Genomic DNA, 57,671 nt, shown 5'->3' on the forward strand with positions numbered 1-57,671 from the left:
CTGACACTCTCGATCGCAAAGGGCGATGCCGTGCTGACAGGCGCCAGCACGCCGATGGCCGCCACGGTCGAATTGCACAGCATGCAAGTCACGCAAGAGCGCATGCAGATGCACAGAATCGAGCAACTGGCGATTTCCTCTGACGCGCCGCTGACGATGGCTCCCGGCGGCGGCCCCCACCTGATGCTGATCGGTCTGACGCAGCCACTCACTGCAGGCGACAAGCTGCCGCTGACGCTGCATTTCCTGGCGAGACCTGACACGAGCCTTGAGGTCTCGATCAAGGACTACGCCGAGATGATGTCGCTCAGTGAGTAACGCCATCGGTGCATACGCCTCTCTCTACAAACACCTCTATCTGCAAGCGCCTCAACCCGCGAAACGCGCATGCAAAACGGCCCTGACACAAGGTGCCAGGGCCGTTTTTTTACCAGATAACGAATCACCAGATCCTCACCGGGCTGACAGGCTGCCTCAAAGCCCCCAGACCACCCGCAACGCCAGCCCCAGCAACACCACGCCCGTCAGGCGGTTGATCCACATCGCACGCGCCTGCAACCAGGGCAGCACCCGCGAGTGCGACAGCACCAGTGCCACCAGCACATACCAGAGCCCGTCGATGCCCATGGCCGTCACGACGACCAGCCACTTGCCCATCTCGCTCATCTCCGGCGTGATCAACTGACTGAGCAGCGCCACGAAGAACAGGATCAACTTGGGGTTGGCCAGCGCCACCATGAAACCATCGCGTATCGCCATGGAACGGGACGTCGTGACGGCCTGCGCCTCCAGCGCTCCACCGCGACCCGCCCGCAGTGCATTGAACCCCAACCAGGCCAGATAGACTGCGCCCAGCAGCATGATCGCCTGGAAGACGCCCGGATAATGAACGATCAAGGCGCCGAGCCCCCAGGCAGTCAGCGCGGCATACAACCCGACTCCCAGCGCATGACTGATACCGGCGGCGACCCCCGCACTCCTGCCGCCGCCCAGGGTATGGCGCAGCACCATCGCCAGACTCGGTCCGGGCGACATCGCCCCCATCGCGCATAGCGCAACCAGTGACAACCACAGATTCAGCGGCATCCAATGCATGAAGGTCATTCCATGTTCCAGTCAATTGGTGAAAGCGACACTGCGCCGGCCTCGGACATTCACCTGGGGGATCACCTGACAGTAGCCCGGCGCTCGCGATGAGGCCCGCCCTACCCATCCTGCGTTGCTGATGGAGTGCGAGCATCGGGCACATACGACTCCCACCAAGTCTTCGGGCAGGCGCGATCGAGTGTATCAAGCACCGTGCGGATGCGGCAGCAGGCCATATGGACGACCTGGACATGCCCCTCACGATGGGTGTCACACGGGCTGGACAGTCCGCCCTCGAAGGCGGCCGTCGTGCATGGATTTATATGAGAACATAATAAAGTACAGAATTTTACACATTTGAAAACTTGTGCAACAAATTAGGCGTTGTACAAGTTTATGATAACCAGTAACGTCTATACCGCTGCTCAGGAAGAGCGGCAGGTTCAGCGTAGTGACAGGCCAAGTGCACAGGAAGTGCAGCCAGGGACAGGCCCTGTCAAAGGATGACGCGCAGCTTGGGGACTTCGCTCCTTAGCCAGGAAGATTCGTAAGCCTGAGCGGGTAGGTTTACGAATCTTCATGACTGGCAAGCCTGCGAGCTCAGGGAAAGAGAGCACTACGCTGAATGACACCGAATTCAGTCAGTTTCTGAAAGGTGTACAAGATTCTTGCGGGTCAGTAACGCCCGATCGCTGCTCAGGAAGAGCGGCAGGTTCAGCGTAGTGACGGGCCAAGTGCACAGGAAGTGCAGTCAGGGACAGGCCCTGTCAGAGGATGACGCGCAAGCATGGGAAGTTTCACTCCCCGGCCAGCAAGATCCATGAGTCTGAGCGATTGACTCATGGGCCTTGATGACTGGCAGGTTTGCGAACTCAAGGAAAGAGACCACTACGCTGCACCTCACCAGATTCAGTCAATTGCTGAGAAGGAGAGGAAACATGGAAGGGAAAGCTCAAGCCGCACTGTGTTGTCCGGCATGCTCCGGCCTGAAGATGGAGTATCAGTACCACACCCCATCGGCCGACCACTTGGTGCACTGCCAGGATTGCCATGAATACGTCGGCATGTGGTTTACCCTGCGCCAGGAACTCGCGATCCAGAACACCCGCATCGCACTTCTCGACCCCTCCCTCGCCAGCAACAGCCTCTATCGACGCGTAACGAGCGTTCCACATCAGGCGTGAGCCGCCGTCTGGATGCACGAGACACAGGAAAGCCCCGACATTCGTTCGGGGCTTTCCTGTGTCTGGGCCCCTGCCGTCACTTACAGAGCAAAGACAAGCAGTAGCCAGCGCCATGACAGGCGAAGCGTAAAGAGATAAGCAAGGACAGGTATTCGGGACAGAGGTAGAGACAGACTGAGCGCGAGCGAAGAACCACGAGGAAGATGAATCGGTGGGAGCCAGAAACGCAAAAAGCCGCTCGAAAGCGACTTTTTCAATTCTGGTGCCGGTGGTCGGACTCGAACCGACACGCCTATTAAGCGGCGGATTTTGAATCCGCTGCGTCTACCAATTCCGCCACACCGGCAACGGAGCGAAATTATACGGGACATTGCGCCAAGGTCAACGAGTTTTGGCGTCAGATCAGACACATGGAGCGCTTCCTCACACCCCACGCCGCAGTGGACTGAGGCGTGTCGCCCGCAAACGGGTCTTCGCGTGGACGATGGCATTGGGTATCATGAGCGACCTTTTTCGTCTGCCCAGACAGCCAAGGCCTCGAGAGTGTCGCACCTGACTGCCCCACCCGCAGAAAGGGAGTCATGCGCTCGCGACGAGAGCGCCAGCGTCTCAGGGCGGCATCTCCCCATTGTGCATGTACGCATGCCACGGAGCGCACCACGCGCCTCGTGCTATCAGAGTGTCAGGTTGGCCATGTCACGTATCGATTCCGGTGATGCCTCGGGCGTTGCCACACCTAACGACGCGCGCCCGATGCAGCGCAGCGATTACGATTTCAGCCTGCCGGATGAGCTGATTGCCCGCTACCCGTCAGAGCAACGCAGCGATTGCCGTCTGCTGCATCTGGATGGCAAGAGCGGCAAGATCGTGCACCGTCGCTTCCCGGATCTGCTCGAGCAGCTGGAACCCGGCGATGTCGTGGTCTTCAACGACACCCGTGTGATCCCCGCGCGCCTGCATGGTCAGAAAGCCTCCGGCGGCAAGATCGAGATGCTGCTGGAGCGTCCGCTGGACGCCCATCGCGGCCTGGCGCACATCCGCTCCAGCAAGTCGCCCAAGCCGGGTACCGAGCTGATCTTCGAAGGCGGCATCACGGCCGTGGTCGAAGGCCGTCAGGAGGCGCTGTTCGAGCTGCGCTTCCACGGCGAGACGCCGATGATCGAGCTGCTCAACCAGCACGGCCACATGCCGCTGCCGCCTTATATCACTCGGGATGACGAGCTGTCGGATCGCGAGCGCTATCAGACGGTCTATGCCAAGCGCGATGGCGCCGTGGCCGCCCCGACGGCGGGCCTGCACTTCGATGAGCCGATCATGGCCGCCATGGCCGAGAAAGGCATCGAGACCGCCTTCGTTACCCTGCATGTGGGCGCCGGCACCTTCCAGCCGGTGCGCGTCGACAGCATTCTCGAACACCACATGCACAGCGAGTGGATCGAGGTCGGCCAGGAAGCCTGCGACAAGATCGCCCGTGCCCGCGCTGCCGGCCGTCGCGTGGTCGCCGTCGGCACCACCAGCGTGCGCTGTCTCGAGAGCGCCGCCAAGGCCCACGCTGGTGAGCTGGCCCCCTACTCCGGCGACACCGACATCTTCATCTACCCGGGCTACGAATGGCAGGTGGTGGATCTGTTGATCACCAACTTCCATCTGCCGGAATCGACCCTGCTGATGCTGGTCTCGGCCTTCGCCGGCTACGAGCACACCATGGCGGCCTATCAGGCGGCGGTGGAAGAGCGCTACCAGTTCTTCAGCTATGGCGATGCCATGCTGCTGGAACGCGCCTGAACCCCCTTTTCTGACATGGCCCCGGCATTCGCCGAGGGCCGTGTCATGCGCAGTTAACGCGCCCCGCGCTATGCTGCGGCATAGTGGCATCGACACACCAGCTGCGGCCTGTTTCGCCGCCAAGCAAAGAGAGCACCATGCGTAAAGAATGCTTCATGAGCTTTGAAAAGCTCGCGACCGATGGCCGTGCACGTCGTGGCCGCATGACCTTCCCGCGCGGCACCGTGGAAACCCCGGCCTTCATGCCGGTGGGCACCTACGGCACCGTCAAGGGCATGACGCCGGAGTCCATCAAGGAGATCGGCGCCGAGATCATCCTCGGCAACACCTTCCACCTGTGGCTGCGCCCGGGTACGGAAGTCATCGAAGCGCATGGCGATCTGCATGACTTCGCGCAGTGGGACAAGCCGATCCTGACCGATTCCGGCGGCTTCCAGGTCTTCTCGCTGGGCAAGACGCGCAAGATCACCGAACAGGGCGTTCACTTCCGCTCACCGGTCGATGGCTCCAAGGTCTTCATGGGCCCGGAAGAATCGATGGCGGTGCAGCGCTCGCTGGGCTCCGACATCGTGATGATCTTCGATGAGTGCACGCCGTACCCGGCCACCCATGATGAAGCGCGCAAGTCGATGGAGATGTCCCTGCGCTGGGCGCAGCGCTCCTACGACGCGCATGGCGACTCGCCGTCGGCGCTGTTCGGCATCATCCAGGGCGGCATGTATCCGGATCTGCGCGAGAAGTCCCTCGAGGGCCTCAAGAAGATCGATTTCGACGGCTACGCCATCGGCGGCCTGTCCGTGGGCGAGCCCAAGGACGAGATGATCAAGGTTCTCGACTACCTCCCCGAGTGGATGCCGGAAGACAAGCCGCGCTATCTGATGGGCGTCGGCAAGCCGGAAGACCTGGTCGAGGGCGTGCGGCGCGGCGTCGACATGTTCGATTGCGTGATGCCGACCCGCAACGCGCGCAACGGCCACCTGTTCACGCCGACGGGCACCGTCAAGATCCGCAACGCCGTCCACAAGCGTGACACCTCACCGCTGGACCCGGACTGCGATTGCTACACCTGCACCAATTTCTCGCGCGGCTATCTGCATCACCTTGATCGCTGTGGAGAAATGCTCGGCTCGATGCTCAACACCATCCACAATCTGCGCTACTACCAGACCGTGATGGCTGGTTTGCGCGGTGCAATTGAAGCGGGTACATTGCAGGACTTCGTGGAACAGTTCTATGCCGCGCGCGGCCTGCCGGTGCCGCCGCTGGCCGACTGATCGAGGCGAATGACGACCGGGGGCCAAATCCTCCGGTCGTCTTGATATTCGACTCGAGCCAGACGTGAAGAAGAGCCTGAATCACGCTCATTGCATAACAACAGTTCACTCGTAACCTCTGGAGATACACATGCTGGAATTCCTGATTCCTGCCGCACACGCGGAAGCCGAAGCGGCTGTCGCCGGCGGCGGCGCCATCGGCCAGATCGTCATGCTGGTCGGCTTCGTGGTCATTTTCTATTTCTTGCTCTGGCGTCCGCAGTCCAAGCGCGCCAAGGAACACAAGAACCTGATCGGCAACCTGGCCAAGGGTGACGAAGTCGTCATCGGTGGTGGCCTGGTTGGCCGCATCACCAAGGTCAGCGAGCAGTTCATTACCATGGAGCTGAACGAAGGCAACGAAGTCAACGTGCAGAAGTCTGCCGTGGCTGCAGTCCTGCCGAAGGGCACCATCAAGTCCATCTGATCCCTCCTGCTGCCGGCCCCTGTGCCGGCAGCATGCTTTTCTCTCCCGCTCCACCAAGGACAGGGCTGCCATGCTCAACCGCTATCCGCTTTGGAAGTACCTGGTGATCTGCCTGGTACTTGCCGTCGGCGTGATCTACGCATTGCCGAATCTCTACCCCGAAGACCCGGCTGTGCAGATCAGTGCCGCCAGCGGCGCCGAGGCCATCGACCAGCAAGACCTCGATCGCGCCACCAGTGCCCTCGAAAACGCCGGCATCACGCCCAAATCCGGGGAACTCAACGGTTCCACCGGCCTGATTCGCCTTACCAGCAACGACCAGCAGCTGCGCGCCAAGGAACTGATCAGCGAGACGCTCGGCGATGACGCCATCGTCGCGCTGAACCTGGCCGACGCCACGCCGTCGTGGCTGGCCAGCCTCGGTGCCTCACCGATGAAGCTGGGCCTTGACCTGCGCGGCGGTGTCCACTTCCAGCTGGAAGTCGACATGGACGCCGCGGTCAAGCAGCGCCTGGAAGTCAACGCCAGCGCCATCAAGGAAACCCTGCGCGAGGAGCGTATCCGCTACCGCGGCAGCGAAGTCGACGACGGCACCCTGAGCCTGACGTTCTCCGATGAGGAGGACCGCTCGAAGGCGCGCTCACTGATCTCGCGCGACTTCCAGAACTTCGAATACGACGAGCGCGATGTCGAGCGTGGGGCCGTACTGGACCTCACCCTGACCGCCGCCGCCGTCAAGGAGATTCAGGATTACGCGGTCAACCAGAACCTGACCACGATCCGCAATCGCGTCAACGAGCTGGGCGTGTCCGAGCCGCTGGTTCAGCGCCAGGGCCCGAACCGCATCGTGGTCGAGCTGCCGGGCGTGCAGGACACGGCCGCCGCCAAGCGCGTACTGGGTGCCACCGCCAACCTCGAATTCCGCCTGGAAGCGGCCAGCGACACGCCGGCCAGCGAGATGGAGAGCTTCGCGTTCCGCAACCAGCCGAGCCGCACCGCCAACATCATGAAGGACGTGATCATCAGCGGTGACAGCGTCTCCAGCGCCAGCACCAGCTTCGATGAAAGCGGCCGTCCGCAGGTCAACATCAACCTGGACGGAACCGGTGGCTCGATCATGAACCGCGTCACGCGTGCCGCGATCGGCCGCAACATGGCGGTGCTGTTCATCGAGCACAAGACCCGCACGCGCACCGTGATGGAAGACGGCGAGAAGGTCGAGAAGCGCATCCCGTACACCGAGAAGGGGCTGATCAGTCTGGCAACCATCCAGAGTGCACTGGGCAACAGCTTCCGCATCACCGGCCTCGACTCGCCGACGGAAGCCAAGGAGCTGTCGCTGCTGCTGCGTTCCGGCTCACTGGCCGCGCCGATCTACTTCGTGCAGGAACGCACCATCGGCCCAAGCCTCGGTGCCGAGAACATCTCGCGCGGCATCCTGTCCGTCGAGCTGGGCCTGCTGCTGGTCGTGCTGTTCATGCTGGCGCGCTACAAGGCCTTCGGTGTCGTCGCCAACGTGGCCCTGACCGCCAACCTGGCGATCCTGATTGCCGCGATGTCGATGCTGGGTGCCACCCTGACCCTGCCGGGTATCGCCGGTATCGTGCTGACGCTGGGCATGGCGGTGGATGCCAACGTGCTGATCTTCGAGCGTATCCGCGAGGAAATGCGCTCCAAGATGCCGCTGCATCAAGCCGTGCATACCGGCTTCGAGCGCGCCTTCACCTCCATCGTCGATGCCAACATCACCACCCTGCTGGTCGCGGTGATCCTGTTCTCCATCGGCAGTGGCCCGGTCAAGGGCTTCGCGGTGACGCTGTCCATCGGCATCCTGACGTCGATGTTCACGGCGATCATGGTCTCGCGCGGCATCATCAATCTTGCCATTGGCGGCAAGACACTCAAGAAACTCTGGATCTGAGGGGCCATCGTGATGCGACAGTTTGACTTCATGAGCAAGCGGCGCGCGGCCTTCATCGTCTCCATCGTGCTGACGATCGTGGCCATTGGCGCCCTTGTGATTCATGGCCTGAACCTGGGCCTCGACTTTACCGGCGGCACCCTGGTGGAAGTGAAATACCAGGCGGCACCGGCACTGGACAGCGTGCGCCAGACACTCGAAGCCGCCGGCTACAAGGATGTCTCGGTCCAGACCTTCGGTGCCAGCAACGAGATTCTGGTGCGTCTGCAGCAGAGCTTCGAAGCCGGCATCGGCAATGACATCGTGGCGCATCTGCAGGCCACCGGTGACAGCGTCAACCTGATCCGCGCCGAGTTCGTCGGCGCCCAGGTCGGTGATCAGCTGCGTGACCAGTCCGGTCTCGGCATGCTGCTCGCCCTGGCTGTGGTGATGGTCTACGTGGCCTTCCGCTTCCAGTACAAGTTCGCCCTCGGCGCACTCATCTCGCTGGGTCACGACGTCATCATCCTGCTGGGCATCTTCGCCCTGTTCGGACTCGACTTCGACCTGACGGTACTGGCCGCGGTGCTGGCCGTGATCGGCTACTCATTGAACGACACCATCATCGTCTACGACCGCATTCGCGAGAACATCCGCAAATCGCGTACCGATCACATGCCGTCGATCTTCAATGACGCCATCAACGCGACGCTGTCACGCACGCTGTCCACCTCCGGCACCACCTTGCTGGTATTGCTGGCGCTGTACTTCCTCGGCGGTGACATGATCCACAACTTCGCCATCGCGCTGATCATCGGTGTGGTCGCGGGGACCTTCTCGTCCATCTACGTGGCAGCGGCGCTGTTGCTGGTGGTCGGCCTGAAGCGTGTGGATCTGATCCCCCCGCCCAAGGAGCAGTTCGAGGACGGCGCGCCGTAAGCGCCTCCGCTCGTTCAGCCAGGCACGGATCGCCAGGCACAAAAAAACCCCACCTCATGCGAGGTGGGGTTTTTTTCGTTCTCCAGACGGCCCCGAGGGCTGTCAGGTCACGTCGTCTTGCAGAGCCTTACAGGTGCGGCTGCATGGTCTGCGCCAGCGCCTTGTACAGACGTGCGCCAGCGGCCATCAGGGTGCCTTCGGCAACCACGACCGGTGTGCCGTCGGCACTGCCTGCCAGCGCGCCACATTCCTTCAGGAACAGGCTGACGATCTCGCTGTCACCGGCATCCAGACCCAGCACATAGACGGCATCGACGCGACCGGAGGCCAGCTCGAGCACGTCCAGCAGCGCACAGCCGCTGGTGCGCAGCATCTCGACCTGCGGGCCGACCTGCTGAACGATGGAGAGGTAGGTCGGCAGGTGACGCGGACGCTGCCAGCTTTCCGGCAGACCCATCGCCAGGCGCGCACCTTCGATGGAGGTGGCGTTGGTCACGCGGATACGGTGACCGGAGTGCTGGGCGCCACGACCGCGGCTGACGATGTACTCTTCGTCAGTGAACGGTGCGATGACCACGGCGTGCTCGGCACGGCCCTTGAACAGGCAGACCACGGACAGCGCGAAGCCGGAGGCCGCGGAGGCCAGGTTGGAGTAACCGTGCACCGGCTCGATGCGCCAGTGGTAGTCAGAGCCCTGACCTTCACCATCGCGATGGTCGGTATAACGGCCGGAGAGACCGTGTTGCGGATAACCGCGCTCCAGCTGACGCACGATGTGCGCTTCGGCGCGACGTGCAGTGTCTGCAATGAAGGTGTCGAGATCGTTGTCGCCACGGGCGACTTCGATACGTTCACGAGCACGGACGAACTGCTCTGCGGCACCGCGTGCAGCACGCAGCGCAAATTGGACCATCGGATGCATGATCAAGGCCTTGACGAGTCGGGAGCTGTTAAAGAACGGGTGCCACGGCGCGTGAGACATCAACGCGGCGCAACACGGATCGAGCGAAACTGGGTGCAATCAGATCAGGCGGTCATGTAGCCCGTACAGGAATCCTGATACGGCGCGGGGGGCGCTGCATAGTGCAATGTATGCAGGCTGCCAGCCGCCACAGCACGCGGCGCCAGCGAGGGCGAACACATGTTGCGACATGACGGGACGGCGTAGTCTATCAGAGCTCGGCTCGAGCTGCCATTGCCTGCGGCCACCCTCTGCCTGCGCGTCACCTCCTTGCGCCCTGCCCGCGCGCGCCTCCCTCGCGCCGCTCTTGCCCTCAACACCGGCGGGAAACTGCTCCCTGACGCGGCTTCATGCTAGGATATCGGGTCCTGACGCGCGATTTATCGCTGAGTCTGCGTATGCGGATCACGCACTGCGCCAGCCGCGTCGGCCGACCCGCCCTTCAATTGCTATCCTGGAAGTCCTCATGCTTGAACGTCTGCGCATTGTCCTGATTGGCACCAGCCATCCCGGCAACATTGGTGGTGCAGCCCGCGCCATGCTCAATATGGGCCTGGCCGATCTCGCACTGGTCGCGCCGCGATGTCAGGTGCAATGCCAGGAATCCGCCTCACGCGCCTCGGGTGCCGATGCACTCGTCGCCAGCGCCTCGGTGCACGAGACGCTGGAAGAGGCCGTGGCGGATTGCAGTCTGGTGGTCGGCTGCAGCGCACGTTCGCGCAACCTGCCGTGGCCGATGATCACGCCGCGCGCCTTCGGTGCCACCCTGGCCGATGAAGCCCGCCTGCCGGATGCCCGCGTGGCTATCGTCTTCGGCCGCGAGGATTCCGGACTCTCCAATGAAGAGCTGCAGCGCTGCCACCGCCACGTGCATATCCCGACCAATCCGGATTTCAGCTCGCTGAATCTGGCCGCGGCGGTGCAGGTGCTGGCCTATGAGTGCCGCCAGGCGTGGCTGGCCGACCAGGAAGCCGCCGGCGAGACGCCGCGTGCCGAGGATGACCAGCCATTCGGCATCGACTGGGACAGCCCGCTGGCCAGCCATGCCGACCTCGAGCGCCTGTTCGAGCATCTCGAGAAGACACTGATCAGCGTCGACTTCCTCGATCCGGAACAGCCGCGCCAGCTGATGGCACGCCTGCGTCGCCTCTATCTGCGCGCGCGTCCGGACAGCATGGAAATCAACATTCTGCGCGGCATTCTTTCCGCGGTGGACAAGCAGGTTCGCCTGGCACAAGCCGACACGGCCAACCGCACTTCCTGAGGACACGCCATGTTCACTCGACTGCGTGAAGACATCGATAGCGTGTTTGCCCGTGACCCGGCGGCGCGCAACTTCTTTGAAGTCCTGACCAACTATCCGGGCCTGCATGCGCTGGTGGCCCATCGCATCAATCACTGGCTATGGCGCCACAACGCCAAATGGCTGGCGCGCACCGGTTCGACCCTGATGCGCTGGCTGACCGGCATCGAGATCCACCCGGGTGCCACCATCGGTCGTCGCTTCTTCATCGACCACGGCATGGGCGTCGTGATCGGCGAGACCGCCCTGATCGGCGATGACGTGACCCTCTATCACGGCGTCACCCTCGGCGGCACCACCTGGAACGCCGGCAAGCGCCACCCGACCCTCGGCGATGGCGTCATCGTCGGTGCCGGCGCCAAGATTCTCGGCCCGTTCACCGTCGGTGCCGGCGCCAAGGTCGGCTCCAATGCCGTGGTCACGCGTGAAGTGCCTGCCGGCGCCACCGTCGTCGGCATTCCCGGCAAGATCGTCAAGCGCGCCGAGCCGGATGTGGCAGAGGAGCCGTCAGTCGACCCGGAAAGCCGCGAGGCCATGAAGGAGAAGTTCGGCTTCGATGCCTACGGCATGGGCCAGGACATGCCCGATCCGGTCGCGCGCTCCATGCACGCGATGCTCGATCACATGCATGCCGTGGACAAGCGCATCGAACAGATGTGCGGCACGCTGCGCAAGCTGGATGCCAGCTATCGCGCCGGGCGCCTGCCCGAGCTCGATGACGCCGACTTCGCCCAGCTGATCGATGAACTGGGGCCCTGCGGCGGCGAGACGACCGTCGCTGACGTGGCCGCAGCCCAGGGCAGCACCTCACCCAAGGCCGGGGGCGCTGCGTCCAGCGCATCGCAGGGCACTGCCCCGACTGAGCAGCCGCCGACCGAGCAGGCAAGCGATACGCAGGAGCCCGCCGAACGTCAGCATGGCTAAAGTTGACCAATTCAGTCGGGATTGACCCCGCCAGACCACCCCACCATAATGGGGCGCATTGATACGCCGTCTCGCCAGAGGCGGCGACTACGCCCGGCCTCGTCCTCAACGTCGCAGGCTCCATCTGCTCACGGACTCTGTCATGCGCCTGACCACCAAGGGACGCTACGCCGTCACCGCGATGCTCGATCTGGCCCTGCATGCCAGTTGCGGCCCGACCTGTCTGGCCGATATTTCCGTACGCCAGGGCATCTCGCTGTCGTATCTGGAGCAACTGTTTGCACGTCTGCGGCGTGCAGGTCTGGTCAAGAGCGTGCGTGGCCCCGGTGGCGGTTATCTGCTGGATACCGAACTCGAGACCACCTCGGTGGCGTGCATCATCGACGCCGTCAACGAGTCAGTCGATGCCACACGCTGTCAGGGAATGTCGGACTGTCAGGCCGGTGACACCTGCCTGACGCACCATCTGTGGTGTGATCTGTCCGACGAGATCCACGGTTTTCTCGACGGCATCAGCCTGGCCGACCTGGTCGCGCGCGAAGAGATTCGCCAGATCGCCAGTCGTCAGCGCAAGGCGTGCGAGCCGACACCGATCACCGTCATGCAAGGCAGCTGAGCGGCGTTTGCCAGCCAGGCTGAGCACGGCCAGCCGAGGCGATGCTCGCCGCGCCCCGTCACCCTCGAGTTCGCCTTCATCACGTTCACCGTCATCACTGTCTGTCGTGTCTTCAGGAAGTCACCATGTCCCAGCCGATCTACCTTGACTATGCCGCCACCACGCCCGTCGACCCGCGCGTCGCCGAGCTGATGATGCGTCACCTGACGCAGGACGGCACCTTCGCCAATCCGGCCTCGCGCAGTCACATGCCGGGCTGGCTGGCCGAGCAGGCCGTCGAGGGCGCACGTCGTCAGGTCGCCGAGCTGATCGGTGCCGACCCGCGTGAGATCGTCTGGACCAGCGGTGCCACCGAAGCCGACAACCTGGCGCTGACCGGCTACATGCGTGCCAATGCCGCGCGTGGCCGCCATCTGATCACCTCGACCATCGAGCACAAGGCGATTCTGGATACCGCCAGTGCGCTGGAAGCGGAAGGCTTCGAGGTCACGCGCATCGCGCCGCAGCCTGACGGGCGCATCAGCCCGGACAGCCTGCGCGACGCCCTGCGCAGCGATACCATCCTGGTATCGCTGATGGCGGTGAACAACGAGCTGGGCAGCCTGAATGACCTGGATGCGCTGGGCGACATCGCCCACTCGCATGGCGCGGCCTTCCATGTCGATGCCGCCCAGGCCCCCGGCAAGGTGCAGATCGATGTCAGCCGTCAGCCCATCGACATGCTGTCACTGTCCGCCCACAAGGCCTACGGCCCCAAGGGCATCGGCGCGCTGTACGTACGTCGCCAGCCGCAGATCAAGGTCGATGCCCTGATCCACGGCGGTGGTCATGAGCGCGGCATGCGTTCCGGCACCCTGCCGACCCATCAGATCGTCGGCATGGGCGAGGCCTACCGCCTGAGCGCCGAGCAGTTCGACGCCGATCACCAGCACCTCGTCGCGCTGCGTGATCAGTTCGTCGCCGGACTTGCCGGCCTTGAAGGCGTGCACTTCAATACCGATATAGAGGTCAGCGCGCCCAACATCGTCAATCTCGCCTTCGAGGGCGTGGATGGCGAGGCGATGCTGATGGCGCTGCGCGGCATCGCGATTTCCACCGGCTCGGCCTGCAATTCCGCCAGTGTCGAACCGTCGTTCGTCCTCACCGGCATCGGGGTGCCCCGTCCGCTGGCGCTGGCATCACTGCGCTTCAGCTTTGGTCGTTTCACCACCGCTGCCGACATCGAATCCGCGCTCGGCGAACTCAGGCATGCCCTGACGTCGCTGCGCGCCTGACCCGGGAGACTGCTCATGGCACATCTGTCGATTTCCTCCTCCGCCGCCGACCAGATCCGCGTCGTGCTGGCCGAGCGCGGCCACGGCCTTGGCCTGCGCGTCTCGGTCAAGCCCAGCGGCTGCTCCGGCTACAGCTACGTGCTCGACTTCGCTGACGAGGTCAACGAGGAAGACGCCGTCTTCGTCGATCACGGCGCTACCGTCTATGTCGACACCGAAGCCCTCACCGTGCTCGACGGCTCCGAAGTGGATTACGTCAAGGACGGCCTGAACCGCTACTTCCGCTTCAACAACCCCAACGTCAAGGACGAATGTGGTTGTGGCGAGAGCTTCAGCGTCTAGACCAGGCTTCAGCTTGTAAATAGAGCTTCAGCGTCCAGACCAGGCGCAACGTCCGAGCCGACCCTCAGCGCCTCGCCAGCCCATGCCGACGAGGCGCTTGCCATCTGCGCGTCATGCGACTCAGGCATGATGGATGCAGCCGGTGGCACTTGCCGCTATAATGCCGCCCACTTTTGTCGCGCGCATGCCGACAGAGCCCGTTTTCCGCCGTTCGGCATCTGCCGTGCGGCTCTTCAAAGCTTGTCTCAGGAGATTCACCATGACTCAGCGTACTCTGTCCATCATCAAGCCGGATGCCGTTGCCAAGAACGTGATCGGCGAAATCTACTCTCGATTCGAGAAGGCCGGTCTGCAGATCGTCGCTTCCAAGATGGTTCACCTGTCCAAGGAACAGGCCGAAGGCTTCTACGCTGAGCACAGCGAACGTGGCTTCTTCGGTGAGCTGGTCGGCTTCATGACTTCCGGCCCGGTCATGATCCAAGTGCTGGAAGGCGAAGACGCCATCACCAAGAACCGCGACCTGATGGGCGCTACCAACCCGAAGGAAGCAGAAGCCGGCACCATCCGTGCAGACTTCGCCACTTCCATCGACGCCAACGCCGTTCACGGTTCTGACGCGCCGGAATCTGCTGCTCGCGAAATCGCCTACTTCTTCGGCGACAACGAAATCTGCCCGCGCGGTTGATTTTGCCTTGTACGACTGAGAAGCCCGGCCCTTCGGGGCACGCGTCTCCCAGCCGTGCATGACACGACGGCCCTGCCTGCAAGGCGGGGCCGTCGTGGTATCGGACGTGCTGAAGCGTCGCGCGACAGCATGCACCCCCTGAAGCAGATTCGACGCTTGAGCAGGTCCGATACGCTTTTCTGAAAGCCGCTGCAGCGCCCTCTCCCCACGCCATGTGACGCCCACGTGCACTGCGCTGATGATGAGAGCCTCTTGAGGTCTGCGAACCATCGCCACCTCCGCTGACAGCGTCGCCCTGCAGACGTCTATCCTTTGTGTGACGCCTGCCCATCCCTGACACGACCGGCCCATACCATGACTGATACCACTGCAACTGCCACCGATGCCGCGGCCCCTGCCGCCGTCAAGCTCACCAACCTGCTGGGCCTGCCGCGCCCGGCGATGGAAGCCTTCTTCGAGAGCATCGGCGAGAAGAAATTCCGCGCCACCCAGGTGATGAAATGGATTCACCAGGAAGGCGTCGACAGCTTCGACGAGATGACCAACCTCGCCAAGCCGTTGCGCGAGCGCCTCAAGCAGGTCGCCGAGATCCGTGCGCCGGGCATCGTCTATGAAGGCGAGTCCAAGGACGGCACCCGCAAGTGGGTGCTGGAAGTCAGCGATGGCAGCTACGTCGAGACCGTGCTGATCCCGTCCGAGAACGGCAACCGCCGCACCCTGTGCGTGTCTTCCCAGGTCGGTTGCTCGCTGGACTGCAGCTTCTGCTCCACCGGCAAGCAGGGCTTCGAGCGTGACCTGACCGCCGCCGAGATCATCGGCCAGGTGTGGGTCGCTACCCGCGGCGCCGAAGACCGCAAGGACACCCGCAAGCGTCCGGTCACCAACGTGGTGATGATGGGCATGGGCGAGCCGCTGATGAACTACGACAACGTCGTGCCGGCGATGAAGCTGATGCTGGACGACAACGCCTATGGCCTGTCCAAGCGTCGCGTCACTCTCTCCACCTCCGGTGTGGTGCCCAAGCTGGACCAGCTCGGCGACGAGATGGACGTCAGCCTGGCGATCTCGCTGCACGCGGCCAATGATGAACTGCGCAACGTGCTGGTGCCGATCAACCGCAAGTGGAACATCCGCGCGCTGCTCGACTCCTGCCATCGCTACCTGGCCAAGTGTGACGACGCACGTATCGTCACCATCGAGTACACCCTGATCAAGGACGTCAACGACCAGATCCAGCACGCCGAGGAACTGGCCGCGCTGCTCGACGAGCTGCCGTGCAAGATCAACCTGATCCCGTTCAACCCGTTCCCGCATTCCGGTTACGAGAAGCCGTCACGCAACCAGGTGATGCGCTTCCAGCAGCGTCTCTATGAACTGGGCTACACCGCACCGGTGCGCGCGACGCGTGGCGATGACATCGACGCCGCCTGTGGCCAGCTGGTCGGTCAGGTCAAGGACCGCACCCGTCGCGCCGAGCGTTACATCAACGCCATCCAGCTCGACGCCGACTGAGCGGCTGCCAGCCCTGACCTGACGCTATCGCCATAGCCATGCGCCGCCCTGCCACCTTGACTTGTGGCAGGTGCGGCGCTTTGATGGGGGCGCTTTTGTTGCCTGCCGCGACCCTCGCCCGCAGGCACATCATGAGCCTTCATTCACGCGAGGATTGCATGCCGAGTCGTCTGCCCCGTCATCGCACCAATGAGCATGACCCTGTCGCCCATCACTCTGTCGCACAGGGCACTGTCGCCCATGGCACTGTCGCACAGGGCCCCTGCCAGCATGATTCCCACACCCGCACCGCTGCTCGCGGCATCACTCGCCGCACCAGAGCCCTGCTGCTGTGCCTCGGATTTGCCGGCCTGACCCTCGCAGGCTGCGCGACACGCGTGGAAACCAACGACCCCTACGCCCCACCGGATGACAACAAGGCCTCGAACGCCTACGTGGAACTCGGAGAGGCCTATCTGGGTCGTAATCAGCTGCAACGCGCCGACAGCGCCTTCCAGAAGGCACTCAAGCTGCAGAGCAGCAATGCCGAGGCCAAGGCCGGGCTGGCGATGATCTATCAGCGCCAGGGTGAGAACGTGCTCGCCGATGACTATTTCAATCAGGCCATTTCCAGCGATCCGTCCTTTACCCGTGCGCGCAACAACTACGCGGCCTTTCTCTACTCTCGCGGTGAATACGTCGAGGCCTGTCGGCAGCTCGAGATCGCGGCGGAAGACCTGACCTACGACAATCGTGGCCAGCTCTATACCAATCTGGGCCGCTGTCAGTTGCAGCTGGGCAAGACCAGCGAGGCCGCGAAGAGTTTCGAGCGCGCCGTCAAGATCAACCCGCGTGAGTCAGAGGCCTGGTTGGCGGTGGCACGCATGTCGCATGACGTCGGCGACAATGACGCCGCCCAGTCGGCGCTGAGCCGCTACTTCCGTCTGGCAGGCACCGATAGCGACAGTCTCGCCCTGGCCGTCGATGTGGCCACGGCTCGCGGCGACAGCCGCCTGGCAGATCTCTACAGCCGTCAGCTGGAGCAGGTCATGACACGGGAATCCGGTCGCGCGGTGATTCGCACTCCCTGAGCGAGGCGCAACGACGCCGCTGATGGCGCCACCTCATGGGCGGGGTCGCTGCAAGCAGGACCGAGAAGACCGAAATGCCGGTGAAAATCTCGGCGCGGGCTTGGTATAGTGCCGACGCGGACGAACGTGTGTTCGTGCGCGTCGATTGGCATGGGAGGTCATCGCTTTTCACGCTGCTCACTCGCATGATGATCAACGAGTCGTGCAGCACCCGGCCAATCGCGCGACAGCATCAGTCAGCATGCTCCAGCATCAGTGTCAGGAGCAGTTTCCCGCAGTACCGGAAGAGCGCCCGGATGTGCGTTCGGTAGACAGTTTTTCCTTACAAGGATGCGCCATGAGCGAACATCAACCCGCCCCTGATCAGCACGCCAGTGATGCACTGCCTGGCACGCGCCTCAAGCTGGAGCGCGAGCATCAGGGGTTGTCGCGTGATGAGGTGGCGACACAGCTCAACCTGCGCCCCAGCCTGGTCGATGACCTGGAACGCGACCACTACGACCAGATTCCCATCGCCGCGTACCGTCGCGGCTATCTGCGTGCCTATGCCCGCCTGCTGGGCATGGACGAGAAGGCGATCGTCGGGCAGTACAATGCCCAGTTCGGCACCACCGAAGCCGAGCGCTACACCCCCAGTTCCACGCCGTCGGTGCGCCCGCCGGGCAAGATGGGCAAGTACCTGTTCCGCCTCGTCAGCCTGCTGGTCATCGCCGGTCTGACCGGTCTCAGCTACGTGTGGTGGCAGAGTGGCGACTATGGCCGCACCTCGCCGGCGGAAACCTCCGCCCTCGAAGGTAGCAGCGATGCGGACAGCGCCGCACCGGTCGTGAACGCCGATGGCTCCATCGAGCTTTCACTCTCGCAGTCCTCTGCCAGTGAAGCGGCGCCGTCCTCCACTGCCACCGGTGATGCGTCTGCCGTCGAGACAGGAGCATCTTCCGAGACGACAGCGCAGAGTGCTGACGCGCTCGATACAGGCGCAACCGCAGCCGCGCCGGGCACTGCAGAGACTGGCACATCAGCGTCTGGCGCTGCCACGGATAGCGCCGCTGCCACTGACGTGAGTGCTGTCGCCGATGCCAGTGCCGACATCACACAAGAGAGCGCAGCAGAGGATGCTGCGCCGGCGGCAGACCCGCGCAAGCTCGAATTGACGTTCAACATCAATTCCTGGACCGACATTCGTGATGCCGATGGCAAGCGCCTGCTGCGCGGCAACAACGAGGCCGGCACCAGCACGACGCTGGAAGGCAAGCCGCCCTTCACGCTGACCATCGGCAATGCCTCTGGCGTCGAATTGCGTTACATGAATGAAGCGGTCGACCTCACGCGCGTCACGCGCGGCAGTGTCGCCAAACTTACCCTCGGTGAATGATCCGGAATCCCATGCATAGTCACTCCCCCATCAAGCGCCGCGTCTCGCGCAAGATTCATGTCGGCAATGTGGCCGTCGGCGGCGATGCACCGATTTCCGTGCAGAGCATGACCAACACCGACACCAACGATGTCGCCGCCACCGTCGCGCAGATCAAGCGCCTCGAGGATGCCGGTGCCGATATCGTGCGTGTCAGCGTGCCGGACATGGATGCCGCCGAAGCCTTCGGCCGCATCAAGCAGCAGAGCAACATCCCGCTGGTCGCCGATATCCACTTCGACTACAAGATCGCCCTGCGTGTGGCGGAACTTGGCGTCGACTGCCTGCGCATCAACCCGGGCAACATCGGTCGTGAAGACCGCGTGCGTGCCGTGGTCAGCGCCGCCCGCGACAACGGCATCCCGATCCGCATCGGCGTCAACGCAGGCTCGCTGGAAAAGGACCTGCAGAAGAAATACGGCGAACCGACGCCGGCGGCGCTGGTCGAATCTGCCATGCGTCACATCGACCATCTTGATCGCCTCGATTTCCAGGACTTCAAGGTCAGCGTCAAGGCCAGCGACGTGTTCATGGCCGTCGCCGCCTATCGTGACCTGGCAGCGCGCATCGAACAGCCGCTGCACCTGGGCATCACCGAAGCGGGCGGCCTGCGCTCGGGCACCGTCAAGTCTTCCATCGGCCTGGGCATGCTGCTGATGGACGGCATCGGTGACACCATCCGCGTGTCGCTGGCAGCGGACCCCGTCGAGGAGATCAAGGTCGGCTTCGACATGCTCAAGAGCCTCAAGCTGCGCGCCAAGGGCATCAACTTCATTGCCTGTCCCAGCTGCTCGCGTCAGAATTTCGACGTCATCAAGACCATGAACGAGCTGGAGACACGTCTTGAAGACGTGATGACGCCGCTGAACGTCTCGGTCATCGGCTGTGTCGTCAATGGCCCCGGCGAAGCCAAGGAGACCGATGTCGGTCTGACCGGCGGCAGCCCCGCCAACCTGGTCTACCTGGACGGCAAGCCGGCCAGCAAGTTGACCAATGACACCCTGGTTGACGATCTTGAGCGACTCATCCGTGACAAGGTCGCGGAAAAAGAGGCCCGTGAGGCCGACACTATCATCCGCCAGAGCTGAGCTTGTCTCGGCTGGCTTGCGCGTCATGATTGACGCGCCTTCGTCTCCCCACCCGCCTGCATGACGTCATGCGAGCGCCGTGGGGAGACGCGCAAGAATTCAGGAGAGAACGTTGAGTACCAAGATCCAGGCCATTCGTGGCATGAACGACCTGCTGCCGGACCAGTCACCGGTATGGCAATACTTCGAGCACCAGGTGGAAGCGCTGATGGGCCAGTACGGCTATCGCGAGATCCGCACCCCCATCGTCGAGCAGACCGCGCTGTTCAAGCGCTCCATCGGCGAAGTCACCGACATCGTCGAGAAGGAGATGTACACCTTCGACGACCGTAACGGCGACAGCCTGACCCTGCGTCCGGAAGGCACCGCCAGCTGCGTGCGCATGGCGATGGAGAATGGCCTGGTCCACAACCAGATCCAGCGTCTGTGGTACACCGGCCCGATGTTCCGCCACGAGCGCCCGCAGAAGGGCCGTTATCGTCAGTTCCATCAGGTGGGCGTCGAAGCCTACGGCATGGAAGGTCCGGACATCGATGCCGAGATGATCCTGATCTCCGCACGTCTGTGGCGCCAGCTGGGCCTGCTGGAGCACGTCACGCTCGAGCTCAACTCGCTGGGTAGCCTCGAGGCGCGTGCCGCCTATCGTGACCTGCTGGTCGAATACTTCGAACAGCACCTGGATGTCCTCGACGAAGACTCCAAACGCCGTCTGCACAGCAACCCGCTGCGCATCCTCGACACCAAGAACCCGGACATGGCCGCCGTCGTCGACGCCGCACCGCGCCTGGGGGATCACCTGGATGAAGAATCCCGCGTGCACTTCGAGGGCCTCAAGGCACGTCTCGACGCAGCCGGCATCGAGTACGTCATCAACCCGCGCCTGGTGCGTGGCCTCGATTACTACTCGCGCAGTGTGTTCGAATGGACCACCACCGCGCTGGGCAGCCAGGGCACCGTGTGTGCCGGCGGCCGCTACGACAGCCTGTTCGAACAGCTTGGCGGCAAGCCGGTACCGGCGGTCGGCTTCGCGATGGGCGTCGAGCGCCTCATCCTGTTGCTCGAGACACTGGAACTGGTACCGCAGGACGTCCGCGAGACCGTCGATGTCTACCTGATGTCGATGGGCGAGCAGGCCGAAGGCGAAGCCATGCGTCTGGCCGAAGAGCTGCGCACCGCCCTGCCCAATCTGCGTCTGGTGCTGCATTGCGGTGGCGGCAGCTTCAAGAGCCAGATGAAGAAGGCCGACAAGAGCGGTGCACGCATCGCGCTGATTCTCGGTGAGAATGAAGTCATCGAAGGTACGGTGGCGCTCAAGTTCCTGCGCGAGGAACGCGACCAGGAAACGCTGAACCAGCGTGCGCTGGGCGAACGTCTCGACAGCGTCTTCGGCGCCTGAGACTGCCAATGAATATCGGGCGGAGAGCCAGCTCTCCGCCTCACGAATGCAAGTGCCGGCATGCCGGCCAGGTCAAGGAGACCGCCCGTGGCGGAAGAGCTCAGAAGCGAAGAAGAACAGCTTGAAGCCATCAAGCGTTGGTGGAGCGAGAACGGCAAGTCACTGATTGCCGGTGTCGTACTGGCCGGCGCCGGTGTCTTTGCCTTCAAGGCCTGGCAGAACTACGACGCCAGCCAGTCCGAAGCGGCCTCCGTGCGTTACCAGCAACTGATCAGCCTCGTCAGCCAGCCCAAGCTGGAAGATGCCGGCGTCAAGCAGGCGCGTACGCTGATCGGCGAACTGGAAAGCGAGCACGGCGACAGCCTCTACACCCAGATGGCGCACCTGCTGGATGCCAGCATGTCGGTCAAGGCCAACGATCTCGACGCAGCCGCCACGGCGCTGCAGAGCGTGATCGACAACAGCGACGACAGCTACCTGCAGGGGCTGGCCAGCCTGCGTCTGGCGCGCATCAATGTCGAGCGCGGCGACAACGACGCGGCACTCGCCCTGCTCAAGAGCCCGCCGGCGCCGCTGGCAGCGCAGGCGGCTGCGGTGCGCGGCGATGCCCTAGCCGCACAGGACAAGCGCGATGAGGCCATCGCCGCCTATCAGCAGGCCAGCACCCTGTCGCAGGAAAGTGGTCAGCCGGTCTACGGTCTCGACCTGAAACTCGCCGATCTGGCTGCGGAGTCTTCTTCATGAGCGTCACTCGTCGTCTGAGCGTACCGGCCTCGCTGCTGGCCGTGAGTCTGCTGGCCGGTTGTGCCAGCAGTGCCCAACCGGAATATGCGCCCAAGGAGCTGGTCGATTTCGATCGCCAAGTCGCGCTGGATTCCGTCTGGAGCGAATCGGTCGGCAATGGCCTTGGCCGTGCCCACTATCCGCTGTCACCGATCTTCGCCAACGACAAGCTGTTCGTCGGTGCCGAAGGCGGTGAGCTGGAAGCCCTCGCTGCCGACAGTGGCGACGACATCTGGCAGACACAGTTGCCGGCTGGCATCACCAGCGCACTGAATGCCGATGCCTCTCGCCTGTACGTCGGTACGCGCGATGGCAAGGTCAGCGCCGTCAGTCAGGAAGATGGCAGCATCGAATGGAGCACGCGTGTCTCCAGTGAAGTGCTGGCCGCGCCGCAGTACAACGACGAGCTGGTCGTGGTGCAGAGCGTCGATGGCACCGTGACCGCGCTTGATCGCTTCACCGGCGAAGAGCAGTGGGCCTACTCGGCCACGATTCCGGCCCTGACACTGCGTGGCACCGGCGCGCCGCGGGTCATCCAGCCGGTCACCTTCGCGGGCTTCGCCAACGGCAAGCTGGTCACGCTCGACAACCGCTCAGGTCAGGAACTGTGGGACCTGCGCGTTGCCGTGCCGGCCGGGCGTACCGAGGTGGACCAGCTGGTCGATCTCGATGGCCAGCCGGTGCTGACCCAGGATGGTCGCCTGTTCGTCACCAGCTACAACGGTCGTCTGATCGCGCTGGACGCTCGCAACGGCGAGCCGCTGTGGGACAAGCCGTCCTCCAGCTATCTGACGCCCATCGTGGTCGGCGATTACCTGTTCAGCATCGACAATGCCAGCCATGTGCTGGCGATGGATGCCAACACGGGCAACGTGCTGTGGAAGTCCGAAGACCTGGAAGGCCGCTGGCTGACCTCTCCGGCCTTCGTCGATGGCAAGCTGGTGGTCGGTGACTACGAAGGCTATGTGCACCTGATCGACGCCCAGAGCGGCGAGATGGCCGGCCGCTATGACGTGGGGGGCGATGGCATCAGCATCACCCCGCTGACCGAAGGCAAGCGCATCTACGTCTACACCAACGATGGCGAGCTGACGGCGCTGGATCTCGAAGCCCCGTAAGCCACTGATCGAGCGCGCACGTCAGCCTGCCCTGCAATCTGACATGCGCCTCGTTCAGCCCTCGTTCAGCCCTCGTTCAGCCCTCGTCAAGACAACGGCAGCCATCTGGCTGCCGTTGTCGTAATGCGCCATTGGTAGCAACTCCCTGTCAATGCTAGAATGCTGCCCCCGCTGATCAGGCCTGCCGCACGACGCAGCCGTTGATTCAGCCACGAGATCTTTCCGTCGACAGTGCTAACCCCCTGTCGGCGGACCATACTGGATGCATGCGACGCCTGCGTCGTCATCCAGTGCCCCAAGTCCGATATCATCGCTATCGCCCTGCCTGCACAAGGTGCTTCCCAGCCATCATGGTTCGAAGCAGACCGTACGGGGCCGGCATCGATGCTATCCCTGCGAATGCTGTGAGATTCCATGAACCCCGTGATCGCCCTGGTCGGCCGCCCGAATGTCGGCAAGTCGACGCTATTCAATCGCCTCACCAAGACCCGTGATGCTCTGGTCGCCGATTTCCCCGGCCTGACCCGTGACCGCAAGTACGGCACCGGCAAGGTCGGCGGCAAGCCCTACACCGTCATCGACACCGGCGGCATCAGCGGTGACGAGGAAGGCATCGACCTGATGATGGCCGGCCAGTCACTGGCCGCCATCGACGAAGCCGACATCGTGCTGTTCATGGTCGATGCGCGCGCCGGCCTGAACATGGCGGACGAGGCCATCGCCAATCACCTGCGCGTCAACCAGAAGAAGACCTGGCTGGTGGTCAACAAGACCGACGGCATGGACGAGGAGATCGGCAAGTCCGACTTCTGGACCCTGGGTCTGGGTGACCCGCGCGCCATCGCCGCCGAGCACGGCCGCAACGTCACCACGCTGCTGGAAGAGGTGCTCTCGCCCTACCCCGAAGTCGAGGAAGGCGAAGACGAGGACCTGCACCCGGAGCTGGATGATCGCGGCGTGCGCATCGGCATCATCGGTCGCCCGAACGTCGGCAAGTCGACGCTGGTCAATCGCCTGCTGGGCGAGGAGCGCGTGGTCGTCTATGACCAGGCCGGCACCACCACCGACGCCGTGGAGATTCCCTTCGAGCGTCGTGGCAAGCCTTACCTGCTGGTCGATACCGCCGGGATCCGTCGTCGCAAGAACGTGCGCGAAGTGGTGGAGAAGTTCTCCATCATCAAGACGCTGGAAGCGATCAAGAAGTGCAACGTCGCCGTGATGGTGCTCGATGCTCGCCAGGGACTGGTCGAGCAGGACCTGCACCTGCTGGACTTCGTGCTGACCAGCGGCCGCGCGCTGGTGCTGGTGGTCAACAAGTGGGATGGCCTGGAAAGCGAAGCCAAGGAGAAGATGCGCTCCGAGATCAAGCGTCGTCTGGGCTTTGCCGACTACGCTGACCTGCACTTCATCTCCGCGCTGCACGGCACTGCGGTGGGTGATCTCTACCCGTCCATCGACCGCGCCTTCGAAAGCGCCGTGGCTCGCTGGTCGACCAAGCGTCTGACCACTCTGCTGCAGGACGCCACCCAGGCGCACCAGCCGCCGATGGTCAACGGCCGTCGCATCAAGCTGCGCATGGCTCACCAGGGTGGCGCCAATCCGCCGCTGATCGTGGTGCACGGCAACCAGACCAACCGTCTGCCGGAAGCCTACAAGCGCTACCTGACCAACACCTTCCGCAAGGTGCTCAAGGTCAAGGGCACGCCGATGCGCTTCGAGTTCCGCTCCGGCGACAACCCCTTCGATGGCGCCCAGGGGGCTGACGACCGCGAACGCGCGAAAGAGCGTTCACTGGCGCGCACCAAGGAAGCTCGCAAGGAACGCAAGCAGCGCCGTTGATGGCGTGAGCTGTGCCCGTGCGTGATGGCAGGCCAACGGATCTGATCCGCCAGCCTGCCCCATGAAAAAGCCGCCCCTGCAGTCAACTGCAGGGGCGGCTTTTTCATGTCGCGAGCACTGACGTTTCAGCGCGCTTCAAGCGCTTCAAGCACCTTCAGGCACCTCAATCGACAAGCACCGGGCTCACGCCTCCAGCGTCTTCTGCCCCACCCATAGATTGGCGAACTGCCAGGCGGCACGCCCGCTGCGCACCCCGCGCTGAGTGGCGTAGCGCAGCGCCTCGCCACGCGCGGCCTCATCGAAGCTGCCCGCGCCGAGACGCCATTCCACCCAATGCTGACAGGTCTCCAGATAGGCGTCCTGGTTGAAGGGATGGAAGGCCAGCCACAGGCCGAAGCGGTCCGACAGCGAGACCTTCTCTTCCACCGCATCGCCGTGATGCAGCTCGCCATCGACGATGTGGGTGGCCTGGTTGTCACTCATGTGTTCCGGCAGCAGATGACGACGGTTGGAGGTGGCGTACAGCAGCACGTTCTCCGGCGGCCCGGTCAGGGTGCCATCCAGCACGCTCTTGAGCGCCTTGTAGGCGTCATCACTGCCCTCGAAGGACAGGTCATCGCAATAGACGATGAAGCGATGCGGCTGCTGGGCCAGCTCGGCGACCAGCGCCGGCAGTGCCGGCAGGTCGTGACGATCGATCTGGATCAGACGCAGCCCCTCGCGGCCCAGGGTATTGAGCAGTGCGCGGACCAGCGATGACTTGCCGGTGCCACGGGCGCCCCACAGCAGCGCGTGGTTGGCCGGCTTGCCCGCAAGGAAGGCGCGGGTATTGGCCAGCAGCTCACGCTTCTGGCGTGCGATGCCGAGCAGGTCCTCGAGTGTCAGGGCATCACGCGGCGCGATCGGCGTCAGGCGCCCTCCCAGGGGGTGGCGGGTCCACAAGGCGGCGACATCGCGTGTCCAGTCCACTTCGACAGCCGTCGGCGGCAGCATCGGTTCGAGTCGGTCCAGCAGATGCGAGAGGCGGCGTTCAAACTCTGGCGACATGGTGATTCCCTGTCAGATACATGGGGTCCGGGCCGTGGCAGGCCCATCAGATCACGCCCAGTATCTCATGCCCGGCGGGGCCGTCTGGCCTGACGATGCTGTGATCTCAGCAACGTATCATTTCGCTGACTGCACCACTGCGCCTATCCGGTTATGCTGTCTGCACGTTTCTTGCACGTTCAGCGTCGCTCTGCCGTGCGCTCGAAGGTTGTCACGTCATCTAGCCAGGAGGCCCCAATGCCAGGATTGCTCGATCTCTCATCTCCCCGCGCCCTGCGTCGTCTGCTCCCGCTGGCGGCCCTTGCGGCGTCCGTCACCCTGAGTGCCTGCGCCAGCTCTCCGCTGGGCCGCAGCCAGCTGACCCTCTACTCGGACCAGGAACTGGAGAAGATGGGGGAAGCCAGCTTCAGCAAGTACCAGCAGGAGCTGCCGGTGGTGGAAGGGCGTCAGGATGCCTACGTCAGCTGCGTGGCGGATGCGGTGACCGCCAAGGTGCCCGCCAGCTATGGCATCAGCGGCTGGCAGGTCAAGGTATTCGAGGATGAGTCCGCCAATGCCTTCGCGCTGCCGGGCGGCTACATCGGCGTCAACACCGGGCTACTGGAGGTCGCGGAGAATCAGGATCAACTGGCGACCGTCATCGGCCACGAGATCGCTCACGTGCTGGCGCGCCACGCCAACGAACGCGTCTCGACACAATCGCTGACCTCCGCCGGGCTGTCACTGACCCAGGCACTGGCCGGCCTCGAAGGTACCGGTGGCGATCAGCTCATGGGCCTGCTGGGCATGGGCGCGGAATATGGCGTGCTCAAGCCGTTCTCTCGCTCCCACGAGTCCGAAGCTGACCTGCTGGGGCTGGACCTGATGGCCGAAGCCGGCTTCGACCCGCGCGCCAGCATCAAGCTGTGGGCCAACATGAACGCTGCCGGTGGCGCGCAGCCCCCGGTGTGGATGTCGACGCACCCGAGTGATGAGCAGCGCATGGCGGCCCTCAACGAGCGCCTCGAGACCGCTCTGCCGACCTATCAGCAGGCCCGCGCCGCCGGCGAGAAGCCCAACTGCGATCGTCTGCGCTGACCCCGCCTGTGTGGCGTGGCTTAACCAGTCTCAGGTAACACACGCTCGCGCAGTCCCGGAGGCAACCCGGGGCTGCGCGAGCGTGCGGCGCGCTCTATCCAGCCGCGCTCTACTCTCTGGCTCTGCTCTCACTAGTCTGTCCTCTGATCTACCTCCCTTGGCTATCTAACGCTCTACCAGCTCCTCGCTTTACCGGCTTGAAAGTCTGAATGTAAAAAGAAGCCGTCAAATGTGTCGATATCCGCGAATCATGTAACCGCATTGCTAATCTGGGATCACCTGCTCGCCTGCGCACTGCTCATGCAGACACTTCATGCACAGCGGCGCGAGCGTATTCCCGACACTCGCTTGAGGATGCCTTACATGACTCGACACGCACTCATCATCGACGACGATCCGGATTTTCGTGAACTCATCAGCGGCCTGCTTTCCGCGCATGGTTTCGACTGCACGCAGAGCGAAGGGCTGCAGGACATCGCCTGCAATCCCGCCTGTCTGGAGACGGACCTCATCCTGGTGGACTACGAATTGGGCGACTTCACCGGCGATGATGTGCTCGGCTATCTGCGCGAACGCAATGTCGAGGCGGGCATCATCCTGATGAGCGCCTGTCACAACGACGACATGCAAGCGATGGTCGCCAGGGGCAAGCGCAGCGGCCTGGAGATGCTGGGCCAGCTCGGCAAGCCCTTCGACATCATGCACCTGGCCTCGCTGCTGGCAGAGCTGGACAAGCAACGCAATCCGCTGTCACTCGATGAACTGGATGATGCTCTGACCAAGCGCCAGCTGCACCTCGTCTACCAGCCCAAGATCGACCTCGCCAGTGGCCGGCTCAGCGGCGCGGAAGCTCTCGTGCGCTGGCAGCATCCTCTGCGCGGCATGGTCATGCCCAACCAGTTCATCGCCCTGGCGGAACGCAGCAACCGCATCGAAGCACTCACCTGGCAGGTCATCGAGCATGGTTTCCGCCAGCAGGGCCAATGGCAGTCCCAGGGACTTCACCTTGACCTCGCGCTCAATCTGTCACCCCAGCTGCTGCGCACCCGCGACATGCTGAAGACGCTGGATGCGCTGGCCAGTCAGCATCATGTCGATCCGCACTCCATCACGCTGGAACTCACGGAGAGCTGCGGGATCGACTGCCTCACCTACGCTCGTCACCTGCTGAACGCCATTCGCGATCGCGGCTATCGCCTGGCGCTGGATGACTTCGGCACCGGTTTCTCCTCGATGATGCAGCTCTACAACCTGCCGTTCGACGAATTGAAGATCGACCAATGCTTCGTCGGGCGCAGCGACAGCCACCCGGAAGCGCGCGCCATCACGCGTACCATCGTCGAGCTGGGCCAGCGTCTGAATCTCGCCGTGGTCGGCGAAGGCATCGAGACCGCGGAACAGCGCGATTACCTCTGCGATACCCGTTGCAATATCGGCCAGGGCTATCTGTTCGCACGCCCCATGCCCGTCAGCGACTTCAATGCCTGGAGCCGCTGCCCGCCCAGCGCCGTCAATGCACTCAGCCAGCGCCACGTCTCCGCTGTCCATTGAGGAGACTGGCGTCCCGCCGCAGCGCAGCACAGCACAGACAGCGGGAATGCCGCAACACCCCCACGACACAGACGCCACCCATGTCACCATGGGTGGCGTCTGTGTCGAAGGACAGGGTGAAAAGAGCGAGAGGAGGCGGGAACGGGAGAACAAGAGGGACGGTAGTGGAATGCTGTCGGCTATCTATCACGCTATCTCATTCCCATACCGTCAGGAGAACAGATAGCCCTCTGCGAGAAGGCTGTCCCGCGTCGGCACACTCAAGGAGCGCAATGTCGCGACATGCTGGTGTACCTCAGGCAGGTCCTCGCTGATCACGGCCTCCTCCAGCGCCTTGGCGCCACTGGCTATGCCGCTGCATCCCAGCGAGGCTGACGCCCCCTTCAGAGAATGCGCCTCACGCTTGAGCTCGGTGAGATCCATCTGCTTCAGCAAGGTCACCATCACGTCGAGGCGTCCTTCAAGGCGCGTCAGGTAATTGCTCAGCAGTCGTGAATAGGCCTCGCCACTCAGGGTCGTGAGCAGCTCCTGACAGGTCGCGTGCTGCAGCAAGGAAGGCGCGGCATCGGGCAGAGAGTGCGCGGCTGAGTCGTCAGTTGCCGCACCGAGCGCCGGAGCAGCGTCGATCTGCGCGCCCTGATCATCAGCCGCTGACGAGCTGACGCCATCATCGTCTGGTGCCTGCATGACGGTAGTCCGCTCGCCAGCCGAAGCCTCTGGCTTGTCTGGCTCGAGCGCTTTCTGCTGCGAATCAGACTTCTGTGAAACAGCCTCCTGTGAATCAGAGGCCTGGACCAGATACTGTTGCAGCACCCGATGCAGATCATCACGCGTGAAGGGTTTGTGCAGCACCCCCTGCATGCCAGCCTCGATGCAGCGGCGGGCATCCTCCTGCATCACGTTGGCGGTCATCGCGATGATCGGCAGACGAGCGCTGCCGGGTTGCTCGGACTCGTGCTGACGCCAGCGACGTGTCGTCTCGACGCCATCCAGCACCGGCATCTGCATGTCCATGAACACCAGATCGACATCGTTGCCAGCCTGCGCCAGCCATTCGAGTGCCTGTTCACCGTCTTCCACTACCGTGACCTGCTGCCCCAGATACTCGAGCATGGCCCGCGCCAGTGACTGATTGACCTCGTTGTCTTCCACCACCAGCACGCTTGCATGGGGCAAGGGCGTGTCTCCCACCGCCTGCTGCGGGCAAGCCTCGGCGGCGGTCAATACCGGCAGCGGAACGCGGCACCAGAAGCGACTGCCAAGCCCGAGATGACTCTCGACGCCGATCTCGCCGCCCATCGCCTCCACCAGTCGCTTGCAGATGGCTAGCCCGAGCCCGGTGCCTTCATGACGACGCGCAATCGAGGTATCCACCTGGGTGAAGGGGGCAAACAAGTGGCTCACCTGATCGGCGGCGATCCCGCAACCGCTGTCGTGAACCTCGAAATGAAGCGTCTCGCCGTCTTCCAGTGATGCCCTCAGCCGGATGGTGCCCTGGGGACAGAACTTGAAGGCGTTGTTGAGCAGGTTGGTCAGTACCTGACGCAGGCGATTGACGTCACCCTTGACCCAGACAGGCAGGTCATCGGCACGTTCTTCGAGGAAGATGCGCGAGCATCCCTTGCCGGCATTGCCTGTCTGGCGATGGTAATGCGCGGCCAGGGAATCGAGGAATTCGGGCAGCGAGAAGCAGCGCTGATCCAGCTCCAGCTTGCCGGCTTCGATCTTGGAATAATCCAGCACATCATTGATGACGGCCTGCAGGCTCTCGGCACTCTGGCGCAGCATCGTCAGGTATTGCTGGCCACGCTGGGTCAAGACTTCCTCGCCGATGAGGTCCGACACGCCGACCATGCCATTGAGCGGGGTGCGTATCTCATGGCTCATGATCGCCATGAATTCCGACTTGGCACGACTGGCCGCCTGCGCCAGCTGCACCATGCCATCCAGCTCCTGAGTGCGCTCCTCCAGCTTGCGGGTCTTGTAGGCCCGTACACGACTCTCGACGATCAACGCGACCACCAGCACGATGCCGCTCAGCGTCATCAGCAGCACCAGCGACAGCGCGAGGGCATACAGGTTGAGGAGCTCCGAGCGCTCCTTGGTGCGCTGGATAGCGGCCTCGGCATTGATGTTGAGCAGCAGCTCGCCGGTCTGCTCCTGAAGCGAGGCAAGCCGGCTGAGTATCTGCACATAGAGGGACGCATCACGCTCCTGACGACTCGCCAGGTCCATGATGGCGCTGTCCAGCACCTCGATTCTGGGCAGCATGGCCATCAACTGGGCATGCAGGTCAGGCATCCCCGCCAGCATGCTGCCCAGTTGGCCGCTCTGCAGCAGCTGCACCCGGCTATAGAGGATGTCGAGCCGCAACAGCAGCTCGCTGTCATCCATCAAGGCGGGCGGCGTCGGGGTCTTCTGCTCCTCGGCCACCACCATGCGCAGCTCGCGCACTTCCCTGTCGAACTGATAGACCGCCCAGATCAGATTCTCACGCAGCTTGTGCTCGAGTGCCTGCTGACGCTGATAGACCAGAACGCCAGTCACCAATGCCGAGACGAAGAACAACGTCGCGGCAATGGCGATGGCGGTTCTGAAATGCAGAGAACGGAGTGGATTCATGCACGAGCATCCTGGCAGCGCTCATGAAACGGAGCAGGAGAGGCGGGTTCAGCGTTCGATGTCGATTCGCTTCACCTGCCAGACAGAGCGGGTCATGATTTCCTCGTTGAGGAGATCCGGCTGCTCACTGAAGGGGTAGATGATGAAGATGGGGCCATTGTCGCGCACACGCAGTCGCTTGCCATCGACTTCCATGGCCAGTATCACCGGATGATCGAAATAGTCCTGCACCGGCGCGTTGGCGGCGTAGTCGTTGAGCGCCACGATACGCATGGTGCCATCCTCGACGCCTACCGCCTCCATCAGCGCCGAGCCGAGCGGACCGCTGAAGCTCACTTCGCCGTCATGCCAGGGGGTAGTGGTCACGGTTTCCCGTTGCGTCAGCGCCATGAGCATGGCGCGATCGAAATGTGCCTCGCCTCCGGCGTTGGTATGGGTGATATCCCCGGTGACACGCAGCACCACCGGCCCCTGCGGAGCCTCCAGGGCCATGGCGAAGGGGCAAAACGACAGTGTCAGCAGCAGAAGCCAGTGACGCATGCGGGGTAACGCCGTGGTGAGACATCGCAGGAGAATGAGAAGCGGCATGGGAAGACTCCAGGGGTCATGGACAACCATGGATGACGGCCGGAGATTCACCGTCTCGTTTCATCCTCGCCATTCACGGGTCAGCAGCGGCACCGCGCCATGAAGCAGCGAGAGGGGATGAACACGAGTATATGTCGCCATCGTCATGCCAAACGTGAACCATTGTGACGCGGTCTCACGCAAGAGACGCGTAGACTGCATGCGATACCCACGCGGGGAGGCAGCGACATGCAAATCGGCATTCTGGAAGATGATCATGATCAACGTGATTACCTGACCCTGTGTCTCGAGGCCCAGGGACATGAGCTGGCAGGCTTCGAGCGCGCCAGCCAGTTGTTGCGCGCACTGCGCGAGCGCAGCTTCGACCTGCTGATCATCGACTGGCAACTGCCGGATGCCTGCGGCATGGAGCTGACGCGCACACTGCGCAGCGAGCACGGCTGGCGAGGGCTGATCCTGTTCATCACCGCAAGCCAGGGGGAGGAGGATGTCGTGCATGCGCTTCAGCATGGCGCCGATGATTTCCTGGCCAAGCCTATCCGCCCTGCCGAGCTCACGGCGCGTGTGGAAGCGCTGGGCAGGCGTTTCGTCACCTCCGACACCAATTACCTGCAGCCCAAGGTGGCCATCAGCGATCAATATCGGATCGAGCCGGATGAACACACCATCTGGTGCGGCGAGGAGCCGGTCGCCCTGACCCAGCGCGAATATCAGCTGGCCTCCCTGCTGCTGCGCCACGTCGGAGAGCTTTACTCACGCGCCTACCTGCTGGAGATGATCTGGGGGGTCAACGGGGACATCTCGACCCGGACGGTCGACACCCACGTCAGCCGCCTGCGGCGCAAGCTGGGACTGAACGGCAGCCGTGGGCTCAGACTGAAAAGCGTCTATCAGTACGGATATCGGCTCGAATCCTGTGCCACGGCCCCCGTCAAGAGCAGCTGAGCGCCAACAGCGAAGGCGTGAGCACGCTGGATCATGGCCAACCAAAAAGGAGCGGGCGACTCTGTCGAGTCCCCCGCTCCTTTTCATCGTCTGTCGTCTGGCTGATCGTCTGGCTGGCCGTCTGGCTGACCATCTGAATCGACGTGCATGCCCGGCAAGCGCACGCGAATCACCCCTCCGCCAGCATCCTGCGCAGCATGCCCGCCACGGGCCCCGTCTTCGGGCGCTTGTGACGCCACAGGAAGTAGGACTCGGCTGCCTGCTCCACCAGCATGCCGAGACCATCCTCGACCCGCGCGCCGCGCTCGCTGGCCCAGCGCATGAAGACGGTCGGCTCGGCGGCATACATCATGTCGTAGGCGAGCGCCTGCGGAGAGAACAGCGAATCCGGCAACGGCGGCAGCTCACCGCCCAGCGATGCACTGGTGCCATTGATGACCAGATCGAACTGACCCTCGATGGCCGCATAGCTGCCGCCGGACAGCAGGCAGCCTTGCCCCGCCAGGTCGGCGAAGTCCTCGGCCAGCGCGCTGGCCTTGGCGGCGGTGCGATTGGCGATCACCAATGCCGCCGGCTGCTTGGCCAGCAGAGGTTCCAGCACGCCACGCACGGCGCCACCCGCGCCGAGAATCAGGATGCGCGCGCCCGTGAGCGGCGCCTCGAGACGTTCGAGATCACGGGTCAGGCCGACACCATCGGTGGTATCGCCATACAGCTGACCGGTCTTGCCAAGCATCAGCGTATTGACGGCGCCGGCGCGACGGGCACGCGGGCTCAGCACATCGACCAGCCGGAAGGCCTGCTCCTTGAAGGGCATGGTGACATTCGCCCCCTGGCCGCCTTCAGCGACGAACTCGGCCCAACCGGCCGCGAAGTCATCGACCGGCGCCAGTCGCGCCTCGTAGCTCAGCGAGTCCTTGAGCTGCTCAGCGAAGGAGCGATGAATCAACGGGGATTTCGAGTGGGCAATCGGGTTGCCGAATACAGCGTAACGGGACATCAGGACTCCGGGACAATCACAGAAAAGCGTCAGGTCAATGCGGCGATCAGGCCTCTTCGCCCAGCCAGTCGCGGGCATGCAGGAAGTCACGATACAGCACCGCTTCGGCACTGCCTTCCTCGGGCTCGTAGCCGTACTCCCAGTGCACCACCGGCGGCATCGACATCAGGATCGACTCGGTACGTCCACCGCTCTGCAGGCCAAACAGCGTGCCGCGGTCCCAGACCAGATTGAACTCCACGTAGCGCCCGCGACGATAGAGCTGGAAGTTGCGTTCACGCTCGCCATAGGCCGTGTCGCGGCGGCGCTCGACGATGGGCAGATAGGCCTCGAGGAAGCTGTCGCCGACGGATTGCTGGAAGGCGAAGCAGCGCTCGAAGCCCCACTCGTTGAGATCATCGAAGAACAGGCCACCCACGCCCCGCGTCTCGTCGCGGTGCTTGAGGTAGAAGTACTCGTCACACCAGGCCTTGTAACGCGGATAGACATCACTGCCGAAGGCGATGCAGGCATCGTAGGCCGTCTGGTGCCAGTGACGCGCGTCTTCTTCATGCGGGTAGAACGGCGTCAGATCGTAGCCGCCCCCGAACCACCATACCGGTGCTTCGCCCTCCTTCTCGGCGATGAAGAAGCGCACATTGCCATGGCTGGTCGGCACGTGCGGGTTGTGCGGATGCAGCACCCAGCTGACCCCGACGGCGTGGAAGCTGCGACCGGCCAGCTCCGGACGCACCGCCGTCGCGGAGGCCGGCAATTCATGCCCGAAGACATGCGAGAAGTTGACGCCACCCTTCTCGAACACGCCGCCATTCTCGATGACCCGTGAGCGACCACCGCCACCCTCGGCACGCTCCCAGCTGTCTTCACGGAAACTTGCCTGGCCATCGCAGGCTTGCAGCGCCTCGCACAGGCGGTCTTGCAGATCGAGCAGGTAGACCTTGACGTCTTCGAGATTGGCGTGGGCCACGATGCCTCCGGTAGAACGGGAATGAATGATGACGGGGCGACACCCGTCGTTGGCCGCTGCTGGCGGTGAACTGCCAGCTTACCGCGACACGCTGCGCTCGGCAGGTCGGAAAATGCCCCTCTTGGGCGCCTGGATGACGCGGCACTGATCTGGATCAACCCGAGGGGCGATCCTGCTGGTCAGGCGCGCAGTACCTTGCCGGTCGCGAGATCACGAATGGTGCTGGGACGCGGGTTGCCGCCGAGCGGTCCTTCGAGGATCACGTCATTGACCAGCGCATCGCCGAAGGCGTCACGCACCTCGTCTGCGCTCATGGCAGGCGATTCGCCGGCACGGTTGGCCGAGGTCGACACCAGCGGGCCGCCGAAGGCGGCGCACAGTGCCTGAACCAGCGGATGATCGGTCACGCGCACGGCCAGGCTGACATGTTCACCGCGCAGCAAGGGGTGCGCACGGCCATTGTCAGGCACTAGCCAGGTATAGGGTCCCGGCCAGCTGGCCAGCAACTGCTCACGCTGCTCGACGGTTACTCCCGCCAACCAGGGTTCCAGCTGGGCGATATCACCGGCGATCAGGATCAGGCCCTTGGCGGCGTCGCGGGACTTGAGCTTGATCAGCCGAGCCAGGGCCTCACCATCGTCGGGATCACACCCCAGCCCCCAGACGGCCTCGGTGGGATAGGCAACGATGCCCCCATTGCGAAGACAGGCAGCGGCGCCGTCGAGGGCACGCTGATCCAGCGAAACATCACTGACATTCATGATCTGCTCGAACTCCTAGCTGCGGCAACACAATGGCGGCGATTCTAGCACGCTCACCGGCGCGAGACCGACGCTGCACATCGACGCAACACGGCGTCGCGTCGGGGTGGCATAGGCGCACCGCCCGGTTCACGGCATGATGAACGGGTCCATCACCCTCAGGGTATTGCGAAACTGACGCAAAGGCTTGTTTCAAAAGACTATCGAGGTCATTTGAACGCTTTGCTGGACAGTCTCCAGCACTGGGCCTGATGGCGTTTCACCCCCACTTTGCCTCCCCCTTTTCTTCAGACAAGGATGTGATCCATGCGTCGCGCTTTCTCACTGACCACCTCAGCCGCTCTACTGCTGGCATTGGCAGGCTGTGCCAGCTCTGGCACCCAGACGCCGACCGCGCCGGCGCCACGCCCTGCGCCGCTGCAGGATGCCGCAGCACAGGCGCCCTTGAGCGACCAGGCGATGCTGGCGACCCTGTGGATACAGCGCAGCGCGGAGTTTCATGCCCTGTCACTGCAAGCCTTCAACGTGGCCCACGACCGCCTGAATCTGGCGCTGGCGCGTCGCCACGCGCAGGACAAGCCGCTGGCGGTGGTCGTCGATGTCGATGACACCGTGCTCGACACCACCAGCTACGGCGGCTGGGCACTGCGTGAAGGTCGTACCTACGACAGCCAGAGCTGGGCTGACTGGGTGGATGATGCCGTCTCCACGGCTTCACCGGGCGCCGTGGAGTTCCTCAACTACGCACACGCCAGCGGCGTCGATGTCTACTACATCACCAACCGCAAGGCGGCCGGCAAGCAGGCCACCATCGCCAATCTCGCCGCGCTGGGCTTCCCGCAGGCCAATGCCGAGCACGTGATGCCGCGCACCGACAGCTCCGACAAGACCGCGCGCCGCGCGCGGGTCACGCAGGAGCATGACATCGCGCTGCTGATGGGCGATAACCTCGGCGATTTCGATCAGGCCTTCCAGCAGTCCACCACCCGCGCGCGCAATGCCGAGGTCGCCCGCCAGGCGGATCAGTTCGGCCGTCGCTTCGTGCTGTTGCCCACCCCGACCTACGGCGAGTGGGAAGGCGTACTCTACGATGGCAACTGGAGTGCCAGTGAGCGCGAGAAGCGCGCCATGCGTGATGCGGCGCTCAATGCCTGGCAGCCCGAGAGCGGCAGGGTCAGCCTCGGCAAATGAGTTCAGGTTGCCGGCCTCCCGGATCATCACTGTCAGGTCGGCAATCTCGGATCATCAATGCCAGGTCGGCAACATTTGCTCAGAGCGTCAGAGTCGCTTCCAGCCACCCGGTGCCTGCATGACTCGCCCCTCGAGCTCCAGTTCCAGCAACTGCATGCTCAGCTCACTGACCGAGGTGCCACTCAGCTCGACCAGCTTGTCCAGCGCCAGCGGCACGGCCCCCAGAAAACACAATGGCGCCGCTTCCTGACTGACAGGCGGTGTGGCAGCGCGTGACGCTGGCGGCGCCAGGGACGGCAAGGGCAGTGATGTCGTGGGTGTCGCGAAGGTGGCGGAGGCTGTCGCTTGCCGAGCCGAAGTGGCTGAGCGAGAGGCCGCAGAGCCGGCAGCGGGCTGCCTGGATGACGCCACCCGGGCCTGCGTTGACGGCTGCTCGGTCGAGTGAGCCGGCAGCAGGTGCTCGAGCTCCGCCAGCATGTCATCGACATCGCGTACCAGCGTCGCCCCCTGACGGATCAACTCCAGACAACCGCTGGCGGTGATGTCATCGATGCGTCCCGGCAGCGCGAACACCTCGCGATTCTGCTCCATCGCCAACCGGGCACTGACCAGCGAGCCACTGCGCAGCGTGGCTTCGACCACCAGCACGCCAAGTGACAGGCCGGTGATCAGCCGATTGCGGCGCGGAAAATGACGCGCATGCGCGCCGGTGCCAGGCGGATGCTCCGAGAGCAGCAGACCGCCACCCTCCAGCAGCCGTTGGCGAAGATGATGGTGCTGGGCGGGATAGACCACATCGACCCCACAGCCGAGCACCGCCAGCGTCGAGGGGTTGGCCGCATAGTCGTGCGCGCCGAGACGCGCTGACGCCGCCAGGGCTCCCTGATGCGCCGCGGCATCGACTCCCAGTGCCAGTCCACTGGCGACACTCCAGCCACGTGAGACCAGCTCAGCCGCGAAGTCATGCGCATGCCGCAGGCCTGCCTGGCTCGCCTTGCGTGCGCCGACGATGGCCAGCATGGGTAACTCAAGCAGCGACTGCCGCCCCAGCGCCCAGAGCGCCAACGGCGGGTCCGGCAGGGTATCGAGCATGGCTGGCCACTCGAGGTCCGCGGGGGTGAGCAGATGATAGCCCTGTGCCGGCGCATGCCAGGCAAGGTCTGCCATCACCTGCTCATGGAGCGGCGAGGATTCGGGGCGCTCGCACCACAGGCGCAGCGGTGCCGCGAGACGTGGCGGCAATACCGCCAGCCAGCCCTGCGGCCAGTCGGCCCGCTCACGCAGCTTGGCCGCGGTATGCGTGCCAAAACCCGGCAGGCGCGCCAGAAAGACGAAATCCGCCCGCGAGGGGCCGCGTTGTTCGACATCGATCGACACGCCACACCTCCCGAGCGGATTATTGACTCACCCTGGTTGTTCACTTCAGCACGACGAGTCGTTTCACCACGCCGATGCTTGCGGATGACAGGGGCTTTCGATCAGCCGTGGGGCTCCAGCAGCTTGTCACCGACGCTCAATGGGCGGCCGGCCTGCATCACCAGCGCGTAGCTGACCTTGTCGTAGATACGAAATACCATCACCAGGCCACCTTCCTCACCGGGCAGGGTGATCGGCTCGCCGGTGACGGGGTCGGTGATCGTCTCGCCGCGGCGCTCGATACCGAAGACATACCCCGGCTGGATGCCTTCACGGCTGCCACGATTGAGCGCCACGATGTCATTGCGACCGATATTGCGCAGTCCATCGGGGGCCGCGAGAATGACGCCGCCCACATCTTCTTCGGGCGGCTGCGGCTGGAAGCTGGTGGTGATCGCACCACCATCCGCCGGCAGCAGCAGATCACCATTGAGAATCTCGCGATTGGCCGACAGCACGCGCAGCACGCCGATATCGCCTTCGCGACGCTCAAGCTTGATGTCGCCGATGCTGATCATCTCCAGCCCCAGAAACTCCTGGGTGTCCGGGTCCAGATAGCGCTGGCCCTTGCGGTAGACGCTGTAGGTGTCATTGGAGGACCAGTTGCCACGGGCGTAGATGGTATCGCCGGCACCGCTGATCAGACGGGTGTCATCCCCGGCCACGATATAGGGCGCATCGGTGAGCAGCGCCGGGTCAATCACGCGATGCTCTTTCAAGAAGGCCGAGATCTTCTCCAGCGGAATCGGCGGCACCGCCTCGCGCTTGGGAATCTTGCGGATCTGGGGAGACAGCTTGACGACACCGCCCTGGCCACGCTCCAGGCGCAGACGTGGCTCGCCATTCTCGTAGTAGAGCGAGATGCGATCGCCCGGATAGATCAGGTGCGGATTCTTGATCTGCGGATTGGCGCGCCAGACTTCCGGCCACAGCCAGGGTTCACGCAGAAAGCGCCCGGAGATGTCCCAGAGCGTATCGCCACGCACCACCACGTAGGTGGAAGGTACGTCATCACGCACGGTTGCTGCCTGTGCCAGCGACATCCCTGCGCTTGCCCCCAGCGTCGCCATGCCGAGGAGTGCCGTAAAGACGGCATTGCCGACCAGTCGTTTCATGCCCATTCCTGCGTCCCTTGCGTTATTGCCACCCATCGCTCGGTGGTGATGGTCTTGTTCTGAACTCCGCACCGCGCAGACCCGCTCTGCCCCGCGCCTGGTGGCTGCTGACCCCTGTCCATCGCCATGTCAGATCAATCCTGACTATTGCCGCGATAGTAGCAGCATTGACGGCATTCGGTTCCGTTCCTCGCTTGCGCACACTACAATATCAGGCAAATCCTTTCTGACAGCACAACGGTAATTACACCAGCCATGGCCAAACGCGAAATCCTTGAATTCCCTGATGAGCGTCTGCGCAACGTTGCCGCCCCGATCGACACGATCGACGCCGAGCTGCAGACCCTGATCGACGACATGATCGAGACCATGTATGACGCCCGCGGCATCGGCCTCGCCGCGTCACAGGTCGACGAGCATCGCCGTCTCATCGTCATCGACGTCAGCGAAGATCAGTCCCAGCCGCTGGTGCTGATCAACCCGGAATACACCCCGATCGGTGATGAACAGCAACCGATGCAGGAAGGCTGTCTGTCGATTCCTGAATATTATGCCGAAGTCCCACGCTATCTGAAGGTACGACTCAAGGCTCAGGACCGCAACGGCGATGCCTACGAACTGGAAGCCGATGGCCTGCTGGCACATTGCATCCAGCACGAGCACGACCACCTGCAAGGCAAGCTGTTCGTCGACTACCTCTCCCCGCTCAAGCGTGATCGGGTGATGAAGAAGATGCAGAAGCGTCACAAGCTGCAAGAAGCCTGATCCCTCACGCTCGGCCACACGGCCGATATTGAGCGCATGGCGGCACCGCACGAAGGCCGAGGGCAACCCCTCGGCCTTCGTGCGGTTACTAGTCCATCAGCCGCATCTGTCGCGCTGGCCCTCCTGCCGCAACCGTCAGCACCTTGAGCACGGCCGCCTCCGTGCTCCTACATGAGTCATAGCACATGTCGAAAGCCCTGCGCATCGCCTTTGCCGGCACCCCCGATTTCGCCGCCGAGTGTCTGTCCGCCCTGCTGGGCAGTCGCCACGAGATCATCAGTGTCCACACCCAGCCTGATCGCCCCTCCGGACGTGGTCGCAAGTTGACCCCGGGCCCCGTCAAGCAGCTGGCACTCCAGCACGATATCCCCGTCCATCAGCCGCTCAACTTCAAGGACGAGGCCGATCGTCAGATTCTGCGCGACCTCGAGGCCGACATCATGGTGGTGGTGGCCTACGGGCTGATCCTGCCGCAGGCGGTGCTCGATATTCCGCGTCTGGGCTGCCTGAACATCCACGCCTCTCTGCTGCCGCGCTGGCGCGGTGCCGCGCCGATCCAGCGTGCCATCGAAGCCGGTGACAACGAATCCGGCGTCACCATCATGCAGATGGATGCCGGCCTGGATACCGGTGACATGCTGCTGATCCGCCGCACCCCGATCACCGCCAGCACCACTGGGGGCGAGCTGCACGATGCGCTGGCGGCCCAGGGTGGAGAGGCCATCGTCACGGCTCTCGACGCCATCGCCGCTGGCGACCTGCCCGCGACCCGCCAGCCGGAAGACGGCGTGACCTACGCCGCCAAGCTCTCCAAGGCCGAGGCCGAACTCGACTTCACCCGCCCTGCCGCCGAGCTGGACGCGCGCATCCGCGCCTTCAATCCGTGGCCGGTGGCCTGGACCCGCCTTGAAGGCGAGCCGCTGCGCCTGTGGATGTCCCGCACCGGTGAGCAACGCCTCACCGACAGCGTGACGCCCGGCACCCTGCTGGCGCCCGGCAAGGATTGCCTGCGCATCGCCTGCGGCGATGGCCATGAGGTGCTCGAGATCACTCGCGCCCAGTTGCCCGGCGCCAAGCCGCTGTCCGTCAAGGACCTGCTCAATTCACGTGCTGCGCGCTTCCCCGAGGGCCTTGTCCTCGGCGCAGATCACGCCCCAGATACCGATTCCCAGACCGAGACTTCCGCATGAGCCAGTCAGACAACCCGTCCTCCAAGGGCAACGGCAAGAAGCGCAACTCCCTGCCGCCGGCCCGCAGCAAGGGCGGCGCTCACAAGCATGGCGGCGCCCGTCGCAAGCCTGACAATGCACCGGCCTCGCCGGGCGCTGCGGTGCGTGTCGCGGCCGCGCGGACGCTGGCCCCGGTGCTGGCCGCGCGCACCTCGCTGAACCTGGACAGCCTGCCGTCCGGCGTCGCCGGGCGTGACCAGGGCCTCTACAAGGCACTGTGCTTCGGCGTCTGCCGTCAGCTGCCGCGTCTGGATGCCTTGGCGGGCAAGCTTTTGAAGTCGTCCTTCAAGTCGCAGGATCAGGACATCCACGCCCTGCTGCTGCTCGGCCTCTATCAGCTGCTGTACATGCGCATCGCCCCGCACGCCGCCGTCGGTGAGACCGCTGGCGCTGCCCGTGGCCTGGGCAAGGGCTGGGCCACCGGCGTGCTCAACGCCTGTCTGCGTCGTTTCCAGCGTGAGCAGGAAGCGCTGGAAGCCGAGGTCGACAAGGACCCCGCCGTCGCCCTGTCCCACCCCCAGTGGCTGCTGGATACCTTCCAGCGCAACTGGCCGGACGACTGGCAGGCCATCGCCGAGGCCAACAACGCCCAGGCGCCGATGACACTGCGCGTCAATGTCGCCGCCATCAGCCGCGATGACTACCTCGCCCAGCTGGCGGAAGCCGAGATCGAAGGCGTGGCCTGCCCGTTCGCCGAGCACGGCATCACCCTGACCAGCGCCTGCGACGTCAGCGCCCTGCCGGGCTTCGAGGAAGGCCTGGTCAGCGTGCAGGATGAAGCGGCACAGCTGGCCGGCCAGCTGCTGGCGCCGGCCGTGACCGCCATCAACGCCGAGGGTGAAGGCGTGCGCCTGCTGGATGCCTGCACCGCGCCGGGCGGCAAGCTGGCGGACATGCTGGAGCGCTTCCCGGGCCTGGACGCCACCGCCATCGACATCGACGGCGAGCGCCTCGAGCGCGTGGAAGAGACGCTGGAGCGTCTGGAACTGGGTGCCGGTGTCGTATGTGCCGATGCCAGCGAACGCGACTGGTGGGACGGCGAAGTCTTCGACGTCATCCTGCTCGACGCGCCCTGCTCCGGCAGTGGCGTCATCCGTCGTCACCCGGACATCAAGCTACTGCGTCGCCCGAACGACATCGGCGATCTGGCGCGCCTGCAGGGCAAGCTGCTGGCCAATCTGTGGGGCATGCTCAAGCCCGGCGGCACCCTGGTCTACGGCACCTGCTCCATCATCACCCAGGAAAACGCCCGCGTGATGGACCGCTTCCTGGCCGCGACGCCGGACGCCAAGGCCGAGACCATCAAGGCCGACTGGGGCCGTGTCTCAGGTGCTGGCCGTCAGATGCTGCCGCAGGTCAATGGCCACGACGGCTTCTACCTGGCCCACATCACCAAGGCCAGCGCCTGATCACAGCCAGGTGAGCCGTGTCGGCGCGACGTCCGTGATGACATGAGACGCCACGCCTGACATTCCCGGACAGCCGCGCCCCGACTCTCGGGGCGCGGCTGTCTTCCGTCCTGGCACTGGTTTATCCTGTGCCGACTGAGCAACAGCGGACGAGCCGGACATGAAAATCATCATTCTGGGCGCAGGTCAGGTCGGCGGAACGCTCGCCGAACACCTGGCCCATGAAGAAAATGACATCACGGTGGTGGATACCGACAGCGAACGGCTGCGCGAGCTGCACAACCGACTCGACATCCGCACGGTCACGGGGCCGGCGAGCTATCCGCAGATCCTGCGGCAGGCGGGTGGCGAGGATGCCGACATGCTGATCGCGGTGACCAACTCTGACGAGGTCAACATGATCGCCTGTCAGATCGCCCATAGCCTGTTCCACACGCCGACCAAGATCGCGCGCGTGCGCTCGACCGCCTATCTGACCCGCAAGGGCCTGTTCTCGCATGACGCCATCCCGGTCGACGTGCTGATCAGCCCCGAGCAGGTGGTGACGGACCACATCCGCCGCCTGATCGAATATCCCGGCGCCCTGCAGGTGCTCGACTTCGCCAATGGCGTCGCCCAGCTGGTCGCGGTCAAGGCCTACTACGGCGGGCCGCTGGTCGGTCAGGAGCTCGGTTTCCTGCGTCGCCACATGCCCAACGTGGATACCCGCGTCGCCGCCATCTATCGTCGCAATCGTCCGATCATCCCGCGCGGTGACACCGTGATCGAAGCCGATGACGAGGTGTTCTTCATCGCGGCACGCAAGGACATCCGCACCGTGATGGGCGAGCTGCGACGCGTCGATCGCAACTTCCGCCGGGTGGTGATCGCCGGTGGCGGCCATATCGGTGAGCGTCTGGCCGAGACGCTGGAGCACAGTCATCAGGTCAAGATCATCGAGCACTCGCTGGCGCGTTGCACCGACCTTTCCGAGCGCCTCGATCGCACCGTGGTCCTGCACGGCAGCGCCACCTCCAAGCGTCTGCTGCTGGAGGAGAACATCGAGGATTGCGACATCTTCTGCGCGCTGACCAACGACGACGAGGTCAACATCATGTCGTCGATGCTGGCCAAGCGGCTCGGTGCCAAGAAGGTGCTGACGCTGATCAACAACGCGGCTTACGTGGACCTGGTGCAGGGCGGCGAGATCGATATCGCCATCTCGCCCCAGCAGGCGACCATCGGCGGCCTGCTGACCCACGTGCGCAAGGGTGACATCGTCAATGTCCACTCGCTGCGCCGTGGTGCGGCGGAAGCCATCGAGGCCATCGCCCACGGCGATGAGCGCTCCTCCAAGGTGGTGGGCCGACGCATCGAGGATATCAACCTGCCGGAGGGCACTACCATCGGTGCCGTGGTACGCGGCAAGGAAGTGCTGGTGGCGCATCATGACCTGGTGGTGGAGTCCAACGACCACGTCATCCTGTTCGTGGTCGACAAGCGTCGCATCCGCGAGGTGGAGCGTCTGTTCCAGGTCGGGTTGACCTTCTTCTGATGCCGGCCTCCATGACTTCCGCCCCGCGCCCGCCCCGAACGTCACTCGGCGGCCTCGCCACGCTGCGCCTCTCTCAGGGAGGCGCCGCATGAGCCTACGCGTGATCTCTCGCATCCTCGGTATCCTGCTGATGCTGTTCAGCCTGACGCTGGTGCCGCCGATGCTGATCTCGAGGGTCTTCGAGGACGACACCCTGAGCGCCTTCGCCGTGGCGATGGGCATCACCCTGCTGACCGGTTTTGCGCTCTTCTACCCCAATCGGCACGCCCGCAAGGAGCTGCGCAACCGCGATGGCTTCCTAATCACGGTGCTGTTCTGGACCGTGCTGGGGGCCTTCGGTTCCCTGCCCTTCCTGCTCGCCGAAGACCCGAACCTGACCATCATCGATGCCATGTTCGAGTCGTTCTCGGGGCTCACCACCACCGGCGCCACGGTGATGACGGGGCTCGATCTGCTGCCCCACTCCATCCTCTACTATCGCCAGCAGCTGCAATGGCTGGGCGGCATGGGGATCGTGGTGCTGGCGGTGGCGATCCTGCCGACACTCGGCATCGGTGGCATGCAGCTCTACCGCACCGAGATTCCCGGCCCGCTGAAGGATTCCAAGCTGACGCCGCGCATCACCGAGACGGCCAAGGCGCTGTGGTACATCTACGCCGCGCTGACGCTGGTGTGCTTCGCCAGTTACTGGGCGGCCGGCATGAGCTGGTTCGATGCCCTGGGCCACAGCTTCTCGACCGTCGCGGTCGGTGGCTTCTCGACCCACGACGCCAGCATCGGCTACTTCGACTCCGCCAGCATCGAGATGATCTGCGTGTTCTTCATGGTGGTGTCCTCGATCAGCTTCGGCCTGCACTTCGCCGCCTGGCGCGAGGGCCGCATCAGCCATTATCTGCGCGACCCGGAGACACGCTTCTTCCTGATCCTGCTGCTGATCCTGACCTGCGTCACCATCGCCGGCCTGCTGCTCACCGGCAGCTACGATGACAGCAAGGCACTGCGCCACGGCCTGTTCGAAGCCGTCTCGGTGGCCACCACCACCGGCTTCGGCGTCGCCGATTTCACCGGCTGGCCGGGCGTCTTGCCGATGATGCTGTTCATCGCCGCCTTCATCGGTGCCTGCTCCGGGTCCGCCGGTGGCGGCATGAAGGTCATCCGCATCCTGCTGATCCTCAAGCAGGGCGTGCGCGAGATCCATCGTCTTATCCACCCCAATGCCATCCTGTCGGTCAAGGTCGGCAAGATGCGCATCTCCGAGGGTGTGGCTGAAGCGGTGTGGGGCTTCTTCTCCGTCTACCTGATGCTGTTCGTGCTGATGATGCTGGGCATGCTGGCCACCGGGCTTGACCAGGTGACGGCGTGGTCAGCGGTCGGCTCGGCGCTCAACAATCTGGGGCCGGGGCTGGGTGAGGTCGCGACCCACTACGGCGATATCCCGGGGGCCGCCAAGGGCATCCTGATCCTCGCCATGCTGCTGGGACGCCTGGAGATCTTCACCATCCTGGTGCTGTTCACGCCGGCCTTCTGGCGGCGCTGACAGCCGCCAGCGTGCCGAGAGCATCACCTTGAACGCAAACGCCCCCGCCGGAGGACTCCGACGGGGGCGTTTTGGGTGTAGCGCTTCGACTATGACTCGCCAGTAGTGTCGTCACGGCGCGCCAGCAGGCGACGCATCGGCGCGGTCGGCTCCAGCACGTAGTGGATGCGGCTGGCACGATAGCAGTCGTTGAAGGCATCGAAGTAGTCATCCAGCACGCTGGCCGCGTTCTCCTCCCCCGCCTGACGCAGCAGCTCCGCCGCCACTTCCGCCGTGCACAGATGCGCCTCGGAGGCAGGCTTGCGCAGGTGATAGCGGGTCAGACGTTGAGTGTGCAGCGGCAGGACCGGCAGGCCGTCCAGATAGGGGCTCTTGCGGAAGATGCGCCGCGCCTGGCGCCAGGTGCCATCGAGCAGGATGAACACCGGAATGCGCGCCTCGCCACTGGCGGTATGCGTCGCCACATCAGCGCCGACGCCGGCGATGGCGTTCACGTCGACCACGCGGTCGGCGTAGTCGGGCTGGTCATCCGGGAAGATGATGAAGGGCTGATAGCGCTCATCTTCCAGCAGCGCCAGCAGACGCGGGTCCGGCTCGACGCGATACCAGCTGAAGACCTCGGTGCCCGCCAGCACATCCGAGATCAGCCGCCCGGTATTGGTCGGCTTGTAATGCTCCAGAGGATGGGTGATCAGCCAGAACTTGATCCGCGACTCGGCGGTGACCTGATAGGGACACAGGCAATTGAGCCTGGGCAGGCGGCACGCCTCACAGCGAATCACCTGACTGCCGCGCGCCTTGAACTCGCGGCGCGGATGCCGTCCGTGCCACGCCTCCGGCTCGCCACTGGGCAGCGTGGTGATGCCACTGCCTTCGCCTGGCGCGACGGTATCGATTGCCACAGCGTCGCCATCGACGCTGGAGGCGACAGCGGAAGCAGATTGAGGCGCACAGGCGGCGATATCGTCGCCATCAGCCGGCGGGGGGCGGGAATCACACATGATGAGCAGTCAGAACCAAAGAAAAAGGGACGCGCATTCTAGCATGCGCGCCCCTTTCTCCTATTCCTCTATCACAGCCCAGGCGGCCAACTTGCGGGATCAGACCTCGTAGCGGTGCTTGCTGCCGGTCACGAACTTGGGCGGACGACGCTTCCAGTAGCCTGCCAGCAGCGACCCCGAGACGTTGTGCCAGATGGAGAAGATCGCCCCCGGCAGCGCCGCCGTGGCGGAGAAGAACTGACTGGCCAGTGACGCCGCCAGGCCGGAATTCTGCATGCCGACCTCGATGGCGATGGTGCGCGAAGTGCGCTCATCCAGCCCGAAAAGACGCGACAGGCCATAGCCGGCGCTCAGGCCGATGGCATTGTGTGCCACGACCGCCAACGCGACCAGCGGGCCCAGCGTGGCGAGGCGCCCGACGTTGAGCGAGACCACGATGGCGATGATCAGCACGATGGCCAGCATGGCCAGACTCGCCAATGCCGACTCCCACTCGCGGATCAGATCACGCGCGAAGTGGTGCACGACCACGCCGAGCACGATGGGGGCGACCACCAGCTTGGCGATGCTCAGCAACATGCCGCTGACCGGCACGTTGATATCGGTGCCCAGCAGCCACCAGGTCAGCAGCGGCGTCATCACGATGGAGAGCAGCGTCGAGGCCATGGTCATCGAGACCGATAGCGCCACGTGTCCGCCGGCCAGCCAGGTCATCACGTTGGAGGAGGTTCCCCCTGCCGTGGCGCCGACCAGCACCATGCCCACCGTCAGCGCCGGGTCCAGCCCCAGCAGACGCGCGATCAGGAAGGCGGCCAGCGGCATCACGCTATATTGCAGCAGCAACCCAAGCGCGATCGGGCCGGGGCGACGTGCCACGCGTATGAAGTCGTCACGCGACAGGGTCAGGCCCATGGCGAACATGATCAGCGCCAGCAGAGGCTGAATGGTGTCCTTGAGCGCCACGAACGGCGTCGGTGCCACCACGGCGATGCCGGCAAAGACCAGCGCCCACAAGGGGAAGAAACGATTCAGCGTCTCGAACATGCTTTTCACTTTTCGGTCGCCCGGGGCATCGATTTCCCGGAAATTGCTGGCCCGCCTCCCATGGCAGGCCTGAAGGCGCGCATCATAACGTATCAGGCAGCCCCAGGTGGCCCTGATACAACCAATGGCGCACAAGGCGCGGTACCGCCTGACCGGCACTTTCGGCCAGCGGCAGCACGCCGGGCTCGGCCAGTTCATCGGCATTCGGGTCGACCAGCACGATGGGGGCATCCAGCGGCGCTGCTGCATAGAGGTTGGACGCCGGCATGACCTTGAGCGAGGTGCCGACGATCAACAGCAGGTCCGCCTCGGCGGCGATCTCCTCGGCGACCGCATAGAGCGGCACCGCCTCACCGAACCACACCACGTCCGGGCGCAGCTGACTGCCCTTGTCACACAGGTCTCCGAGGCGAATGCCGCCACGCGGCAAGGGGTAGCGCAGGCCGTGGTCGACGCTGGAGCGCGCCTTGAGAATCTCGCCGTGCAGATGCACGACCTCGCGCGAGCCTGCTCGCTCGTGGAGGTCGTCGATGTTCTGAGTGATGACCGAGACGCGAAAGCCGTGCTGCTCCAGCTCAGCCAACGCCTTGTGGGCCGCGTTGGGCCTGGCGCGGCGTACCTGGGTACGGCGGTCATCGTAGAAGCGCAGCACCTGCTGGGGGTCACGTCGGAAGGCCTGAGGCGTCGCGATGTCTTCCAGACGATGCTCTTCCCACAGGCCATCCTCGGCGCGGAAGGTGCGCAGGCCGCTCTCGGCACTGATGCCGGCGCCACTCAACACGACCAGATGGCGTCCGTGACGTGCACCGGGGTCCTTGAAGCCTTCACTACTCATCTAGCACTCTCTCTGGCGTTGGACAGGATCGAACAGCGGGCATGGCGATCACACTCAGTCATCGATGAAGTCCTGACTGCGATCGACACCGAAGCGCCGCTTGTTGCGATAGGGATAGACATCGATCACGCGCCCTTGCGCGATGGCGTCCTGCAGGCCACGCCACCAGCTGGCCTGGAAGATCTCGGGATGCAGCTCGTAGAACAGCTTGCGCAGCTGGATATCGGCAAACAGGAAGGGGCCGAACTCCTCGGGGAAGATGTCGTTGGGCCCCACCGAATACCAGGGCTCGCTGGCCAGTTCCTGCTCAGGGTAACGTGCCTCGGGAATCTCACGGAAGTTGCACTCGGTCAGGTAGCTGATCTCGTCGTAGTCATAGAAGACCACCCGCCCGTGGCGCGTGACGCCGAAGTTCTTGAGCAACATGTCGCCGGGGAAGATGTCAGCGGCAGCCAACTGCTTGATCGCATTGCCATAATCATTGAGCACCGCGCGGGTTTCCTCGGCGTCACACTCCTCGAGATACAGGTTGAGCGGCGTCATCATGCGCTCGGTATAGCAGTGACGGATCAGCACCTTGTTGCCGCGCAGGCTGATCGAGGAGCTGCACACCTCCAGCAACTCTTCAAGGCAGGCCGGGTCGAAGTGGTCCTTGCCGACGGTGAAGTTCGAGAATTCCTGCGTATCGGCCAGTCGCCCGACCCGATCATGGCGTTTGACCAGACGGTACTTCTCGCGCACCTGATCACGACTCATGTCCTTGCCGGGGGCGAAGCGGTCCTTGATCAGCTTGAACACCAGCCGGTAACTGGGCAGCACGAAGACCGCCATCACCATGCCGCGCACGCCCGGCGCGATGATGAACTGATCGGAGCGACTCGCCACATGCTGGTTGAGGCCGCGGAACAGTTCGGTCTTGCCATGCTTGTAGAAGCCGATGGCGGCGTACAGCTCGCCGATGGGCTTCTCGGGCATCAGGGTCTGCAGGAACCCGACCACCTCGCTGGGCACTTCGATCTCGACCTGGAAATAGGCCCGCGTGAAGGAGAAGATGATCGAGACCTCTTCCGGCTCGATGATCACGGTATCCAGATAGACGCCATCGCGCTCGGTATGCAGCACCGGCAACACCAGCGGCAGGGTCTGGCCGCCACCCTCGATGCGCCCGACCAGATAGGCCCCCTTGTTGCGATAGAAGACGCTGCGCAGCATCTCGAAGGCGGCGTCCGGCGCATCGCGCACCGCCTCAGGCAGCGTCGCGAGCAACATCTCGGCGCCCAGCGTCACATCGCGCCCCTGGTGCTCGAAGGCGATGCCCAGCGGCGCCTCGTTGAGCACGGATTCGAGTGCCCCGGCCCAGTCACCCTCGACCGGGACACGATGACTGATGCTCAAGCCGGAATGGCGTGCCGGCCCCTGGCGGGATGGCGAGACGAACATCCAGTCGTCGCGGATGTGGCGATGGGAAAACACGCTGCAGAAGATGGAGTTGTAGAAGGTCTCGGCCAGCTTGTAGTCAAGGCGTTGATCGATCAGCGCCATGTACTGCCGCTTGGCCTCGCCCCACAGGGTGCACTCGCACAGGCGGTCGGGCTCGAAGGCGCGCTCCAGCCGCTCCATGGTGGCGGCGACCTTCTCGTCGTAGAGGTTGATGCGCGCGGCGGAGGCCTGCTGTGCCTCACGCCAGTCGGCCTCGATGAAGCGTCGCCGCGCATCACTGGAGATCTGCTTGAAGCGTGATCGATATTCATCGAAGCCATGCAACACGGTCGCCGCCAGTCGCTGGCCCTGCTGGCCATTGCCGCGCTCGTCACTGTCCACATCATTGCCCATCGCCGCCTCCCTGCCCTTCAGTCACCTGACATGACCAAAGCATGCGGACTGTCGCGCCAGCAAGCGAGACGACAATGGTCGCGGGCCTTCAACCCTGACTCACGCTAGGTGCGCCATCCACCAGGGCCGGGATGGCAGCGGACCACCTGAAACGCAGAACGCCACCCCGCAAGCGAGGTGGCGTTCATGATGTCTGAGAATGGCCAGGGGCGCGTGGCTTACAGCTCATGCCCCAGCGAGGCCGCCGAGTCGGCCAGCGGCTTGACGCGGCGCTCGGCCTCGAACAGGTCATCGGCCATGCCGGCCTGCTCGGAACTCATGTCCAGCGCATCGATGCGCGAGGCCTGGAAGCGGTCACGCTGCTCATCCAGGCCGGCGAAATCGAACAGGTCGCGGTCCGCCAGGTGTGACGGCGCCACCGAGGTGACGGCATGAAACATGGTTTCCAGCCGCCCCGGATGCTTCTTCTCCCAGTCCTGCAGCATCTCCTTGACCACCTGACGCTGCAGATTCTCCTGCGAGCCGCACAGATTGCAGGGGATGATCGGAAACTCGCGGGCGCTGGAATAGGCCTCGATATCGGACTCACGGCAGTAGGCCAGCGGGCGAATCACGATATGGCGCTGGTCATCGGAGAGCAGCTTGGGCGGCATCGTCTTGAGCTTGCCACCGAAGAACATGTTCAGGAACAGCGTCTCGAGGATGTCATCGCGGTGGTGGCCGAGGGCGATCTTGGTCGCGCCGATCTCGGCGGCGAAGCCATACAGCGAGCCGCGACGCAGGCGCGAGCACAGCCCGCAGGTCGTCTTGCCCTCCGGCACCTTCTCCTTGACGATGGAATAGGTGTCGCGCTCGAGGATGTGGTACTCGACGCCCACCGACTCGAGCCATGCCGGCAGCACATGTTCCGGGAAGCCGGGCTGCTTCTGATCGAGATTCACTGCCACCAGCGTGAACTGCACCGGCGCATTGCGCTGCAGGTTCATCAGGATATCCAGCATGGTGTAGGAATCCTTGCCCCCGGACAGGCACACCATCACCTTGTCACCATCACGGATCATGCCGTAATCGGTGATGGCGGTACCGACATTGCGCCGCAGGCGCTTCTGCAACTTGTTCAGTTCGCGCTTGGCAGTGGCCGCATCAGTGGGGCTGGACGAAAGCTCGCTATCGGGTGTGAACATGGGGCATCAGGCTGGCAGTTTGGAAGGGCGCACAGTCTAGCATTGGCCAGTAGACGGTCACAGAGGCAGTGTGCTTCAGGCGGGGGTGCCTGCCCCTGTCGGGCCAGGTGGTGTGACGCCGACGCAAGATACGCCAACGCCCGCAGTCAGCGGGCGTTGGCGTGTGGCATGCACCGTGGGGAACAGCGGCGCTTGCAGGAAATCCGCGCTGGCTAGAACAGGCGCAGGCTAGAACAGACGCAGCACTTCCAGATAGCGGATCACCACCCCGCCCAGCATCACGAGGATACCGAAGCGTTGCAGTCTGAATTCAAGCGCAGTGAGCGCAAGCTTGCGTGACCAGAACATCAGCACACCGCGCATGTCCTGTGTCCGGCGAATATAGAGGCCGTAGGCAAACAGCACGATGGCCAGGCCAAGAATCAACAGCGTATTGGTCGCGATCAGCATGTCGCACCTCGTGGGCAAGTACCCCTGAGTCATAAGGAAGGCAATCGTGGGCGGATGCCTTATCTGAAGCCGGGCCCCGGGCAGATGCCCGGGGCCCGACAGTCATCACCTGGCGCAGTGATGACGATCCTGAAGAGAATGATTCCGTCCTCAGGCCTGACAGAGGCTGGCTGACAGCAGGTCCTTGTCACGCATGGCCTTTGCTCGCTGTCGCCGCTTCATTATGGTTATCAAAGCTGCTCGGTCTTGCATCCTGCATGGCTTGGCCGTCCTGCTGGCCGGTAGTGCACTGGCGTGTAATCAGAGTCGACCTCTCGCCGCAGTGGGCGTGTCGTATGGCTGCCAGTGTGGACAAAGGCAGTGAGCCGGGCCATTGGACATTCCGGCAACAGACCTTGGAATAATAGCCTTGAGGATGATGTCGGCTGATGAGACGTCTGATACCGGGCCTGACACGCATCCAGCGCCTGCCCAGCCCCTGCCATAAGCTCCTGACACAAGCCCCGCTCAGGCCTGGCTGGCCAGCGAGGGCGACAGCGGTGCCTGCATCAGGCGCTGCGCCATCAGCGCACTGGTCACGGCGTCCCCCAGCGCGCTGTGGCGACCGATCACCGGCACGCCGAGGGCATCGGCCATCGCCTCGAAGCGCAGGTCCGGGGCGGCGTCCGGCTGCTCATGCTTGCAGCGCCGGGCGTAATCGCGCGCCAGATCATGACGCTGGTTGGGCAGGTCAAAGCCGAAGCGTGGCCGCAGGTGACGGTTGATCACCGCGACATCGAAGTCGATGCACCAGCCCACCAGCGGACGATTGCCGATGAACTCCAGCAGCTGTCGCAGCGCATCGCCCAGCGCTTCTCCGCCATGCAGATCGATACCGCGCAGACGATGGATGCGGATCGAGTCGCCCTGCAGCCCTTGCGGGCATTGCAGATAGAGCGACAGCGCGCTGGAGGTATGGATATGGCGCGCATCGAAATGCACCGCCGCCAGCGAGACCAGCTCGGCGTGGCCGACATCGAGACTGGTGGTCTCGCAGTCCAGCGCCACACGCTCCCCGCCCCGCTCGGCGATATGCCAGGGACGAAAGAGCTCGGCGAACTCTCCCTGCGCATGACGACGACGATCACTGGCGCGTCTCAGTTGTTCGAACATGCCACCTCCCCTCGGCCTTGAGGCCGGTTCAGTATTCCAGGTGATAACGATGTGACAGGCGCTGCTTGAAGTCCTTGACCCGACTCAGGGCATCGCGCAAAAGATCACGCTCCAACGAGGACAACGACTGGGTGATGATCAGGTTGCGACTCCCCGCCTCCCGCGTCGCCGTGGTCTGCTCCTGGCCATCCTTTCGTGAGTCGCTGGCCCCGCCGGCGGCAGCGCCATGTTCGTCCTCTTCCAGATGGCGCAGCTGCTGGCGCAGACGCAACTCGGCAAACAGCGACAGTGCCTCGGCAAGGTCGGCGCTGTCGCTGGCCTCGATACGCCCATCACTGACCAGCGCCTCAAGCCGCGCGAAGGTGCCGGTGGCCATCACTCCGCGTTCCAGCGCCATGGTGCGAACGCCATGCACGATGGGGAAGATGCCGCCCTTCTTGATATCGATGCCGTGACGCGGCGAGCGCAAGGAGCCGAACAGCGTCAGCGGGGTCGAGAAATGCAGCGCCGGGCGCGCGAAGTGCGACAGCAGCAGTTCATCGCGCGTGGCGTGGCGCACCAGGTGGCCGCGCAAGCTGTCGACCAGCGCTTCATTGCCGCCGCTGGCGCGCGCATCGAAGACGATGGCCAGATTCATCAGCGCCTCGCCATCGCGTCCGGCGCACCAGCGCGCGATCTTGCCGCGCCAGCGCGACTCGGTGGCGACCCACTCCGGATTGGAGACCATGATGTTGCCCGGGCATGGTGGATAGCCGAGACCGGCCAGGGCGTCACTGAAGCGCTGCAGGGTGTCCTCGTTTTCGGGCCACTGGTGGCCATCGGCGATGATCAGCCCATTGTCCTGATCGGTCTTGAGGATCTGTTCGCCGCGCCCTTCGCTGCCCATCAGCATCAGGCAACTCGAGGCCCGGTGCTCCTCCTCCACCAGCATGGCGAAGGTGCGCTCGATCAGGCGCCCGTTGAGCGCACTCAACAGCGCCATCGCATGGCGCATGTGGACTCCCTGCATCGCCAGCGCCCTGACCATTTCCGGCAGACGCGCACTGGCCTGCTCAAGCGCCGCCATGTCAGAGGCGCGCTCGATCTCGAGACTCACGAGCTGACTGCGATTGGAGAAGAACCCCAGCACGTCGGTCAGCTCGATGACCCCGACGACCGCCGCGTCAGGCGTCAGGCGCTCCTTGACCACGACCCGCGCGACCCGGTGGCGGGTCATCTGCACCAGCGCCTGGAACAGATACTCCTCCGCCGTGACCGCCACCAGCGCAAAGCTGCCCAGCGAGGCGAGCGGATGATTGGCAGCCAAGCCCTGGATCACCAGCGCATTGAGCAGGTCCGTGCGTGTCACCACGCCCTGACGGCCCTCGACAGAGATGATCAGGCTGTCCGCCCCCGCCGTCTGCATGGCCTTGACGCCCTGCTCGATACTGGCGCTGGCCGCCAGCTTGAGCGGCGGACGCATGCAGTCCATCACCCGCGCCAGCATGAAGCCCGCCTGGTCGCGACTCGCGCCCTGACGGGTGTCACGCTGCGCCGCCAGCAGCCGCGCCTTGTCACTCAGGCTGTGCTGGAAGTACTCACCGAAGGCAGGACACTCGTCGCACAGCGAGAAGAACAGCTCTGCGGGCAGCTGATAGCACAGCGTCTCCTGCTCGCAGACGAAGCGGGTGCGGCAATGGCCATTGAGCAGCGTCAGCGCCCCGAACAGGTCCCCCGCGGTGTAATGACCGATGCGCAGGCTGACCCAGGCATCCAGTCCCTCGCGCTGCGCCTTGTCGAGCGTGGCAGCGTCCGGCAGTGCCGAATCGGCGGCCAGTTCCGCCACCTCGCCCTTGTGAATGATGTAGACCGCCTCACCGACGGCCCCCGGCACCAGCGGCTGCGCCAGCGCCTCGAAATAGTGAAGATCCACCCCTTCGGCCAGCCGTTGCCGAAGACGCTCATCCAGCAGACTGAACGGCGGCTCCTCGAACGCGATATCCACCAGTGACGCTTGCATGACAGCGACTCCCCTCTGCGCGTGCAGCGCTGATCGATGCACGAGCCCTCAAACCACGAGGCCCCGCCTGCAGGTGCAAGACGGGGCTTCGGGAAACGGGGGCCTGTTCGCACCGATGCTGCGTGCTGCGCGAACAGGCCCTGCTGCCTGAATCAGTGATCCACTGCTGTTCCGGCCCCGCGCGGAACACGAATGTCCTCGACGATATGCTGGATGTGCTCGGGCGGCGGCGGAGTCATCTTGCAGACGATGACCGCGACGACGAAGTTGAGCACCATGCCCAGCGAGCCGATCCCCTCCGGTGACACACCCAGCAACCAGTTCTCGGCGCTGTTGAGTTCCGGCGAGATGAACTTGAAGTAGACGATGTAGCTGAAGGTGAAGACCAGGCCGACCAGCATGCCCGCGATGGCACCTTCCTTGTTCATGCGCTTGGAGAAGATCCCCAGCAGGATGACCGGGAAGAAGCTCGATGCCGCAAGCCCGAAGGCAAAGGCCACCACCTGCGCCACGAAGCCTGGCGGATTGATGCCGAAGTAACCGGCGATCACGATGGCCACGGCCGCCGCCATGCGTGCCGCCATCAGCTCCTGCTTCTCGCTGATGTCTGGCTTGAAGGTCTTCTTGAGCAGGTCATGCGAGATGGCCGACGAGATGACCAGCAACAGACCGGCCGCCGTCGAGAGTGCTGCCGCCACCCCACCCGCCGCCACCAGTGCGATGACCCATGCCGGCAGGTTGCCGATCTCCGGGTTGGCCAGCACGATGATGTCGCGATCGATGTAGACCTCGCTCTCGTTGTCGGTAGGCGTGTTGCTCACCAGACGCTGACCGTACTCACCGCGGGCCGCCTGGCTGTCGGCGCTGCCTTCGTAGCTCGGCTTGCCCGCGAAGGGATCACCGCCACGCATCTGGATGATGCCGTCGCCATTCTTGTCGACCCAGCCGATCAGCCCGGTGTTCTCCCAGTTGTAGAACCAGCCCGGCAGCTCCTCATAGGCCGTCTCGTTGACGGTCTCGACCAGATTCACCCGCGCGAAGGCACCCACGGCCGGCGCAGTGGTGTAGAGCAGTGCGATGAAGAACAGCGCCCAACCTGCGGAGATACGTGCATCCTTGACCGTCGGCACCGTGAAGAAGCGCACGATGACGTGGGGCAGACCCGCGGTACCGCACATCAGCGCGGCGGTGATGAAGAAGACATCGATGGTGGACTTGGAACCCTCGGTGTATTCGCGGAAGCCGAGATCGGTCACCACCTGATCGAGCTTTTGCAGCAGGTAGACGCCGGTGTCATTGCCCTGGGCATCGACCAGGGTGCCGCCGAAGCCGGTCTGCGGCAGCACGTGGCCCGTCATCATGATCGACAGGAACACCGCCGGCACCAGGAAGGCGAAGATCAGCACGCAGTACTGGGCCACCTGGGTATAGGTGATGCCCTTCATGCCGCCGAGTACCGCATAGAAGAAGACGATCGCCATGCCGATCACCACGCCGACGTTCACGTCCACCTCGAGAAAGCGCGCGAAGACGATGCCGGTACCGCGCATCTGGCCGGCGACATAGGTGAAGGAAATGAAGATGACGCAGACCACCGCCACGGTGCGCGCGACGCTGGAGTAGTAACGGTCACCGACGAAGTCCGGCACCGTGAACTTGCCGAACTTGCGCAGGTACGGCGCCAGCAGCATGGCCAGCAGGACGTAGCCGCCGGTCCAGCCCATCAGGTAGACGGAGGCGTCATAGCCGACATAGGCGATGATGCCCGCCATCGAGATGAACGAGGCCGCCGACATCCAGTCAGCGGCGGTCGCTGCCCCGTTGGCGATGGGGTGAACGCCACCCCCGGCGACATAGAATTCCTTGGTGGAACCGGCTCGCGACCACACCGCGATCCCGATATAGAGCGCAAATGACGCGCCCACGAACAGATAGGTCAGCAGTTGAACATCCATTGGCAGTGTCCTTGGCGATGTCGATCATATTGTTCTTATTCACACAACGGCGCGTCACGACGAGCGGCCTGTGCCCGGCGTGTCACTGACTCATTGCTCGTGAACATCGAAGCACTCATCGAGCTTGTTCATCGAACGGGCATACAGAATGATCAGCGCGAGGAAGAAGTAGATAGCCCCCTGTTGCGCAAACCAGAAGCCCAGCTTGAAACCGAAGAACTGGATGTTGTTCAGCACGTCCACCAGCAATATCCCGCATCCATAGGACACCACGAACCAGACCACGAGATAGCCCATGATCAGTTTGATATTGGCGGACCAATACGCCTTGGCATTCGCTTCCTTCATGATGGTGTTCTCGCATTGTTATTGTGATTGGCGAAGTGGAGTGATTGGCGATCCGGAGATCGATGACCACCCGTCAGCGGATGATCCTTTCTCGGCGGTTGATGGGTATTTCCTGCACCTTTCAAGGCATGACAGGAAACTTGGCGACTCGAATCTG

Annotated in this window: 50 protein-coding genes and 1 tRNA gene (1 of these 51 only partly in view); 30 read left to right on the plus strand and 21 right to left on the minus strand. The window is 63.8% G+C overall.

Translation table 11 applies throughout. From position 1 onward, the window contains the following. Positions 1-318, plus strand: partial view of a copper chaperone PCu(A)C gene (locus LCW13_RS14400; RefSeq protein ID WP_225347260.1) — the 3' portion only. The gene continues 234 nt to the left of window position 1, outside the view; only the last 318 of its 552 coding nucleotides appear in the window; its start codon lies beyond the left edge, outside the window; its stop codon occupies positions 316-318. Between the two features lie 156 nt (positions 319-474). On the opposite strand, the gene LCW13_RS14405 is transcribed toward LCW13_RS14400, so the two are convergent. Further along, entirely contained in the window at positions 475-1,086 is a 612-nt protein-coding gene (locus LCW13_RS14405; protein ID WP_225348171.1) for a LysE family translocator, read from the minus strand. Between the two features lie 938 nt (positions 1,087-2,024). Here LCW13_RS14405 and LCW13_RS14410 point away from each other — a divergent pair. Next, positions 2,025-2,270, plus strand: coding sequence for a hypothetical protein (locus LCW13_RS14410; RefSeq protein ID WP_225347261.1), 246 nt, complete (start codon positions 2,025-2,027; stop codon positions 2,268-2,270). 260 nt (positions 2,271-2,530) lie between these two features. On the opposite strand, the gene LCW13_RS14415 is transcribed toward LCW13_RS14410, so the two are convergent. Then, positions 2,531-2,616, minus strand: a tRNA-Leu gene (locus LCW13_RS14415). 407 nt (positions 2,617-3,023) lie between these two features. Between LCW13_RS14415 and queA the strand changes: the two genes are divergently transcribed. The 5 genes from queA (at position 3,024) to secF (ending at position 8,634) form a co-directional block, all read left to right on the plus strand. Then, a complete protein-coding gene (gene queA, locus LCW13_RS14420) occupies positions 3,024-4,055 on the plus strand; it encodes a tRNA preQ1(34) S-adenosylmethionine ribosyltransferase-isomerase QueA (RefSeq protein WP_225348172.1) in 1,032 nt (343 codons plus the stop codon). Positions 4,056-4,210: 155 nt separating this feature from the next. Next, on the plus strand, positions 4,211-5,329 hold the full coding sequence (gene tgt, locus LCW13_RS14425) for a tRNA guanosine(34) transglycosylase Tgt (RefSeq protein WP_438265391.1): 1,119 nt from the start codon (positions 4,211-4,213) through the stop codon (positions 5,327-5,329). A gap of 130 nt (positions 5,330-5,459) precedes the next feature. Continuing rightward, complete coding sequence (yajC, locus tag LCW13_RS14430) at positions 5,460-5,795, plus strand: preprotein translocase subunit YajC (protein WP_043333819.1); 336 nt, start codon at positions 5,460-5,462, stop codon at positions 5,793-5,795. Positions 5,796-5,865: 70 nt separating this feature from the next. Beyond that, positions 5,866-7,716, plus strand: a complete 1,851-nt coding sequence (secD, locus tag LCW13_RS14435; RefSeq protein WP_054556870.1) for a protein translocase subunit SecD — start codon at positions 5,866-5,868, stop codon at positions 7,714-7,716. A 12-nt stretch (positions 7,717-7,728) separates the two neighbouring features. Beyond that, positions 7,729-8,634, plus strand: coding sequence for a protein translocase subunit SecF (secF, locus tag LCW13_RS14440; protein WP_054556869.1), 906 nt, complete (start codon positions 7,729-7,731; stop codon positions 8,632-8,634). Between the two features lie 127 nt (positions 8,635-8,761). Here secF and LCW13_RS14445 read toward each other — a convergent pair whose 3' ends face one another. Further along, positions 8,762-9,556: an inositol monophosphatase family protein gene (locus LCW13_RS14445; protein WP_043333816.1), complete on the minus strand. Its 795-nt coding sequence runs from the start codon at positions 9,554-9,556 to the stop codon at positions 8,762-8,764. 505 nt (positions 9,557-10,061) lie between these two features. Between LCW13_RS14445 and LCW13_RS14450 the strand changes: the two genes are divergently transcribed. The 14 genes from LCW13_RS14450 (at position 10,062) to der (ending at position 24,959) form a co-directional block, all read left to right on the plus strand. After that, positions 10,062-10,859: an RNA methyltransferase gene (locus tag LCW13_RS14450; protein WP_054556868.1), complete on the plus strand. Its 798-nt coding sequence runs from the start codon at positions 10,062-10,064 to the stop codon at positions 10,857-10,859. 9 nt (positions 10,860-10,868) lie between these two features. Next, entirely contained in the window at positions 10,869-11,822 is a 954-nt protein-coding gene (gene cysE / locus LCW13_RS14455; protein WP_107336019.1) for a serine O-acetyltransferase, read from the plus strand. 142 nt (positions 11,823-11,964) lie between these two features. Continuing rightward, a complete protein-coding gene (locus tag LCW13_RS14460; RefSeq protein WP_043333815.1) occupies positions 11,965-12,438 on the plus strand; it encodes a Fe-S cluster assembly transcription factor in 474 nt (157 codons plus the stop codon). 125 nt (positions 12,439-12,563) lie between these two features. Next, positions 12,564-13,712 (plus strand): aminotransferase class V-fold PLP-dependent enzyme, encoded by a 1,149-nt coding sequence (locus LCW13_RS14465; protein WP_225347262.1) that lies wholly within the window; start codon positions 12,564-12,566, stop codon positions 13,710-13,712. A gap of 15 nt (positions 13,713-13,727) precedes the next feature. Further along, the gene (locus tag LCW13_RS14470; RefSeq protein ID WP_043333813.1) at positions 13,728-14,054 is read left to right on the plus strand and encodes a HesB/IscA family protein; all 327 of its coding nucleotides are present in this window, start codon (positions 13,728-13,730) and stop codon (positions 14,052-14,054) included. Positions 14,055-14,313: 259 nt separating this feature from the next. Then, positions 14,314-14,739: a nucleoside-diphosphate kinase gene (gene ndk, locus LCW13_RS14475; RefSeq protein WP_043333812.1), complete on the plus strand. Its 426-nt coding sequence runs from the start codon at positions 14,314-14,316 to the stop codon at positions 14,737-14,739. Positions 14,740-15,093: 354 nt separating this feature from the next. Next, positions 15,094-16,251, plus strand: coding sequence for a 23S rRNA (adenine(2503)-C(2))-methyltransferase RlmN (rlmN, locus tag LCW13_RS14480; RefSeq protein ID WP_043333811.1), 1,158 nt, complete (start codon positions 15,094-15,096; stop codon positions 16,249-16,251). Positions 16,252-16,382: 131 nt separating this feature from the next. Further along, positions 16,383-17,321 carry a type IV pilus biogenesis/stability protein PilW gene (pilW, locus tag LCW13_RS14485; RefSeq protein WP_225347263.1) on the plus strand — a complete coding sequence of 313 codons (939 nt, stop codon included), beginning with the start codon at positions 16,383-16,385 and terminating at the stop codon, positions 17,319-17,321. Between the two features lie 337 nt (positions 17,322-17,658). Beyond that, entirely contained in the window at positions 17,659-18,696 is a 1,038-nt protein-coding gene (locus tag LCW13_RS14490) for a RodZ domain-containing protein (RefSeq protein WP_225347264.1), read from the plus strand. Between the two features lie 11 nt (positions 18,697-18,707). Further along, the gene (ispG, locus tag LCW13_RS14495) at positions 18,708-19,823 is read left to right on the plus strand and encodes a flavodoxin-dependent (E)-4-hydroxy-3-methylbut-2-enyl-diphosphate synthase (RefSeq protein ID WP_043333809.1); all 1,116 of its coding nucleotides are present in this window, start codon (positions 18,708-18,710) and stop codon (positions 19,821-19,823) included. A gap of 112 nt (positions 19,824-19,935) precedes the next feature. Further along, on the plus strand, positions 19,936-21,219 hold the full coding sequence (hisS, locus tag LCW13_RS14500; protein ID WP_084589419.1) for a histidine--tRNA ligase: 1,284 nt from the start codon (positions 19,936-19,938) through the stop codon (positions 21,217-21,219). A gap of 87 nt (positions 21,220-21,306) precedes the next feature. Next, positions 21,307-21,963 carry a YfgM family protein gene (locus LCW13_RS14505; protein ID WP_043333808.1) on the plus strand — a complete coding sequence of 219 codons (657 nt, stop codon included), beginning with the start codon at positions 21,307-21,309 and terminating at the stop codon, positions 21,961-21,963. Next, positions 21,960-23,120 (plus strand): outer membrane protein assembly factor BamB, encoded by a 1,161-nt coding sequence (bamB, locus tag LCW13_RS14510; RefSeq protein ID WP_225347265.1) that lies wholly within the window; start codon positions 21,960-21,962, stop codon positions 23,118-23,120. Before LCW13_RS14505 ends, bamB begins: the two co-directional genes overlap by 4 nt. Positions 23,121-23,534: 414 nt before the next feature. After that, positions 23,535-24,959 (plus strand): ribosome biogenesis GTPase Der, encoded by a 1,425-nt coding sequence (gene der / locus LCW13_RS14515; protein ID WP_043333806.1) that lies wholly within the window; start codon positions 23,535-23,537, stop codon positions 24,957-24,959. Between the two features lie 183 nt (positions 24,960-25,142). Here the strand turns inward: der and LCW13_RS14520 are convergent, their stop codons facing one another. Beyond that, complete coding sequence (locus LCW13_RS14520) at positions 25,143-26,006, minus strand: ATP-binding protein (protein WP_225347266.1); 864 nt, start codon at positions 26,004-26,006, stop codon at positions 25,143-25,145. A 237-nt stretch (positions 26,007-26,243) separates the two neighbouring features. On the opposite strand from LCW13_RS14520, the gene LCW13_RS14525 reads away from it, so the two are divergent. Both LCW13_RS14525 and LCW13_RS14530 read left to right on the plus strand, forming a co-directional pair. Beyond that, on the plus strand, positions 26,244-27,083 hold the full coding sequence (locus tag LCW13_RS14525) for a M48 family metallopeptidase (RefSeq protein ID WP_172978723.1): 840 nt from the start codon (positions 26,244-26,246) through the stop codon (positions 27,081-27,083). Positions 27,084-27,446: 363 nt separating this feature from the next. Beyond that, positions 27,447-28,634 (plus strand): EAL domain-containing response regulator, encoded by a 1,188-nt coding sequence (locus LCW13_RS14530; protein WP_225347267.1) that lies wholly within the window; start codon positions 27,447-27,449, stop codon positions 28,632-28,634. 210 nt (positions 28,635-28,844) lie between these two features. Here the strand turns inward: LCW13_RS14530 and LCW13_RS14535 are convergent, their stop codons facing one another. Both LCW13_RS14535 and LCW13_RS14540 read right to left on the minus strand, forming a co-directional pair. Beyond that, positions 28,845-31,256: an ATP-binding protein gene (locus LCW13_RS14535; RefSeq protein WP_225347268.1), complete on the minus strand. Its 2,412-nt coding sequence runs from the start codon at positions 31,254-31,256 to the stop codon at positions 28,845-28,847. Positions 31,257-31,304: 48 nt separating this feature from the next. Then, positions 31,305-31,796, minus strand: coding sequence for a hypothetical protein (locus LCW13_RS14540; RefSeq protein WP_225347269.1), 492 nt, complete (start codon positions 31,794-31,796; stop codon positions 31,305-31,307). Between the two features lie 276 nt (positions 31,797-32,072). Between LCW13_RS14540 and LCW13_RS14545 the strand changes: the two genes are divergently transcribed. Next, positions 32,073-32,789: a response regulator transcription factor gene (locus tag LCW13_RS14545; RefSeq protein ID WP_043333802.1), complete on the plus strand. Its 717-nt coding sequence runs from the start codon at positions 32,073-32,075 to the stop codon at positions 32,787-32,789. 169 nt (positions 32,790-32,958) lie between these two features. On the opposite strand, the gene aroE is transcribed toward LCW13_RS14545, so the two are convergent. The 3 genes from aroE to LCW13_RS14560 all read right to left on the minus strand — a co-directional run bounded on the left by aroE (position 32,959) and on the right by LCW13_RS14560 (position 35,517). After that, the gene (gene aroE / locus LCW13_RS14550) at positions 32,959-33,792 is read right to left on the minus strand and encodes a shikimate dehydrogenase (RefSeq protein WP_225348173.1); all 834 of its coding nucleotides are present in this window, start codon (positions 33,790-33,792) and stop codon (positions 32,959-32,961) included. 43 nt (positions 33,793-33,835) lie between these two features. Then, positions 33,836-34,756, minus strand: a complete 921-nt coding sequence (gene hemF, locus LCW13_RS14555) for an oxygen-dependent coproporphyrinogen oxidase (RefSeq protein WP_107336010.1) — start codon at positions 34,754-34,756, stop codon at positions 33,836-33,838. A 179-nt stretch (positions 34,757-34,935) separates the two neighbouring features. After that, positions 34,936-35,517 (minus strand): L-threonylcarbamoyladenylate synthase, encoded by a 582-nt coding sequence (locus LCW13_RS14560; protein WP_225347270.1) that lies wholly within the window; start codon positions 35,515-35,517, stop codon positions 34,936-34,938. Between the two features lie 306 nt (positions 35,518-35,823). On the opposite strand from LCW13_RS14560, the gene LCW13_RS14565 reads away from it, so the two are divergent. Beyond that, positions 35,824-36,708, plus strand: a complete 885-nt coding sequence (locus LCW13_RS14565) for a 5'-nucleotidase, lipoprotein e(P4) family (protein ID WP_225347271.1) — start codon at positions 35,824-35,826, stop codon at positions 36,706-36,708. 87 nt (positions 36,709-36,795) lie between these two features. Here the strand turns inward: LCW13_RS14565 and dprA are convergent, their stop codons facing one another. Continuing rightward, on the minus strand, positions 36,796-38,085 hold the full coding sequence (gene dprA, locus LCW13_RS14570; protein WP_225347272.1) for a DNA-processing protein DprA: 1,290 nt from the start codon (positions 38,083-38,085) through the stop codon (positions 36,796-36,798). 101 nt (positions 38,086-38,186) lie between these two features. Next, positions 38,187-39,239, minus strand: coding sequence for a LysM peptidoglycan-binding domain-containing protein (locus LCW13_RS14575; RefSeq protein WP_225347273.1), 1,053 nt, complete (start codon positions 39,237-39,239; stop codon positions 38,187-38,189). Positions 39,240-39,494: 255 nt separating this feature from the next. On the opposite strand from LCW13_RS14575, the gene def reads away from it, so the two are divergent. The 5 genes from def to LCW13_RS14600 all read left to right on the plus strand — a co-directional run bounded on the left by def (position 39,495) and on the right by LCW13_RS14600 (position 45,713). Next, positions 39,495-40,004, plus strand: coding sequence for a peptide deformylase (def, locus tag LCW13_RS14580; protein WP_043333797.1), 510 nt, complete (start codon positions 39,495-39,497; stop codon positions 40,002-40,004). Positions 40,005-40,189: 185 nt separating this feature from the next. After that, entirely contained in the window at positions 40,190-41,194 is a 1,005-nt protein-coding gene (gene fmt, locus LCW13_RS14585; RefSeq protein WP_225347274.1) for a methionyl-tRNA formyltransferase, read from the plus strand. Further along, positions 41,191-42,642, plus strand: a complete 1,452-nt coding sequence (gene rsmB / locus LCW13_RS14590) for a 16S rRNA (cytosine(967)-C(5))-methyltransferase RsmB (RefSeq protein ID WP_225347275.1) — start codon at positions 41,191-41,193, stop codon at positions 42,640-42,642. Before fmt ends, rsmB begins: the two co-directional genes overlap by 4 nt. Positions 42,643-42,802: 160 nt before the next feature. Then, the gene (gene trkA, locus LCW13_RS14595; protein WP_043333795.1) at positions 42,803-44,176 is read left to right on the plus strand and encodes a Trk system potassium transporter TrkA; all 1,374 of its coding nucleotides are present in this window, start codon (positions 42,803-42,805) and stop codon (positions 44,174-44,176) included. Positions 44,177-44,264: 88 nt separating this feature from the next. Further along, entirely contained in the window at positions 44,265-45,713 is a 1,449-nt protein-coding gene (locus tag LCW13_RS14600; protein ID WP_043333794.1) for a TrkH family potassium uptake protein, read from the plus strand. Between the two features lie 89 nt (positions 45,714-45,802). Here the strand turns inward: LCW13_RS14600 and LCW13_RS14605 are convergent, their stop codons facing one another. The 10 genes from LCW13_RS14605 to LCW13_RS14650 form a co-directional block, all read right to left on the minus strand. After that, the gene (locus tag LCW13_RS14605; RefSeq protein ID WP_225347276.1) at positions 45,803-46,714 is read right to left on the minus strand and encodes a tRNA-uridine aminocarboxypropyltransferase; all 912 of its coding nucleotides are present in this window, start codon (positions 46,712-46,714) and stop codon (positions 45,803-45,805) included. 99 nt (positions 46,715-46,813) lie between these two features. Beyond that, the gene (locus tag LCW13_RS14610; protein WP_043333793.1) at positions 46,814-47,758 is read right to left on the minus strand and encodes a bile acid:sodium symporter family protein; all 945 of its coding nucleotides are present in this window, start codon (positions 47,756-47,758) and stop codon (positions 46,814-46,816) included. 82 nt (positions 47,759-47,840) lie between these two features. Next, positions 47,841-48,593, minus strand: coding sequence for an SIR2 family NAD-dependent protein deacylase (locus tag LCW13_RS14615; protein ID WP_225347277.1), 753 nt, complete (start codon positions 48,591-48,593; stop codon positions 47,841-47,843). Between the two features lie 54 nt (positions 48,594-48,647). After that, positions 48,648-50,426 (minus strand): bifunctional isocitrate dehydrogenase kinase/phosphatase, encoded by a 1,779-nt coding sequence (gene aceK, locus LCW13_RS14620; protein ID WP_052384571.1) that lies wholly within the window; start codon positions 50,424-50,426, stop codon positions 48,648-48,650. Between the two features lie 218 nt (positions 50,427-50,644). Continuing rightward, a complete protein-coding gene (gene ttcA / locus LCW13_RS14625; protein WP_225347278.1) occupies positions 50,645-51,610 on the minus strand; it encodes a tRNA 2-thiocytidine(32) synthetase TtcA in 966 nt (321 codons plus the stop codon). Between the two features lie 228 nt (positions 51,611-51,838). After that, positions 51,839-52,060, minus strand: coding sequence for a hypothetical protein (locus LCW13_RS14630; protein ID WP_043333792.1), 222 nt, complete (start codon positions 52,058-52,060; stop codon positions 51,839-51,841). A gap of 507 nt (positions 52,061-52,567) precedes the next feature. After that, the gene (locus tag LCW13_RS14635) at positions 52,568-53,212 is read right to left on the minus strand and encodes a 3'-5' exonuclease (RefSeq protein ID WP_225347279.1); all 645 of its coding nucleotides are present in this window, start codon (positions 53,210-53,212) and stop codon (positions 52,568-52,570) included. A gap of 28 nt (positions 53,213-53,240) precedes the next feature. Next, positions 53,241-55,211 carry a DUF294 nucleotidyltransferase-like domain-containing protein gene (locus LCW13_RS14640; protein WP_225347280.1) on the minus strand — a complete coding sequence of 657 codons (1,971 nt, stop codon included), beginning with the start codon at positions 55,209-55,211 and terminating at the stop codon, positions 53,241-53,243. A gap of 152 nt (positions 55,212-55,363) precedes the next feature. After that, entirely contained in the window at positions 55,364-57,166 is a 1,803-nt protein-coding gene (locus LCW13_RS14645; RefSeq protein ID WP_225347281.1) for a sodium:solute symporter family protein, read from the minus strand. A gap of 90 nt (positions 57,167-57,256) precedes the next feature. Continuing rightward, positions 57,257-57,514 carry a DUF4212 domain-containing protein gene (locus tag LCW13_RS14650; RefSeq protein WP_225347282.1) on the minus strand — a complete coding sequence of 86 codons (258 nt, stop codon included), beginning with the start codon at positions 57,512-57,514 and terminating at the stop codon, positions 57,257-57,259. Between the last annotated feature and the right edge of the window lie 157 nt (positions 57,515-57,671).

The organism is Cobetia amphilecti, from assembly GCF_020217465.1.
Taxonomy (GTDB): domain Bacteria; phylum Pseudomonadota; class Gammaproteobacteria; order Pseudomonadales; family Halomonadaceae; genus Cobetia; species Cobetia amphilecti.

Excerpts from the sequence above, each read along its gene's own strand:
- LCW13_RS14405 (WP_225348171.1), bottom strand. The coding sequence starts at position 1,086 with ATGCCGCTGAATCTGTGGTTGTCACTGGTTGCGCTATGCGCGATGGGG.
- LCW13_RS14410 (WP_225347261.1), top strand. The coding sequence starts at position 2,025 with ATGGAAGGGAAAGCTCAAGCCGCACTGTGTTGTCCGGCATGCTCCGGC.
- queA (WP_225348172.1), top strand. The coding sequence starts at position 3,024 with ATGCAGCGCAGCGATTACGATTTCAGCCTGCCGGATGAGCTGATTGCC.
- tgt (WP_438265391.1), top strand. The coding sequence starts at position 4,211 with ATGAGCTTTGAAAAGCTCGCGACCGATGGCCGTGCACGTCGTGGCCGC.
- yajC (WP_043333819.1), top strand. The coding sequence starts at position 5,460 with ATGCTGGAATTCCTGATTCCTGCCGCACACGCGGAAGCCGAAGCGGCT.
- secD (WP_054556870.1), top strand. The coding sequence starts at position 5,866 with ATGCTCAACCGCTATCCGCTTTGGAAGTACCTGGTGATCTGCCTGGTA.
- secF (WP_054556869.1), top strand. The coding sequence starts at position 7,729 with ATGCGACAGTTTGACTTCATGAGCAAGCGGCGCGCGGCCTTCATCGTC.
- LCW13_RS14445 (WP_043333816.1), bottom strand. The coding sequence starts at position 9,556 with ATGCATCCGATGGTCCAATTTGCGCTGCGTGCTGCACGCGGTGCCGCA.
- LCW13_RS14450 (WP_054556868.1), top strand. The coding sequence starts at position 10,062 with ATGCTTGAACGTCTGCGCATTGTCCTGATTGGCACCAGCCATCCCGGC.
- cysE (WP_107336019.1), top strand. The coding sequence starts at position 10,869 with ATGTTCACTCGACTGCGTGAAGACATCGATAGCGTGTTTGCCCGTGAC.
- LCW13_RS14460 (WP_043333815.1), top strand. The coding sequence starts at position 11,965 with ATGCGCCTGACCACCAAGGGACGCTACGCCGTCACCGCGATGCTCGAT.
- LCW13_RS14465 (WP_225347262.1), top strand. The coding sequence starts at position 12,564 with ATGTCCCAGCCGATCTACCTTGACTATGCCGCCACCACGCCCGTCGAC.
- LCW13_RS14470 (WP_043333813.1), top strand. The coding sequence starts at position 13,728 with ATGGCACATCTGTCGATTTCCTCCTCCGCCGCCGACCAGATCCGCGTC.
- ndk (WP_043333812.1), top strand. The coding sequence starts at position 14,314 with ATGACTCAGCGTACTCTGTCCATCATCAAGCCGGATGCCGTTGCCAAG.
- rlmN (WP_043333811.1), top strand. The coding sequence starts at position 15,094 with ATGACTGATACCACTGCAACTGCCACCGATGCCGCGGCCCCTGCCGCC.
- pilW (WP_225347263.1), top strand. The coding sequence starts at position 16,383 with ATGAGCCTTCATTCACGCGAGGATTGCATGCCGAGTCGTCTGCCCCGT.
- LCW13_RS14490 (WP_225347264.1), top strand. The coding sequence starts at position 17,659 with ATGAGCGAACATCAACCCGCCCCTGATCAGCACGCCAGTGATGCACTG.
- ispG (WP_043333809.1), top strand. The coding sequence starts at position 18,708 with ATGCATAGTCACTCCCCCATCAAGCGCCGCGTCTCGCGCAAGATTCAT.
- bamB (WP_225347265.1), top strand. The coding sequence starts at position 21,960 with ATGAGCGTCACTCGTCGTCTGAGCGTACCGGCCTCGCTGCTGGCCGTG.
- der (WP_043333806.1), top strand. The coding sequence starts at position 23,535 with ATGAACCCCGTGATCGCCCTGGTCGGCCGCCCGAATGTCGGCAAGTCG.
- LCW13_RS14520 (WP_225347266.1), bottom strand. The coding sequence starts at position 26,006 with ATGTCGCCAGAGTTTGAACGCCGCCTCTCGCATCTGCTGGACCGACTC.
- LCW13_RS14525 (WP_172978723.1), top strand. The coding sequence starts at position 26,244 with ATGCCAGGATTGCTCGATCTCTCATCTCCCCGCGCCCTGCGTCGTCTG.
- LCW13_RS14530 (WP_225347267.1), top strand. The coding sequence starts at position 27,447 with ATGACTCGACACGCACTCATCATCGACGACGATCCGGATTTTCGTGAA.
- LCW13_RS14535 (WP_225347268.1), bottom strand. The coding sequence starts at position 31,256 with ATGAATCCACTCCGTTCTCTGCATTTCAGAACCGCCATCGCCATTGCC.
- LCW13_RS14540 (WP_225347269.1), bottom strand. The coding sequence starts at position 31,796 with ATGCGTCACTGGCTTCTGCTGCTGACACTGTCGTTTTGCCCCTTCGCC.
- LCW13_RS14545 (WP_043333802.1), top strand. The coding sequence starts at position 32,073 with ATGCAAATCGGCATTCTGGAAGATGATCATGATCAACGTGATTACCTG.
- LCW13_RS14560 (WP_225347270.1), bottom strand. The coding sequence starts at position 35,517 with ATGAATGTCAGTGATGTTTCGCTGGATCAGCGTGCCCTCGACGGCGCC.
- LCW13_RS14565 (WP_225347271.1), top strand. The coding sequence starts at position 35,824 with ATGCGTCGCGCTTTCTCACTGACCACCTCAGCCGCTCTACTGCTGGCA.
- LCW13_RS14575 (WP_225347273.1), bottom strand. The coding sequence starts at position 39,239 with ATGAAACGACTGGTCGGCAATGCCGTCTTTACGGCACTCCTCGGCATG.
- def (WP_043333797.1), top strand. The coding sequence starts at position 39,495 with ATGGCCAAACGCGAAATCCTTGAATTCCCTGATGAGCGTCTGCGCAAC.
- fmt (WP_225347274.1), top strand. The coding sequence starts at position 40,190 with ATGTCGAAAGCCCTGCGCATCGCCTTTGCCGGCACCCCCGATTTCGCC.
- rsmB (WP_225347275.1), top strand. The coding sequence starts at position 41,191 with ATGAGCCAGTCAGACAACCCGTCCTCCAAGGGCAACGGCAAGAAGCGC.
- trkA (WP_043333795.1), top strand. The coding sequence starts at position 42,803 with ATGAAAATCATCATTCTGGGCGCAGGTCAGGTCGGCGGAACGCTCGCC.
- LCW13_RS14600 (WP_043333794.1), top strand. The coding sequence starts at position 44,265 with ATGAGCCTACGCGTGATCTCTCGCATCCTCGGTATCCTGCTGATGCTG.
- LCW13_RS14605 (WP_225347276.1), bottom strand. The coding sequence starts at position 46,714 with ATGTGTGATTCCCGCCCCCCGCCGGCTGATGGCGACGATATCGCCGCC.
- LCW13_RS14610 (WP_043333793.1), bottom strand. The coding sequence starts at position 47,758 with ATGTTCGAGACGCTGAATCGTTTCTTCCCCTTGTGGGCGCTGGTCTTT.
- LCW13_RS14615 (WP_225347277.1), bottom strand. The coding sequence starts at position 48,593 with ATGAGTAGTGAAGGCTTCAAGGACCCCGGTGCACGTCACGGACGCCAT.
- aceK (WP_052384571.1), bottom strand. The coding sequence starts at position 50,426 with ATGGGCAATGATGTGGACAGTGACGAGCGCGGCAATGGCCAGCAGGGC.
- ttcA (WP_225347278.1), bottom strand. The coding sequence starts at position 51,610 with ATGTTCACACCCGATAGCGAGCTTTCGTCCAGCCCCACTGATGCGGCC.
- LCW13_RS14630 (WP_043333792.1), bottom strand. The coding sequence starts at position 52,060 with ATGCTGATCGCGACCAATACGCTGTTGATTCTTGGCCTGGCCATCGTG.
- LCW13_RS14635 (WP_225347279.1), bottom strand. The coding sequence starts at position 53,212 with ATGTTCGAACAACTGAGACGCGCCAGTGATCGTCGTCGTCATGCGCAG.
- LCW13_RS14640 (WP_225347280.1), bottom strand. The coding sequence starts at position 55,211 with ATGCAAGCGTCACTGGTGGATATCGCGTTCGAGGAGCCGCCGTTCAGT.
- LCW13_RS14645 (WP_225347281.1), bottom strand. The coding sequence starts at position 57,166 with ATGGATGTTCAACTGCTGACCTATCTGTTCGTGGGCGCGTCATTTGCG.
- LCW13_RS14650 (WP_225347282.1), bottom strand. The coding sequence starts at position 57,514 with ATGAAGGAAGCGAATGCCAAGGCGTATTGGTCCGCCAATATCAAACTG.